Origin of the sequence: Luteimonas dalianensis (assembly GCF_049339425.1) — a bacterium.
GTDB classification, from domain to species: domain Bacteria; phylum Pseudomonadota; class Gammaproteobacteria; order Xanthomonadales; family Xanthomonadaceae; genus Luteimonas; species Luteimonas dalianensis.
Map to the genome: position 1 here is coordinate 56,039 of NZ_JBMPPO010000003.1, position 52,769 is coordinate 108,807.

Genomic DNA, 52,769 nt, shown 5'->3' on the forward strand with positions numbered 1-52,769 from the left:
TGGGGCCGACTCCACGACGGCCGCGGGCTGCCTCGCATCGTCTTCAGAATCCCCAGCGGCTTGGAAAAAGTAGACGACAGCGCCCGCGATGATCGCCGCCACTGCCAGGCCTGCGCCCACCTTCCACCCCACGCGCGAGCGCACTTGCGCCATGACTGGCCTATCCATGTCCGCCGCTTCTGGGGTGCTAAGCGATCCTGCCTGGGCCGAACCTTGAGATCGGGGGACGGGTGGCGGTTCCGGAACAATGACGACTACATGGTCCAGCTCGTTCGCATCCTGGGCGGCCGTGTGGGTTGTCGGGTCCTCCACCACATGGCCCGGCTCGGCCATGTCCGCGGGTTTGATTTCAGGTCGTTCGGTCGACTCTTCATCAGCCGGCTCGACTGCCACTAGGGCCTCGCTCACCTGCTCGCCTGCCAAGCCTTCCATGAGCGCCGCCGATGCTTCGTCGACCTCCGGCGCGGGACCCACTACCACCGCTTCCTTCTCCGTCGTTGGAGCGCTGGACACCCCAACTACCTCCGCGCTCGTGCCTTCCATCGGGTCCGAGTCAGTGCCGGCGTCCACCCGGTCCGGCAGGGGTTGGATGACCGGGACGGGCGCAGGTTGTTCCGGAGATGGGGCGGCAGTGGCCGCCTCGGCAGGATCCGATTGGGACTCGGGGGAGTCGTCCACCGTCGTCTTTTGCTCCTTCGCCTGTTGGACCAGAGCCAGACGCTGGGCGGCCGCTTCTTTGGCCTGTCGGGTTCTTTCGGCCGCCTTCTCGGCCAACGCTCGCGCACCCTTGCCCACCCACTGACCCGCACTCTTCAGCGCCTCTTGAGTTTCCTCGGACACCAGCCGCTCTTCGCTGGCAGCTGGGGCAGGCGTGGCTGTGCCGGCTTGCTGTCGGGCGAGTCGTTCTTTCTGGCGTTGTCGAATGAGCTTGGGATCCATGGGGCCTCCTGGTAGCAAAAGAGGGGCCGACCCGAAGGCCGGCCCGGGTGGGTCAGCGAACGTCGGGGATGGGGCTGATGACGATGCGGTGGGACCCGGACCCGCACGCGTCGATGACGGTGTGGCGCTCCAGCGCGCCGCGGCGGTTGAGCTCGGCCAGAGGCACGGCGCAGGCGGTGGTGCCCTCGAAACGGATGGTCAGTTCGTTCTTGGCGCGGGTGGTCAGGCCCGCCAGGCGATCGAGCATGGCCTGGGTGTCAGTGCCCATCGCCTGCATCCGCGAGGCCTCGTAATCGATGACCAGCGACTGGAGCTTCGGCCCGCTCTTGCCCTCTTCATCGGTGGCGTCTTCGGTGTGGACTTCTGCCTTCATGCCGGCAGCTTTCGCCGCCGCTTCGACCTCGCGGGCTTCCTTCAGCTGGGCTTGCCAGGAGGCGAATCCACCCACGGCCGCACCGATGGCGCAACCGCGCAGGGCGGACTTCTTGTCTCCAGTGAACAGCCCGGCGATGGCGCCCGTGGCGCAGCCGATGCCACCTGCCCTGAACAGCCGACGACGGTCGGTGCGCTTGGCGGGAGCCTGGGCTTCTTCGGCGGTGGTGGGCTCGGCCTGTGGTGCCGGCGAGTTCACTGACGCGTGGGCGTGGGATGACGCCGCCAGGGTCAGACAGGTGATGAGGAGGGAGTGCTTGATGTTCATGGGTTGGTTTCCTTGTGTGGGGAGGGAGGGGTGAATCAGCCGATGGTCGGCAAGGGGCTCCACGGCGCGGGCGCCGAGGAGGTCGGGGACGGGGGGTCTTGGTTTAGTGATTGCTGAAGCGCGACGAGGAAACTGCGGATGAGTTGTTCATTCCGACGTGCGCTCTCGGCCAGCTCGGCTCGCACCGCGTCCTGGTGCTGCCGGTGGTCGTCCGCCAAGCTCGCGCGGGCCTGGGTCAACTCGTGGAGCAATCGGGCGCCCCACGTCTCCAGCGCATCCACCTGGACGCTCACGGCCTGGAGGTAGTGCTGGCGATCGAGCTTCTCGATGACGGCCTGCCGGATGAACGGCGCCATGCCCACGCCGGACTGCGCCATGGCCGCAAGCAAGGCCTGGTAGTCGCGCTGCTCGAGCCGGGTTTCGACACGCTCCATTGGATTTCCTCAAAAGTGGCTTAATCCACAACTAGAGGAAAATCCAAAACAGGCAAGCCGGTGCCGTAAACCCCTTATGGAATGCGGGATATGGTCGAATTAATGGCTCCGGACGCCGGGGCCAACGCCGGCGCCGAGAAAAGGGCAGAAAGCCAGCAACGGCGCGGGATTGAGGCATTACGCACACGCATGCACCCCGGCAATCGGGAAATCACTTTAGTGCGTAATGTGTATGCCCACCCCCGTGCTCTTTCTCCAGGTCACCGCTCTACCCAGGACCGGGGAAAGCTGGACGGGGGTTGCAGCGCTCCAGGCTCCCGCTCATCGCTCCACCCACGCGCTCGCCCTACGCCACAGCCCACGCTCTCGCCTTGCCCATCTGACGCGCTCTGGTATTCCTGAAGCACACGAAGACTTACCCCTCCACACCCCACTCCCCAATCTCCGACGCACCCGATCCCTTGCCCCCATGTTCATTGCCCCGCCCCAGCTCCTTCACCGAACAACCGCCCACCCACGCCCTCGCCCATCGACTGCTAGGGGGCGATTGGAAAAACTCGGGTCGCTGTCTAGGGGTCGTCCAGTGCTGAGGCTGGTCACCGTTCGCCAGGATCTTCATTCGACTTTTTCCAAGCTCCTGACACCCCATCACGCCTCATCTCATCCGGGATCTCTTTCCGTTTTAGTCAAACCGTATGGAGGGCATGATGAGTAATGACCCGACGCAATCGCCTAGCACCGCAACTCGTGTCGCCCAGGCAATCGTCGACGCCAACGCCGCTTTGTCCAGCGCAACCCCGAGCAAGTCTCGACGCAAGACCGTGGCCCACCTCAACCCAGATCACTGCATCTATTGCCGCACGGCGATCGACACAAAGGCCCGCCGTTCGCACGTCGTTGACCTGCTCGTGCCCCACGCACACGGAGGCAAGACGAACCGCGAGAACCTGGTCCTGGCCTGCCCCAACTGCTCGGCCTCCAAGCAGTCCCATGACCTGCTGTCGTGGCCCAGGCTCAACGAATTTCCCCACGCCGCCGATCTGAAGGCGCTGCGACTGAAGGCGCTTGAGCACGCCGACAACCACCTAACCACGCTCCGAGCCGGCGTAGAAATGGATCGTCTTGTGGCCACGCTTCGGCAGCGCTGGGCAATGCCTCGGGTGCGCGTGTATGCCCTCCATGGTGCCGACACCTCCTACCTTGGCTGGGTCGTGAACCGCGGCGCTCCGGTGGACTATGGCCTCGTCCGACTTCTCGCCTCGTCGGCTCATGAGGCCGTCCTGGAGTGCGAATCCCCGGCCACGGTTTACTCGCTTCCGACCTCGCGCCTCCTTGACCTGGTGTGGCAGCTCATCGACGCCAATGCGCTGGTGTCGCCCTTGCGCATGGATGGCCCCAGCCTCGAACCGGTGGCCGCTGACCCGTCAGACTGGCAGCACTTCTGGCCCGTCTACTTCGACAACCTGGCAGACCTGAGGCGTCGTCGCCCACGTGGTGGCGGACTCATTCCGGCTCCCGGAAAGCCACGCGAGCTGTCAGAAGATCCCCAGGCCGTGGCATGGCGCACTCGAAAGCAGATCGAGGCGGCTCCTGCGCGCCTTGTCGGCGCAAGGCGCGAACTGGAGGAGGCCAAGGCCAGGCTCAATCGGTTCGACGAGGAGCGAGCTCGGCATCCTCGGACGGTCTCGCTGGATGACTATCAGCCCCTATTGAGGGACGTCGTCGACAAGGGCGAGGCCTACTTCAACCTGCGCGAGCGGACGAAGGTGCTGATGGGCCCGCGGTGGGGCCACGCTTGCTCGACCCGAATCCTGCCGGAGACCTTCGCGCTGCCTGGGCCGCACACTCGGCGAGGCTGAGCCCCTTCGTCAGGCGGTGGCGGACTCAGGCCTGCCCTTCTTGTCCTCGGCCTTGCGCTTACGCCAGTGTTCCTTCATCGCTGCACTCAGGCACTCGCGGTTCTTACTGCCCCATAAGGTGCCGATGTTCTGGTTGCGTCCGCCGACGTAGGTTTCAAAGTGGTAGGCCAGCGATGGCGGAAGGTGCCGCTCGCATACCTCGGCCACGGTCTGGCCCGGCGCCACCTCCATCATCACGTAGCGACCCATCAGCCAGCGACGCTCACGCTTCACGCCGATCTCCAGGGCCGGGTTCGCCCCCTCGTCCAGGAGGATCTGAACCATCTCATCGAAGGCGCGGGCCAGGGTGGGGTTGGCGCGATGGACGGAATAGGCTTTGGCCGCCACGTGAAGCGCGGTCAGCTCCAGTGCGCCCATGGTCTCATCCAGCGGATTGGGCACGGTCTTCGACGGGCTGCGCCGCTTGGCCTCGCGGTGCTTGGCCATCAGGCGCTCAACTTCGGCGCGAAGCACGGCCGGGTCGGTGGTTTGGATGGCGGCAATCAGGGAGGCAGCGGACATATCAGTAGTCCTCCCGGTTCATGCGACGCAGGCGGTCCTTTCGAGCGCGCTCGGCCAGTCGTTCCTGACGGCGATTCTTCTCGTATGCGCGAACCACGGCCGGAGCGACGGAGTTCATTCCCAGCAGCTGGCCGTAGTAGGCATGAACAGCCTGGGGGTCGGCCTTGGGCTGGCGGCGGATGGACTCACGCCGGGCGGGGTTATCGAAGTCAAACAGGGGACTATTCATGGCAACGGCTCTGTGGGGGATATAGGGATTCGAGATAACCAATGGTTTACCTCTTAACCCCATGCAATACGAACCGAATGCGTTGTCAATAGGTGTTTTCTGACTAAAGCACAAATACTTTTGACTTAATACTTTATTGAGTTATCACCAAGCTTCCCAACTGGCCTTGAGCCCCATGCCTGACTGCCATCGATCGAACTCCACCGTGCCGCCTTCCGCGCACGCACCGGCCACCTGGCCCACGTCCCACTGCCGCCCAGCAATGACCGAGCGTTGTTTGATGTTTACCTGCGTCATGGACGGAATCAGCGCCACCACCAGGTCCTGACAGGCCCAGTCGGGCACGCCATGGAACCGAAGGCGGAAGCTCTGATAGTTGGTCGGAACGCCTTCCAGATCGATCGGACCCCACGGGCTGTGGGCGTTGCCATCTCGGATAAGTTGCGTAGGAATCAGGCCCTGGGCGTGAGCAGCGCTGGCGGTCAGCCCGTGGTATGACTGCGCCAGACCCCACCCGCGCTCCACGTTGGAAATGAGCTGTCGGGTGTGGGCGACCGTCTCATGGACCCCGCCCTTATTGGTGGCCGCGTTGTAGAGCAGCAGGGCGGCCAGGCAGCCCACCACGACCACGCCCGCGACCAGCATTGCCTCCACGAGGAGGAAGCCAGAAACGCGGGAATGGAAACGTTGGAAGGACATGGTCGGGCGGTGGGTAGGGAGGTCCTACCCAACCTAGACGCGTTCATGGGCGCGTCAACCCGGAGCCATTACTGCGGCTGCTTGGGCCAGCAGTGCTCGGGCAAGGTGCCGTCTACGTTCAAGTAGCAATCGGTCGGGCTGACCTGGAACTCGCTGGCCTTCTGGCTCATTTCGACCTGGGCCTTGTAATTCTCGGCCTGAGTGGTCGCCGTGCCGAACGAACTCCAGATGCCACCGGAAATGGCGGTGGCCGCAGCCAGGCCCAGCATGATCTCGGTGAGGGTGTATCCGGCTTGCTTGTTTCGCTTGTTCATGGGGTTTCTTCCTGATGGGGGTTATGGGATGGGAGGCGTTGAATTGGTTTACCTCTTAACCCCATTCAAGACGACAGGAAGCATTTGTCAAGCGTTCTGACTTTATATTTTTGATCTTTCTTTATCTGTTCATGGTTTGTTTGACGAAAAGGTTTACCCCACTTGCGGCTTTGCTATTTTCCGCAATGCTGGAGCAATGACCTCTCCACGCGTCCCTCGACATCACCCCCTGGCCTTGGCCCTTCACTCGCACGTGGGAGGGTTTGGCTTGATGGAGGCCTTGCTTGCCGCGGGCATCAGCATGGCTGCGGTGGCTGTCCTGTTCGGCTTCTACGTTCACGGCCAGGCCAAGGCAGACGTGCGAAACGAGACCACGAACATCCAGGACATGGCCTCTGCCATCGACGGCACCTGGGGCCTGCTTGGATCATTCGAAGGCGTCAGTGGCCGGCGAGTGTTCGATGACGGGCTGGCTCCCGCTTCGCTCACGCATTCTCCTGCGGGCCTGACCCATACCTGGGGAGGCAAGGTGGAAGTTCGCCCCACCCGTGTGGTCCGAGGCAACGATGCCTTTGCCATCGACTACATCCAGCTGCCGGCCAAGGCCTGCGTGCCTCTGCTGGCCAACCTTGCTCCCCACGCGTGGGATCTTCAGGTGAACCGGGTGTCGGTGTTGCGCGACACGGGCGGGCAGTTCGACGTGGGCCAGGCGGGCCAGTTGTGCGTCGAAGGTTCCACGGTGTCCTTCGTCTTCCATTCCGGCTTGAGCTCCGGCGATGCGGTGGCCGCACCACCGTTGACGCTCCCCACGCCATCGACCCCACCGATGCTTCCCCCGCCCGGCTCGCCACCCGTGCTGACCATCCCACCCAATCCGGGTGTCCCGGACGTGAGCCCAGGGGTGCCGGCCACGCCCGGCTGCGGTTCCGCCCCGCCCGTCCCTCATTGTGCCAACCCTGGTGGGTCCTGGGCGATGGTGCTGCATCCCGCGCCCGCGTGCTGGCAGCTCGTGGGCTCCTGCCCTCCCCCAGCCACGACTCCGCCAGTCCTGATTCCCGTGCCTCCACCGTCGACCCCGCCATTGCCGCCTTCTCCACCCCCTGGGCCCATGTGCTCGCCTCCACCGTCCGTCGACGAAGACCAGATGCTCACGTGTGGCGCAGGCCGCTACGGCCACGTCCTAGAGCGGCGAGTTGGCACGTATTCGTGCCCGGAAGCCTGGGACCATCCGGTGTTCGAGTGGTCGGCTTGGGGCCCGGCGGGCAACACCTGCCAACTCTGCCCGGCTCCATCCATACAAGCCGACACGCGCTGGTTGCCGGCGTCGGCCTTGTGCCCCGCGGGCGCTTATGGTCGGCGAGACTGGCAACGGGAGGAGCGGCGCCAACGCACGGTCTCCTACAGCTGTCCCTCCCCGTCGTGGGTGCTTCCCCCACCTGCCCTAGGCTCTTGGTCCATGTGGTCCGACACGGGGGCGACGCGCGACCATTCGGGGACGTGCGCTCCATGCCCCCCGCCAACCACGCAGTCGCAACTGGTCTGGCAAGACCGATCGCAAGCGTGCCCGGGTGGCCAATTGGGATCCCACACCTGGCAGCAGCAACGCCATCAATCCCGCACGGTGTCCTACGCATGCCCGGCAGGCACGACGAGCTTGCCGCCCCCCAGCTATACACCTTGGACAAACGGCAGCTGGGCAACCGCCCGCCGCAACGAGGTCAACACCTGCTCGCCCACGTCGTGCGGTCAGTGGGAGAACGTTCTGTATTCGCTGGCCCCCAACTGGGGGAACCTCGATGGGGAGTCTGTCTCTTACAACGACGGCATGGGCGGGGGATGCTTCGCGGAATGGGGCGGTCGATCCGGCAACACGGATCAAAGTGCCTTCAACGCATGCCGCAACTCCATCCCGGCGCGCCCCCTGGCCGCAGGGGCCTATTACGAGCTGACCGAATACACCAACTACGGCGGCGGGATGGAGAACCGCTTCGGCTACGCGGCGCCCTCCGTGTGCCCGGCCGCGCCGTCCTACACCGTGGACAGCCAGAACTGCGGCCAGGATTCGTTGTGCGCCCCACCCGGCGTGTGGCCGAGCACGTGGGAGGACCGGGCCCAAGCCGCGTGCGCGGGAGCCCCTGCGGGCAGCCAGCCCGGCACCATCAGCTGGTGCGAGCAGCCCTACACCCAGTGCGACGTCAATGTGACCTGCACGGGCAGCTAGTGGTGGCCGCAGGCAGCCCCAAGACCTGGGGCTGCCGATGAGGTCAGGGAAGTTTTTCCAAGCCCCGCGGCTCATTCCTCCCCCGGCTCCATGATGGTGCAAACCGGCTCCCCGGCATCGCCCGGCCCGATGTGAAGCACCAGCTCCACCGGCTGCGGCGAGACTCCCGCGCCTTCCCTGGGGACACGAAGCACGGTGAACGGCGCACGATCGCCTTCCGTGCGCTTGGCGGCCAGCAGGGCCATCCACAACACATCCCACAACCGGCCTACCTCGGACTGCCCCATGGGCTTGTCCTGCTCGTTGTCATCCGTCCACGCCACGCACGAGTGCCACACCGCGGCCGTCATGGCCAGGGGGACCCGGAATCCGGCTTCGCGCGCCAGGCTCGAGCAATTCACGAGCACGCCATCATTGATGGCCTGGGCGCGGGTATAGGAGGAAACGACATCGGCGTTGGTGAACATGGGGTGCTCCTGAAAGGGATTGGAAAAAGTCGGGTGGGTGCTCACAAGAACTCCCACCGGCCCTGGCTGTCCTGGTAGAGAATCTGGGTGCATCCGGCGTCTGGCATGCCGAAGTCGTCGAGCGGTGCGAACAGGTCCCCGTCATCGGGCCCCACGTAGACGCCTTCGAAATACAGCTGCCCGTCATCGTCCTTCAGTCGGAAAGGCTGGCCCTCGGGGTGGTGCTGGATCGCTTCGGCCGAAAGCTCGGCATCCCACGGCCCCACGGTCCCGACCCGCTTCCCCTGGGTGATGTGATCGACAGTGATGACCCACTGACAACGGCTCATGCTTCGCTCCTTCTTGACTGGCCCGAACCCGGGCACCGGTTCCCGATGACCTGGAATGGGAACCCCACGGCCCCGGGGGGCGGCGCGGTCAAGGGAGGAAGTGGAAGGGCTGGCGCGGGCAGGAGGCCTGCTCTATCGGCCGACAACTCGGGCCCTGGAACGGCCCTTGACCGGAGAAGCCGGGCGCTGGGGCGGCGCGCAGCGCATGAGGGGCTTTGATGGCGTGCCTTGGCACACCGAATGCTTGGGCGGTTGAGCCAGGGACAGAAGCCCGAAGGGTACAGACCGGGACGGGCTGGAGCTTTGCCGATGGCCCGACGCGCAGCGGGGCTCCAACGTCATTGACCCTGCTCAGGCGCCACGCATGGTCGACGAATATTCTGAGTGCAATAGGTGACTACAGTGCTCACGGACACGCCCGTGAGCTACGCTCGGGGTTCCACCTGCGGACGAAGCGAATATGGTTGACGAGAAGCTGGTAAAGGAATTGAACGAGGCGTCCGGATTGGAAGCGGTTCAGAAGCTCCTCCACAACCGCGCACCGACACCCGAGGACATGAGCCGCCTCACTGAGGTGGCCCTGCAACGTGTGCTTAGCGTCCTCACCAATCGAGCAATCAAACAGCACGAAGCGGGCGAGACGAAGAAGAAAGCCATGACTCTTGAGCTAGTCGACGCCGCTCATGAAATCTTCCGTGAGAAGCTCAATGTTCCGAGGGAGGTGAAGAAGAAGCTGCCCGTCGGACTTCCTACCAAAGTCGACACTGAAGCCTTTTCTGGTCAGGCGCCAGAGCTGAGTGCGAAGGCGATTGCAAAGCAGCTTGAGAAGACGGGTCAGGACGTTCGGAAGAAGGGCACTGGCCTGAGCGGGCCATAATTGTGTGATGGCTTCATAGCCGTTGCTTTCTCGGGGATGAAATCCCCACCTGGCTCCATCTGCTCTTTGCTCTTCCTTGCCCGGCGGCGGGCTTCATCTGCCGCCAGGCTCGCAAGCCCACGGACGGGCGCGCAGCGAAGCGAAGTTGCCAGGGATGGCCGTCTTTGTATGATCGGTCGCATGAACGCTGACCCGTTGAGCACCCAGGCCACGCATGCCTTGGCGATTCAATCGCGCCTTGCCGAATTGGCCACGCCGATACCGATGCCGCCCGATGCCGCGCCCGATCGCCACCAGGTTGGATATCAGCTCTTTGGCGTGTCCTTCGAGCACTCGGTGTCGATCGCCTCGCATGCCCAGCGGCATGGAACGGCCTACGCCGCAAGCGCCTTCGCGTTGGCCCGCCCCATGCTCGAAACGCTTCAGCGCGGGTGGTGGTTCACCCTATGCGCCGATGACGCGCAGACGCGGGCGTTTCTGGAGGAAGACACCTTCCCTTATCGCCGGCCTATGGTCGTGGCTGAAGCCATCGATAAGCACCCGCCCTTTCGCGATTCCCGATTTTTCTCAACACTGAGCGAGGAAGAGTGGAGCCTCTATCACTCCTTCACGCATGGCGGCAGTGCGGCCTTGGCCGTTTATGGCAACCGTCCGCACCTGGCCCCGGACTACGATCCTGACCTGATTCCCGCCCTGCTCTCCAATGCAATTCGCATGGCGGCGCTGGCGGTGATGGGCATGTGCTGGGTGTGTGGTCCTTACGACGCGGATGCGGTCAACCCGCTCTACGAGCAGCTGCTGGCGATGGGGCCTGAGCTAGACCTTCCCGGGAGCATCATCGACGCTGCCCGTGCTGGCTGAGCGGGTCGTATCGTTCCTCATGGTTGATCCATGTGAGGCGCCTTGGACCGCCCAGCCTTTTGTAGACACCCGCAGGCCATAATTCATGGCTACAGCAGAGGTGTTCATGAGCAGCAAGCGATACACGGATGAGTTCAGGGCGGAGGCGGTGAAGCAGGTGCTCGAGCGGGGCTTCACGGTGGTGGATGTGGCCGCGCGGATCGGGATCCCCAAGCACACGCTGTACGACTGGGTGCAGAAGGCGAAGAAGGCCGAGAAGGCAGCCGCAGGCTCTGCGTTGGTGGGGACCGACTCGGCGGAGATGCGCCGCCTCAAGGCCGAGCTCCGGCGCGTGACCGAGGAGCGCGACATTCTAAAAAAAGCCGCCGCGTACTTTGCCAAGGGGTAAGGGCGAAGTACGCGTTCATGCGTGCGCACATCGGCGAGTTCCGACTGGTCGCGATGTGCCGGGTGCTGGGCGTGCACCGCAGCGGCTACTACGCCTGGGTCCGGCAGTCGGCCAGCCTGCGTGAGCGCGAGGATCAGCGGCTGCTTGGGCTGATCAAGCACTTCTGGCTGGCCAGCGGTGGCGTGTATGGCCACCGCAAGATCACGCTTGACCTGCGCGAAGCGGGCGAGACCTGCAGCCGCCACCGCGTGCAGCGGCTGATGAAGGCCGAGGGTCTGCGGGCGCAGGTCGGCTACGGGAGCAAGCCGCGACATCGCGGTGGCCCGGTGGGTGCGGTCGACAACGTGCTCAACCGCGACTTCGCCCCCGACGCGCCGAACAAGGTCTGGGTCACCGACATCACCTACATCCGCACCTACGAGGGCTGGCTGTTCCTGGCGGCGGTGATGGACCTGTACTCGCGGCAGATCGTGGGTTGGGCCACGGCGCCGACGATGACCAGCGACCTGGTGCTGCAGGCCCTGGTGGCGGCGGCATGGCGGCGCAAGCCGGGACCGGGCGTCATGGTGCACTCCGACCAGGGCAGCCAGTTCACCAGCAGCGACTGGCAATCGTTCCTGAAGGTGCACCGGATGGTGCCGAGCATGAGCCGCCGCGGGAACTGCCACGACAACGCGGTGGCCGAGAGCTTCTTCAGCGTCCTGAAAAAGGAGCGGATCAAGCGGCGGATCTACCCGACCAGGGCCGCGGCGGCCTCGGACGTGTTCGACTACATCGAGATGTTCTACAACCCGGTTCGTCGGCATGGTTCCGCTGGCGATGTCTCACCGGTAGAGTTCGAAAGGCGCTACGCGCAAAGCGGCCGATGAGTGTCTATGAAAATCTGGGCGGTCCACCTTGCCGTGCCAGCCTCTGAACCTCCTCACTGGCGGGAGACGCCCTCAACATTTTGGCGGCTTCAGGGAACAGGAAGGCCAGTAGGTCATCGTAGCTACCGTCCGGCTCGAACTCCGGATCCTCATCGAGCCAGGCCTGCCGATAGCGATCGCGCTTCTTCAGCCAGGCCTCCTTGTTGCCGTTGGCGATCAGGGTCGGCCCATGGTCGTAGTGGCCCAAGAGCACCGTGAACACCCATAGGACTTCCTTGTGGCGGGAGAACAGGTTGTTGGCCACGCTCATGAGGTTGGGAACGCTAGTGGCTACTGGCTCCCCGCGCTTGGCCGAGTAGGCGGCCTGGAGCAGGTAGAACACGCCTTGGGGCACATACAGCCGCTGAGGGAGAGTGAAGCCTCGGCGGGCGAAGCGCTGGCGCAACCGAGACCACGCCGCAGCGTCATCGCCATCCAGGCGGAACGCCACCATGTGCGCTTCCATGGCGTCCCTCAGTGCCTGGTCGTCCTTTTCCCTGCGCTGGCGAACCATGGCCTCGTCGAGCTCTGCTTCTGCCTGGGCGTAGTCGAAGTAGTAGGCGCGAGGCGCGCCCGAAGGGCCGATGTCCAGGGTGAGCTCCTCGAACCCCACCATCGCCCGGCGAAGCGTGTCGCCCTGCTCCCCCGGCTCATGCCAGGCGCACTCCACCATGAAGCGGCCTTGCGCCTTGGAAGCGGCCACGCTTTCCGGACTCACCCGGAAGGCATTGCGGTTGTTGGAGTAGAACAGGTCGTCTTCGGCCATGCGGAACTCGGCCGGATCAAGCTCCCCGAATAGCCAGACCAGCCGCCCACCCTCGCCGCGGTAGAAGCTCATGCGTTCGGCGATGACGTGGAGGAAGGTCGTCGACAGCTGGACCTCCAGGGCCACGCGCTGCCCCCGCCACGTGGCCTGGACGTCGGGTTGGCGCCACTTGGTACCGTCTATGGACGTCCACCGCTTCTCGGGGTCGACGTTGGAAAAACTCGAATCCGCCGCCAGGCTCTCGAGCACCCATTGCTTGATCTGCTTGTGCCGGGCGCCCTCCTTGGCCCGGGCATACTTCATCGCGCAGATGGCGGCGGCGGATTTTCCTGCCTTACCCGAGCACTCGCCCGTGTCGTGCTTGTGCTTGAAGTAGAACCGATCTTCGGTCTTGTCCTGCGTGCGCGTGGAGCGCAGCACCATGGCGCCTGCGCACCACGGGCAGGTGAAGCGTGGGTTTCCTTCCACCACTTCGATTTCCAGCGCCACGCGCTTGGATTCCACGGCTTGCGGGTAGTTGACCCCGGCCATGTAGTCAGCCAGCGAAATCACATGCCCTATGTCGCGGTCCCAGACCAGGTCATGGGAGCGCTCGTGGGCGGGGACTATGCGCCGCGGTGAGCTATTCGCGATGGCAGACCTCCTCGAGTCGCTCCATCCACGCGCTTTCGGCCGCGGCGGCCTGCGCCGTCAATGCTCCTTGGCCGTGGACTAGCGTCAACGTCGCCAAGGCCTTGTCGTCCTGGGGCCAGTAGGGCCCGTCGGGGGCGTACACGAAATGATCGCCTTGGACCGCCCCGCAGGTGATGCAGTGGTGGGCCAGGTAGGTCAGGCCTGAGGTGCGTGTGGCGCTCATGCGCAGCCACGGGGCCCGGCACTGGACGAACGCCAACGTGGGCGGGTCCAGCTGCTCGATGTAGCGCAACAGGGCCGGGCCGCCGGCAGCGATGGACTCGCCCTCCTCCACCTCGCGATACGAGGACACCCATAGGGCGGCCGTGGGCGTGGGGGCCTGGCAAAGGTGGCAGTCGATGGAGCCCAGGAGCAGCCCGAACCGGGGGGCGTGGATCTCGGGAGCCGGGGTGTGGGTCATGCGGCCATTGTGCCCGCCGCCGTCTCACCCTTCGAGACAGTCCTCGTGTCTGGTCCTAGGCCACTGCCTCTTGAACGTTCCGGGCATGCCAGCGAACTTCGCGAGCCAGGTCGCGGGCGTTGCGGATGCGCGTGGGCCCGTGGCCTGCGGCATCGGTCAGCCAGTAGGGCGAGCTGCGGAAAGACGCGGCGGCGGCGAGATCGGGGGCCAGTGCCTTCCAGTCATCGCGAATCGCCTCACTGGTGTGGAGGTAGACCCCGGGCATGGGTTGGTAGGACCCGGCCAGGTCGGCACGGGCGATGGCTTGGCGGGCGGTGCGGTATGTCATGGATTTCATGGGGTCGTCTCGATGGGGGATGGGATAGAACGTGGAGAAGGGATGGCCGTCCTTGGCCGGGTGAATTAGAAGTGGAGGCGAACGGCGCGACGGAGATGAGTGATTCCGATTCCATTGAACTGGCTCTGCCCTGCCGCCAGGTCGTCCTTGATCCAGGGAAGCAGATGCAGCGCTGCTACTTCTTTCCCGTTGGCCCTCCGCATACGAAGGACGTAGTCGTGATGTGCGCGGTCGAACTCACCCTTGACGATCCTCTCGGCAATGGCGTTGCGATGGTCGGTCATCGACGGGCTGGCGATAGTGGCTTGGTTGTTCATGGTGATATCTCTTGAAGTTGTGAGGGGTTTGTGCTGCTTCTTGCTACAACTTCAGGCTAGATCAGCCTCGCATTTTGTAAAGTCTCTTAACGCTACAGTTTCAGACTAAAACGCGCTAATTATGACTAAACATGCAAACTGAGAAACTCATCACAGTGAAAAATCCGCATAGAAAAAGGCGCCGATGGGCGCCTTCGCTCTTGCTTCTTATCGGGGATGAAATCCCAACTGGTGCTTTTGCTTCGAGCTGCTTTTCAGCATTCAGCGACCCCACGTTCCCGCGTTCCCCAGTGGGCCAGCTTGCGCTCAGCCACGGTCATCAATCGCGTCTGCCCAGTGAACTTGGTGTAGTGGTAGCCAAGAAGCCGGCCCGCGTCTTGCTGTAGCCACTCGTGGCTTGCCTTGTCTTCCCAGCCTGTAGCGCCATCGGCCCGGGCGTAGGCGTAGTAGCGGCGGCGCCGGGGCTTCATCCGCCCTGCTTGTCCAGGAAGCGGCGCACCACGCGACGCACCGCCTCGCCCATCGACAGCTCGGCGTCCTCTGCGTGAGCCTGGAAGGCCTTGAGCACTCCGGCGTCGAGCTTGACCGGGCCCAGGCGCGAGGTCAGGCCACGACGGGCGATGGGGAGTTTTTCCAGGTCGTAAGGTCGGGCTACGTAGGCGGCCAGCAGCTGCCGAATGGCCTCGGGGCTGGATACGCCTGCTTTGTCCGCCGTGTCAGCCAGTCGCTGAACCACATCGGGGTCTTCCCGCACGACGGGCAGCGTTCCGAGATCGCGCTCGCTCTTGGGTACGAGTTTCATCACATTCCCTCGAGGAAGTTCGACAGCCTGACGCCGAGCATGTAGCCCAGGGGAATGAAGACGATGGCTTGGGGGAAAAAGGTCGGGAGCATGGGGATTTCCTTGGTCTAGTGGGTGGGGGCTTCCATGCCTCCAGACTAGACCAATCCGCCATTTTGTAAAGTCTCTAAACGCTACATAATGAGCCAATGTGCAGAAGTGGGCCCCATTGCTCATTTATTGGCTAACAACCGCCCCCGCAAGCCGAGGGGCGCACGGTGTGCGCCCCAACTACTTACCCCGCCAGGGGTGCTTTAGATGCTTTTCTACTGGGTCGAAGACTGGACGACGCGCGCCAGTTGCTCACCCACGCTCAAGCCCTCTTGGCTCTTTGTCGCCATGAGATACAGGCCCTGGCCTTGGGACGCCTTCTGCCACAAATGCCCCATCTGGGCCTTGGCCTGGCTGTCGTCGTTGCTGACACGATCCCCGCCTTTGTATTCCACCACCAGCAGGCGGCCGTCCTTGAGCTTGGCCACGAAGTCCGGATAGGTACGGCCCGTAGCCGTGGGCAGCCAGAACTGGGACGGATGGACCAGGTTGCGCACCCAAAACTCGACCGCATCGAGCTGGTCCAGCTCAATGGCGCACTGGAACTCTTCGGCCAGGCTTCCGTCCTTGCGCTTGTGGGGCAAGTCGCCGGGCACGGCGTAGTAGTGCTTCTTCCAACGGTAGTTCGCTGCGCACGGGTAGCGCATCGGGTAGGCGTTGGGGTCGAAGGTGTAGGCGTGGGCGAACGAAGCGAGCACGGGTGCATCGTTGGCGAACAACGTGTCCTGGTAGGTGGAGGCGGCGGCATTCTGCCGAGCCAGTTCAATCTGCTCTTCGAGTTTGCGGGCGATGACATACTTGCCCCGCACCAGCTGGGCCAGGTCGTAGCCACGCGTCATGAGCGTGGACACCGCCCGGCGCACCCACTCCACGAGTTTTTCCTGGGTGACGTCGATCTGGCGCACCCGGCGATCGAGGAAATCGACCAGCTCGCGCTCGCTCCACTCGCCCGCAAGGCCCTGGACATACGCGGCCTGGGGCTCGTCCACCTTCTCCCAACCCACCTCCTTGCCGTCGAGGTCGACAAGGTAGGTGCGAGTGGCCTCGTTGTAACGGTAGGACGACAAGTCCGCGGGGTGGTCGAGCAGATTCCACCCATGGAGATCCAGGAGCAGGTCGGCGGAAACCTCCAGGGTCAGCTTGCCCTGCTGGAACATCAGGCGCGGCACGGCGAAGGCCTGTTGCTTCTGCGCAGGCGTTTCACGCACCGCCGCCGCCCGTACGTTGTGATGAACCAGCCGCTTCTTGGCTTCGGCTCGCTGTCGTTTCGGCAGCGTCTCCACTAGTGCTTCTTGGGTCGCCTCGTCGATGACCCCGTTGACGGTCACCACCACGCCTTGCTTGTCCTTGCCCCCTTCGACCTGGATGCGTTCACGGTCGGCGGCGGGCACGTTCGTGAGATCAGGCGCCGAGGGAAGTGAGAGGATCAGGGTCTGGGGTGCCAGCGCGCCGCCCTCGCCTCCCTTGAGCTCGATCGTCCCTTGCTCAATGGCTTGGGCGGCTTCAACGGGGTTGAAGCCCATGCGCTCGAGCTCGTCCGTCAGTTCCTGGGCCACCTCGCCGAAGGCGCGGCTGACGACATGGGCGTAGGCCTTGTTCAGCTCGTCGTTCTTTCGCTCCCGGGCATACGGCATGCGCAGCACACGCCCGAGCAACTGCTCAATGGCCGTGCCGGAGCGCTGCTGGGTGAGCGAGCACAGCACGTAGGCAAAGGAACAATCCCAGCCTTCCTTGAGCGCGTCCTTGGTGATGATGACGCGCACGGGGCAGTCCGGGTCAAACAGATCGACGTCATCCAATCCCCGCTGATCGCCGGTGGCCACCACGATGTGCTCGGCCGGGATGTTCTCGTTGTTCACCAGGTGATCGTGAACCACCTCAACCGTGGCCTCCAGGTTCTTGTTCTCCGCCTGGATGAGCAGGATCGGGCGCAGGTAGTCGGGCGCTTCTCCCGGCGCCAGCGTCCCCAGGTAAGCGCGCCGCTGAAGGGCAGCTTGCAGGCACTCCTCCCAGCCGTCGGTGTGCTCCTTGAGCACCACCGGCAGCTTGATCATCTGCTCGGCCTTGAGCTCGCTGGCTGACACGCGCACCAGCACATTGCTTGCCGCCCAGTCGGGCGTCGCCGTAAGCTCGACGATCGCACTGGGCGATAGCCGCTCGTAGACCTCATACGACAGGCGAGTGTTGGCGTTGTGCGCCTCGTCGGTGATGACCAAGGGACGGTGCATCTTGAGCAGGTTGGCGAACGAGAAGTTGGGCCTGGCGGCCCCGTCTTTCATCGTCAGGCCTTCCAGCGTAGCGAGCTTGATGAAGTGCGGCTCCAGCGCCTCCTTGTCCGCGTAGAAGTCGCGCAGGTCGGTGTCGGCAACGCGGGCGGACGCCATTGTGCCGATCACAAGGCACAGATTGTCCGCCAGGTCCTGGGGCCGAATCTGGGCGTTGTCGGCGATGTCGAACACCGAAACCTTGCCGACGCCAAACGCGGCATCCAACTCGCGGCGATACGGGTGCCGTGGGTTCCGGAAGGCTTCGAGTGTCTGATCCTTGATTTGCCTGGATGGCACCAACCACAACACGAGGGGCAACTCGCGTTCGAGGTAGATCCTCGCAGCCTGCCGGATGATGTGCGCACCCAACACCGTCTTGCCGCCACCGGTGGGAATGCGCAACGCCACGTAAGGCACGGATTCCAAGGACGGCACCGGGTTCTTGTGCTCGTTGAGGATCGGCCGATAGGTGGGTGGCGTCTCGTCGTCCTGGACTTCCACCGTGGCGTCGAATGCCGCGGCCGGCCCTTCTACCCGAGCCTGGGCCAGGAACAGGCCCAGGCGCTTAAGGGTGCGCTTCTGATAGTCCTTCAGTTCCATGTCAGCGCGCCTTCAAGTCATAGGGGGTTTGGCGGAAAACGATGCCCAGCGACTTCAGACGCTCAGCGCCAAGCCGGGTGGCTTCGCCATAGACGACCTTGGGGCCGTCGTGCTCTGGCAGCTCAGCCAGGAGCTTCAGGGTCAGGACGTTGCCGCCATCCGGGCGCTTGTCGCCCAGCACACCGTTGTAGAGCAGGTAATACGCCGTGCCCTCGTGAATACCCAGCAACGGCGACTTCATGGCGCGCGTAGATTGAGCTTTTCCTGTCTCGATATGCCACACGTGGGCGGCTAGATGCGCAAAAGGGATTCCGTCGTGAAGGTGCCCATTCTCATCGAACACCGGACTGCCCAGCCGACAGAAGCGAAACCCTCCGCCTCCCTCCCAGCCGACGTCGTCAGAAATGCCTCCTGGCTCACCTTCAACCACCATCGACAGCCTAGGGAGGCAGTGCGTGAGCACTTGGGTTCCTTCCTCGATACCAATCCACCGCCGGCCCATCTTGTGGGCTACGGCGGCGGTCGTGCCTGTCCCCAGGTAAGGGTCCAAAACCAAGTCGCCCGGTCGGGTGCAAATCTCTAACAGCCGCCGGAGTAGCTGCTCAGGTTTGACGGTGTCGAACGGCACGGCGTCCGGCAGCATCTCCTTTTGGTGAGCCTTAGCCTGCCTTGACGTTTTCACGTCTAGCAGGATGGTTGGATGAGGCCTGGCAGGCTCAGGCGGCGCAAACTCTCTCTTATAGGGCACCCAAACCTCGTTGCCCCCTCGCATTCGCTTCTTCCACACAAGAAGACCATCTTTAATGGCCTTCTGGACGCCTTTCTTTCCCAAGGCCCAACGAGCCTCTTTGCCGTCGTCGTGAATCGGCCAAACGTCAGTGCCGTCTGGGGCCGTGATTGGGAACCACATCGTGGGCCTATCTGTGCGTAGGCTGTTCTTACCGTTCTTCTTGACAAGGCGATCGCGATAATGTCGACCTGCCTCATCCACGTATGGATACGCGTCCAAAACTGAGGTGTCCCCCAGTTTTCTCAAATAAGCTTTGCTCTTGTCTTTGGCATAGCACAGGATGAATTCATGATCTGGCGTGACCGCGGGCTTGTTGTCGTTAGGGCTATCGACCTTCTGCCAGATAAAGGTAGCGATGAAGTTCTTTCGTCCGAAGATTTCATCCATGATGACTTTCAGATAGTGTCCTTCCTGATCGTCGATGGATACGAAAATTACGCCGGTCTCATCTAGCAGCCGTCGTGCAAGCTCCAAGCGCGGATACATCACAGACAGCCAGAGCGAGTGCTCAAAGTTGTCGTCGTAATGCTTGAAGATGTTGTCGGTGTTGTATGGGGGGTCCAAGTAGCAGCACTGGACTTGCCCACCGTAGTAGGGCAAAAGTGCTTTCATGCCAGCAAGGTTGTCGCCTTCAAGCAGCATATTTGGGCTATCAGATGCACCGCGATCTTGGTCCTGGACCGGCTGAAGCAGCCGGTAGGGAACCTTCGCTGAGACACTTAAATCCCGCTGGCGATCGAGCCACTCCAACCACGGCATGAACTATCCCCCGCCACGCCAACGCATGGCTCCTGTCACCCATTCTAGCCAACCCCCGTCGCAGGGGATGATCCGGCCCATCAGGGGGCCGGCTTGCCCTTCATCGACACGGCCAGGTCGCTGGCGCAAAGCGGGACGCCATCAGGCCGGGCATTGCCCACGGTGTGCGCGGCCACGTTGACGGCCGCCTCCAGCTGGGCCTTGTTGAAGGTCCCGTCTGACCAGTCGTCCGGCAGTCGCTCGATGGCCTCCCGGGCCTGCTTTCCGGACAGGTATTGGAAGCAGTTGAGCAGCGACCAGCGGAGGCCCGCCTCACGCAGGAACCGCCCGGCCTGGGCCTCATCCATGCGTTCGCCCACGATGAGCACCAGCACCTGCGTGGCGATGATGACCTTTTCAATGGGGCGGAAGCGCTCGACCTTGGGCTGCCGGGGAATCCGCATCACTGGACCTCTGCTGTCGGCTGAAGGGCGCTCCCGATGCGCGCCAGGTTCCCGCGAGTCGACCAATCCTGGAAAAAGTCGGCCGCTTCCACGTAGCCCAGACGGTCGGCCAGGGCACGGGCACTCAGGGAGTCTCCTTGCCACGGCCCCAGCTGGAACGGGCTGATGTTGTGTTTGAGAACCAGGCGCTCGACGGTCGCCGAATCGCGGGCCTGGACCGCGTTCAACAACTCAGGCACGCCTTCGTTAGACAGACGACGCACCCTGGGCGTGGGGGCGGGCTCTGAGCGAGGGCTCGCGGGGCGCACATCCAGCCGTCCCCAGGACTTGGCGACATGAAGCACCAGGCCGAGAACCATGCCCACCATGCCCAGGTAGAGCACCGCACGGCCTGCCCAGTTGCCCAGGAATGCCCCGGCCGCGCCGGCCACCAGCAGCAGGATGACGAAATTCCCCAGATCGGTGCGTTGGGACACTCCCTTCCCCCTCGTGAAGCACAGCCCCATGGTGCCATTGGACGGCAATCAAGGGCGAGCGGACGACTAGGCCGCCTCTCGGTGTTCGTAATACGGGTGCCGCTTGTCGTCGAAGATGGCCTGCATCGTCGCCAGGTCCCGGCTGGGATTGAGCCAGGCGTCGATGTGCTCGGGCCGGATGTTGATGATGGTCCGATCGTGGCCTGCGGCGGCCACCTCGGGCTCGGGCTCGTCGGTGATGGCGGCAAACGACAGCAGGTCGGGCTGCTCGCCCTTCGGATCCGTCCACTTCGACCACAAGCACGCGATGAGCATGGGCTCGTGGTCGCGCGGGGTGAAGGCCAGCACCTGGTTCTTGCCGTCCACCTCCACGTTCTCGTAGAACACGTCGGCAACCATCAGGGCGTGCTGCTTGCCGAAGAGATCCTTCCAAAACCCTTCGAGATTGTCCCGCCGGGCGTTGTAGGTGCCCGGGAACTTGGTGTCGTAGAACGCGGGCTTGCCGGCTGGCCGACACTGGTAGCGCATGGGCTTGACCACCCGCTCCCCGTCTTCCATGACCATGACCGGTACGAAGTAGCCGGGGAAGATCCGCGAGTCGCTGGGCTTGGGCTCGGTGCGCTTGAGCGCGTCGATGCGGGCTTGGATCCGGGCCATCTTGTCCGTGCCGATGCGCACGTCCTCTTGGGCCTTCTTGGTGACTTTCTCCAAGAGCTTGCGCTGCCCGTCGGCCACCCGCTTCTTCTGCTTGAACAGCTCCTGGGACAGACTCGTCATCTCGTCGGCGTCCCACGCCCGGATGAGCTCGGCCACCTCGTCAGGCCCCGATTGGAGGAGGTCGATTTCCATGGCCCGGGGCACCTTCGGGCGCTTGGCGTGGGGATCCTTACCCAGGTCCCGCCAGAACAGCTTCACGTAGTCCCGGATGGCCATCTTCGAGCCAGTCTGCCGCTGGAACTTGCGGAAGCCGGCGAACACTTGGGCGGAGTAGCACATTCAGTCCTCCTCGCAGTCGAGCTCCATGTAGGACATGTAGCGCCCGTGCTGGGCCAGCATGGCCGCCAGTCGTTTCCCCACCGCCTGGCCGTGCTCGCCCGCCTGGTCTTCGATGACGTCGGCCACCCCGGCGAACGCCATCCAGAACTCCCCATGGTCGGGATAGTCCGCGATGAGCTGGGGCAGGCTGGCTTCCAGCTCGTCGAGCTGGGCCGTGAGCGCCTCGAGCGTGGCCATGGGGTCCTCCAGGGACGGGGGTCTCGGGTCTATAGTAGGCCGATGGACGACGCCCTCAAGTCAGCGCTGCGCGAGTTCCAGCTGGGCACCCGGCATGAACACTGGTATGGCAAGACCTACCGGGAGTTCTGGCGGTGGTTCTCTGAGCAGGAAAACGCCCTGCTTGCCCAAGCCTCGCCCGAGGACGAAGCGGAGCTGCGTGAGGACCTGCTGGAGCTGACGGCAGACTGCGACGACGCTGGCTACGCCCGTCCGCCGGAATGGGACGACCGCGTCATCAAACGTCCTTGACGGTCTCATGCCCCTACTGCCAGCACCCGGCGCGGCTGTATTACTGGCAGGAGGAGGGCTACCCCTACCCCGCGGACTGGGATCCGGCGTGGAAGTGCGCCGCCTGCGACGCCTACATCCGCTGCTACCGGGGCACCACGACCCCACTGGGCACCTTGGCCGACTCCGACACCCGGCACTGGCGCCACCTGGCACACCAAGCCCTGGACCCGCTATGGCAAGGCGGTCAGGAATTGCGCTCGTCGGTGTATCGGTGGCTGGCCGGCGAGCTGGGCGTGCCCGAACCCCAAGCCCACATCGGGCGGCTGGACCCTGAGGGGTGCCGACAGGTCATTGCGGCGGTGGCCGGGCGAGGACGTGCGGATCGCTAGGACGCCCCGTTTGCGTGCGCCGGAGGCACAGCATCAACAGACCGAATTATGGTGACCAAGCCGCCGACTGCGTGATCAGGCGGTTTCCGACCCAAAGCGGACATTCGGCCCGGCTCAGCTGCCCCCAGAGGCGCCGCCGGACCGCGCGTTCGCGCCGGGCAACTTTACTTCTATCTGCCATTTGCTATCGTGTGGCATCAAATGGTGTTGAGGAAGCACAAATGAACGAAACTTGGCTTTCGCTTGAGGAAACTGCGGCCTACGTCGGTCTCGGCAAGACGGCGCTTTATTCCATGGCGAGGGAGGGTGGTATCCCCGCGCGCAAGGTCGGGAAGAAGTGGACGTTCGAGAAGGCGGGCTTGGACGCTTGGATTCGCGGTCATCGGCCGGTGCAGTCGTTCTTCACCGACATCGAATTCAAGATTGAGGGCAATGAGGAGCTGCGCGCCCCCCAGCGCGAAGGTTATCTGCGCACCTACGAATTCTTTCGCGCCGGCAACAACAAGGCCATCCTCCAAATTCCCGTTGGATGTGGCAAAACGGGACTCGCGTCGCTACTGCCGCTCGGCCTGGCCGAAGGGCGCGTCCTCGTCATCGCACCAAACCTGACGATCAAGCAGGGCCTCTATGAGGCGATGGACATCACCAACCGCCAGAAGTGCTTCTGGCGCAAGGCGAACGTACTCACCGCAGATCAGATGATTTCCGGCCCCCTGGCGACGACGCTTGATACCGGCAACATTAGCGTCGCCACCAAGTCGCACGTGGTCATCACCAACGTGCAGCAGCTGGCCACCAATGTCGACAAGTGGCTGAACCAGTTTCCTGACGACTTCTTCGACATGATCGTTGTCGATGAAGCGCACCATAGTGCTGCCGCCAGCTGGCAGCGTGTGATCGATCGGTTCTCCAAGGCGAAGGTCATCCTGCTCACCGCAACGCCGTTCCGGAGCGACCGGCAGGAGCTCGACGGAGAGCTCGTGTATCGCTACCCGTTCCGCAATGCGACGCTCAAGGGTTACATCAAGCGGTTGAAATCGACGTACGTGGCGCCCTCAACGATCGAGCTGGGCTTCGCTGACGATCGCGGCCGCACCTATAGCTTGGATGAGGTCATGAAGCTCAAGGAGGAGGAGTGGTTCAGCCGGGGCGTGGCGATGGCGCCGCTATGCAATAAGCACATCGTTGATACTAGCCTGGAGCGGCTCGAGCAACTTCGGCAGACCGGCACGCAACACCAGCTCATCGCGGTGGCCTGCTCGATCAATCATGCTCGGCAGATTCGCTCGCTTTATCAGGAGCGCGGATTTACAGCTGACGTCATTCACAGCAAGCAGACGGAGGATGAGCAGGCGGCAATTCTTGCAGCACTTCGCAACGGCACCCTCGATTGCATTATTCAGGTGCAGATGCTCGGCGAAGGATTCGATCATCCCAAGCTCAGCGTTGCGGCGATCTTCCGGCCGTTTCGCTCGCTTGGTCCATATCTTCAGTTCGTCGGCCGCATCATGCGCGTCGTCGTTCAGAACAATCCGTGGCATCCCGACAACCTGGGCTATATCGTGACGCACCTTGGCATGAATCTCGACGCTCGGTTCCAAGAGTTCAAGGAATTCGAGAATGACGACAAGGCGTTTTGGGACAGGGTCATTGGTGGCGAGGAGCCCGAAGTGCCCCAGGCGGTGCTCGATGGTATGACGCGCTTGCGCGCTGGCGATCAGGTGGTGGTCCACAACGAGATTGTTGACTCGCTCTGGGAAGAGGACTTCACCAGTCCTGAAGACCAGCAGATCGTCGAAGACTTGCGCGAACGATTCAAGCTTCTCGGTCTGGACGACAGCAAGATTGAAGAGATGGTGCGGATGGCTCAGCAGTCGCCGGTCCGCAAGTTGTCTCCGTCCGAACCATTCGCAGTTCAGCCCCAGCGCGAATGGGAGGAGGCGCGAAAGCGGCTAAACGAAGAAGCCAAGCGTCTGGCCACCGTGGTTCTCAATCACGTCGAGCTTACGCCCGCCGGAACGGAGCTGATTTACAAGTACAAATCGCTCAAGTTGACGGGGCCGTCGAATTTCATCGCTGCCCTGACCATGGTGAACCACGAGATCAACAAGCGTTTGGGCAAGGATCGCAAGGCTGCCTCGATCGAGGAATTCAGGTCGGTGCTCGACAACCTTGACGACCTCATTCAGACGTTGGCGAAGCGGGTCAGAATGGCGAGGTCGACGCATGAAAAAGAAAATTCCTAAAGGGCGCGTGCCGTCGCTGATCGGCGGCACCAACGGGCGGCCAGTTCGCGTAGGGGTTTCGCGCCGCTCAGCGTGCTATCGCTGCGAAGAAGATCTTCCGGCGGGCACGGCCTGTATCGCCATTCCGCAGCTTGGCGGCGGATTCGCCAACAAGCGCCGCGTGTGCGACGCCTGTTACCAGGCGATCCTGAAGCAGACCACCGACGACTTGGAAGAGCTGCGTCTGCTCTAACGGGAACGGGGACGGCTACAAGTTCCGACAGATATCAAGATGCGCGGCTATCAGGAGGTCCGCTTTTGGCCGAAAGCTGCCGTACCGCCGGGAGACACAGGGATCGTGAACCGCTCAAATCCCATATGCTTGCAAAACGGTGAAGTTCGCTACGGACACCGCCGCAACCGGCTAACACAGGAACGAGCATGCTGACGCAATCCGATTTGTCCGTCGCCATCGAAGACTTCGCGCGAACTGCGGACGAGGCGATCGTGAAAGCCAGGAGGGTGGTCCTTCCTCGCTCCCTGGTTCTGTCTTTCTCGACCAGCAAACTGTCGAAAGATGATGTGAAAGAACTCGCCAGACAGATTCCGACCGGCCGCACGAAAGAAGACGAGGACGCGGAGTATATCTATGTCTTCCGTGTCGTTCCTCCGAGCCCACTCCCTTACGAGAGGATACTCGAAGCCTTCAATGCCGGGCGAGCGGTGCAGCAGGCCGCGGGCTACGAGGGAAAGAAGAATCTTTGCAGACCGAACCTGCGCTCGCAGGCGAGCCGGGCGCTTTATGTCGGTCGGTCCTACGCGCCTCGCCAGCGTTTCAAGCAGCATCTCCTGTCAAGCACTTCCGGCACGTACGCGATTCATTTCACCGCATGGGCGCACAACATCGAGCTGGACGTCGAGTTCCACCTCTACCGTTTCGCCGGGCTCGGCGATCCTGTGGTCCAAGTCCTCGAGGATGGACTCTGGGACCACCTGAGGCCGATGCTTGGTCGCAGAGGCGACAAATAGATCGCTCTTGCCTAATGGCAAGGTAGAGCCGATGCCCGCTTCTGGCCGAAAGCGGACCCGGATCGGAGGGCGCTCAAGACGATACACTGCGATGCGGTTCTCTATGCTGAGCGCGCAACCGTAGAGGGACCGGAGAATGTCCCTCGCATGGTTCTCCAGAACAGACCGGGCGTGATGACCGCAGATGTCGAAGATCTTGAGATGACCATCCGAGTTGACGAGACGCAATCGCTCGGCGAGCAGCTGGGTATGGCAATCACCCGCCTTCCGGAAGGCTCGATGCGACTCGGCGACCTGATGGACATATTCGGGGACGAGGGCCTGCTTCTCCTGACATCGCTGATGGTCTTGGTGTTTTTGGTGCCCGTATCTATTCCGGGTGTCAGCACGGTGTTTGGCGGTGCGATCTTGCTGGTGGGAATCAGTCGACTGAGCGGGCGCCCGCTCTGGCTGCCTGAGCGTTTGCGGGAACGCCAGCTACCGAGCCAGAAGGTAAGCATCGCACTGAGGGCTGGCCTCAAGTGGGTCTGGCGATTCGAGCGCATCAGCCGGCCGCATCGGTTGGCTTGGCTGGTGGAACGGAAAGGCGGGCGCCTGACTGGCAATCTCGCCTTCACCTCAGCCTCGCTCCTACTGATGGCGCCGTTCGGGTTCGTGCCGTTCAGCAACACCCTTCCCGCCATGGCGCTGCTGTTCTATGCGATCGGCTTCATCCAGCGCGATGGTGGTGCTGTACTCGCCGGACACTTGGCCCAACTTGCCACCGTCACCTACTTTGCCATCCTGGTCGCGGGTGGTGGTGCCGCCTTGGTGGCCCTGTTCCCCTAGGCCAGCGCCTCCTCCTTCTTGGCCCTTAGACAACAGGTTCGCGAGAGTGCGTCGCCGGCCACCTTAAGCTTCTCCGGCACATGGCTAGGACATTTGCTCACGCTTAGCATCACGCAGACGGGGCACCTTGGCTTGGCCGCTGATGTCGTTCGCCTGAGGTGGGTCTAACCTACAATGTGCACTCGAACTGTATAGTGGGCGGCCATTCGGCGGTCCTAGGGAAGAGTATGTTCAGCTGTGAAGTGAGAGGGGTTCCGGCAACGCAAGTCGTCGCCGTGTCTTCCGAAGTGGGTGCAGTGCGCGTAGCTGGAGTCTGGCGGCTGGTTACTGGGCCCGGGCACGTTCCGGGGAAAGATGGATCGGACTGCGGCGTGGCGCGGGTCCTGTGATCGAACCCATCCTCGTGCTGCTGCTGGGCATCCTAGTGATCTTGGCCATCATCGCGGCCAACGGCTATTTCGTCGCCCAAGAATTCGCCTACATGGCGGTCGATCGCACCAAGCTTGCGGCCCGGGCTGCCGAGGGCGATGCGGTGGCGGCGCGCGCATTGTCCGTGACCGGGCGCACCAGCTTCATGCTGTCCGGCGCCCAGCTCGGCATCACCGTCACCGGACTGCTGGTTGGCTATGTCGCAGAGCCACTTGTCGGCAGGTCGCTGGGCGCGCTTCTAGGTGGAGTAGGTGTTCCGGTCGAAGTTGGGGTGGCAGTGGGCACGGTAATGGCCTTGGTGGCCGCCGCCATCATCCAGATGATCTTCGGCGAACTGTTCCCGAAGAACCTCGCGATTGCCAATCCCGAACCGCTCGCGCGCCGGCTGGCCGGCTCCACGCTCTTTTACCTCAAGGTCTTCGGGTGGCTCATCGGATTCTTCGACAAGTCCGCCAACCTGCTTCTGCGGGCGCTGCGCATCGAGCCGGTCCATGACCTAGATGTCAGCGCTTCGGCCGACGACCTGCCGCGCATTATCGCCGACTCGCGGGACAGCGGGGACCTGCCCGTAGAGCTTTCGCTGATGCTGGACCGGATCCTGGACTTCCCCCAGCGCGACATCGGGCACGCGATGATTCCCCGCTCGCAGGTCGACTGGGTCAGTCCGGATACCACGCTGGAGGAGCTGCGCGGTCTGATGGCGCGCGCCCATACGCGCTACCCGGTCATCGACGAGGAAGACACCCCTGTGGGCGTCGTCCACTTATCCGACTTGCTGAGTCACCTGGCCGCCGGCCATGCCGGTGATCTGGTCGGATCGGTGATGAGGCCGCCGATGGTGGTGCCAAACATGATGCCCTTGCCCGATGCACTGGTCCGCCTGGGCAGCACCACCAATCAGCTGGCATGCGTCATCGATGAGTACGGCGGATTTGCCGGTGTGCTCACCTTGGAGGACCTGGCCATGGAGATCGTCGGCGAGATCACCGACGAGCACGACGTCGTGACAGGCGATGCGCTTGTTTCCCAAGGTGACGGCGTGTGGATCATGGAAGGAGACGTGCGTCTGGACGAAGTCGAGCGCGCCATCGGCCACGACCTGCCGCGCGGTGATGTCGAGACCGTGGCCGGCATGCTGATCGCCCAACTGGGCGCCTTACCGGTCGAAGGCGCCACTGTCACGGTCGACCTGCCGCTGGACCCCGCCGAGCTGGTAGCCGAGAACCCGGCGCACTATCGGCTGGAGGTCGACGTCCTGCGAGTGGAGCGCCACGTTCCGACCGAGGTGCGGGTCAGGCTGGTCCGGGTGACCTTGCCGGGGGGCACGCTATGAACGATCCGTTGATGGTCACCCTCGCCACGTTCGTCCTGATCGCCCTAAGCGCCTTCTTCGTGGTGATCGAGTTCGCCCTGCTCGGTGCCAGGCGGCACCGCCTGGAAGAACTCGCCGCCAGCAGTCGCTCCGCCCGGGCCGCGCTGCGCGGCATGAACGACCTTACCCTGATGCTTGCCGGGGCCCAGCTGGGCATCACCGCCTGCACCTTCGCCCTCGGCGCGGTGACCAAGCCGGCAGTCGACGGCTGGCTGGGGCCGGTGTTTGCCCTCTGGGGGTTTCCCGAGTGGGCTGCCGGCGGTTCCGCCTTTGCGCTGTCGATCTTCGTGGTGACGTTCCTGCACCTGGTAGTTGGCGAGATGATGCCCAAGTCCTGGGCCATCGCCCATCCGGAGCGGGCGGCCGTGGCGATAGGCGTGGTGTCGCGGGCCTACCTCTGGCCGCTGCGCCCACTGCTGCGCTGGGTCAACAACCTCGCCAACCGCCTGGTCAGGGCTGCCGGCGTCGAGCCGGTGGAGAGCGCCGCCGTGGGCGGACGCGATATCGCGACGATCCGGCAGCTGGTGGAGCACTCGGCGAAGGTGGGCACGCTGGAGCCGCGGATGCAACAGCAGATTTCCGGGCTCATCGACCTCGGGACCATGCCGGTGGAGGCCCTGATAGTCGACGCGGCCCCGACCCAGGTCGGGCAGGCGGCGACCGTTGCCGACGTGCGCGCGGCGGCGCTGCACTCGGGACACATGCGCATCCTGCTGATCTGCGCCGCCGGGGCGCCGCCGGCCGTGGTCCACGTACGCGACACCTTGCTGTTGCCAGATGCCCAGCCTGCCATCGAGTGCGCCCGGCCAGCCTTCATGCTGGCCGCGCAGACGCCGGTGTACGAGGCGCTGGCACGCATGCGCGCGTCCAGCGTGCAGTTGGCAATAGTGATGGACGGTAGCGAGGTGCGCGGAGTGGTCACGCTTGCCGACATCCTAAAACGCGTACTCCCGGTGGTAGTGGCTGCCTAGCCAGATGAAGTTGTTCCCAGTTCCGGGCTGACGGATGCGGGCGAGCCGGGCCGAAAAGATGCCCTCATGATCAAGATCGCCGACCGCTTCGGAAATGTGCAACTACACGAACTGGCAAGCTCGGTGGCGGCAACGATCAAGCGTATCCCCAACACACGATGGCTAAGGCCCACGTCGCTGGGTTGCAGAGGTCCACTTTTGGCCGAAAGCCGCCGTTGGGTGCCACTGATCAACGTCGGTCTGTTGGTCATCGACGGCTGGCCCAAGTGGTCAAGCTGTTCGGTCCACGAACCCCGTTCAGCGAAATGCTAATGGCCTTCCCGAGCTCGGGCTCCTACCCTGTTGGCCCGCCTTGAGCGGGTGCCGACCCCGGATCCTGGCCCCCATGTCTGAACTTGCCGCCGTCTACCGCCTGCCCCGCCGACTGCCCAACCCACCCGGACTGTTGGGGGCATGCGTGCCTGTCCCGTCGCGGATGCCCCGGCCGCTGCTACCCTTCCGCGCCACCTGCGGCTTCCCCTCCCCGGCCGAGGATTTCTACGGCCAGGGCGACGATCTCGACCTCAACGAACGGGTGATCGCCAACCCCGCGGCCACGTTCTTCGTCGAAGCGGACACGGGCACGTCGATGGTGGAGTTCGGCATCTTCCCCGGCGACACGCTGGTGGTGGACCGATCGCTCACGCCTCGGCATGGCGATGTGGTCATGGTGTTGTGGGAAGGCGGCTACACCGTCAAGCAGTGGTGGCCCACCGCCCGGGGCCTGGAGCTGCGTTCGGGAAGCCCGCAGCACGCCCCCATCCGGGTAGGTCCGGAGGAAGAGGTCGAGGTGTGGGGCGTGGTGACCTGGTCGTTCCGCAAACAGTTTCGCCGGAAGCGCTGACGACAACGCCCCCGAAGGGGCGTTGAAGGCTTATCGGCGCTGGGGGGAGGGGACTGCTCCCGGCCCACCCGGGTGGGCATTGGCCTGAACCGCAGGACCAGTGTTCCCGACTGGCGATTGCTTGGCCATCGGACTTTGCCCTCGTGGGGGTAGGACTTCACCATCACGGTTCGTAAGTCCTTGCCAGGACGGCAATCTCGGCCGGTGAGAGCGCCAGGCCTACCCTGTCCATCCTGGCAGCGGAGGCGATGATGGACGACAAGGCAATCAAGGCACCCCACACAGTGCGCACAGCGCCCGCGGGCGCGTGCATCTACTGCGGGGCCACCGAAGGCCGCCTGACCGACGAGCACGTCGTTCCGAAGGGCCTGGGCGGCACGTTGGTGCTGCCGCAAGCCAGCTGCGACGATTGCGCGCGCCTGACCTCGCAATTCGAGATGCGGGTGCTACGGGGATTTCTTGATCGAGGCCGCCAGGCCATGGGCATCAAGGGGCGCAAGAGCCACAAGCGCCCAGCAGCGGATACGCTCACGCAAACCTTCATCCAGGCCGACGAGTCCACGATCGATCACGACGTGCCGTGGGACGACGGCGTCAAAGTGATGCACCTGCCAGTCTTCGTTCTGCCGGCCTTCCTCGATCCGCGGCGTGCGATGGACCCGGCCGTAAGCCAGCTGGAAATCATGGCGCTGGACACGCTTCATTTCGGCGTCGGTCAGGGCGAGCTCGTGCGCGAATACCAGGCCCAGGGCATGCGCTTTGAGGACCGGATGGACCTATGGGCGTTCGCCAAAATGCTTGCCAAGGTCGCGCACAGCTATCACGTGGCGATTCACGGTGTGTTTCCGCTGGAGCAAAGCCCGCTGGTGCCTATCATCCTGGGCCAGCGCTCCGACGCGCTGAACTGGATTGGCACGACGCTTTCGGACACCCTGCCCTCCGGCGGGCAAGCCCTTCACCTGCTCCATCATCAGGCGCTGGAATCCGAAGAGGGGAGCCGGGCTTCGGCGGTTCGCATCAAGCTGTTTGCGCACGACTCCACGCCCACGTATGCCTTGGCCACGCGCGTTGAGCCGCCCGAGGTGGCGTGATGTTCGGACTGGTCGACGGCAACAACTTCTATGCTTCTTGCGAGCGGGTGTTCGACCCGTCCTTGCTGGGCCAGCCCGTGGTCGTGCTGTCGAACAACGACGGGTGCGCCATTGCCCGAAGCAACGAGGCGAAGGCGCTAGGCGTGAAGATGGGGCAGCCCATCCATGAAGTGCCCTCCCCCATCCGCCGGCAGCTGAAGGTCCGCTCGGCCAACTTTGCGCTGTATGGGGACCTGTCAGGCCGGGTGGTGTCGATCCTGCGGGATTTGTTCCCCGCCGTGGAGGTCTACTCCATCGACGAGTCGTTCGTGTCGTTCGACGGCATCCCCTCGCATGAGCGGGTGCGCGTGGCAACCGAAGCCCGCGCCCGCATTCGCCAGTGGACGGGCATTCCTTGTTGCGTTGGCATCGGGTCGACCAAAACCCTGGCAAAGCTTGGCAACAAGCGGGCGAAGTCGACAGCCGCGGGCGTGGAGGAAGTCAGTAGTGCGCCGCAGCTGGCTGACTTCCCCGTGGAGGACGTGTGGGGCGTGGGCCGGAAGTGGGCGGCACGCCTGGGCGCCGAAGGCATCCTCACGGCAGGCGACCTGGTTCGGACAGATCCCGACACGCTGCGGGCCCGCTATGGCGTGGTGCTGGCGCGCACCCAACGCGAGCTCCAAGGCATCGCCTGCTCGGAGCTGGAAGGAACCGAGCCCGATAGAAAGCAGATCGTGGTGTCGCGTTCCTTTGGGCGCGAGGTCGTGGACTTCGACGACGTGAGCCAGGCGGTGGCCACCTTCGCCATCCGTGCCTGCGAGAAGCTCCGCGCCCGATCGCTCCAGGCTTCGGGCGTATGGGTGTGGTTGAACACCAATGCCTTCAAGCCCGGAGCCAAGCAATACCACCCCAGCCGGGCCATTTCGCTCATCGCCCCGTCCAGCGACACGCGCGAGGTGCTGGCAGTGGCCCAGGCCCTGGTGCGCTCGATGTATCGGAAGGGCTACGCCTACAAAAAGGCCGGCGTTGGCCTGCTGGACTTGACCCACGGCGACACCCACCAGGCCGACCTGTTCGCCGGCGTGGACCCGCGGTCGGAGAAGCTCATGGCCGTGCTCGACCAGGCCAATCGGCGCTTCGGCCGAGGAACGATGGGCTTCGCCTCGGCCCACCGGCGCACGCCGGCCCAGTGGCGGATGCGGCAAGAGCACCTCTCGCCCGCGTATACGACTCAGTGGGATCAGTTGCTCAAAGTGCGCTAGACGGCGAGCATTTCGGTTGGGTGCGGGCCAACTCCAGCATGTAGGCTTGAGCGACGAGCTTGATCTGGGCCTTGAGATAGAACTGATAGCGGTAGAACGCCGCGGGTGAGGGATCGCCATTGACGGCCTCCATGTCCTCGCCCAGCAGCCCAGCGGCTTCAAGCAGACCTGGCGGACCGAACTCTTTCAGCGCCTCGTCCAATGAGGTCCCCGCGGCCTCGTGGCGCCGCTCCAACTCCGAGCGGAGGGTCTCCACATGTCGGCGACCTTCCTCGGACCAGGTCCGCAGTTCTTCGAATCCTTCGGCACTGTAGGGATGAATCGCGTCACTCATGAAAACCACACTCCAAGAGAAGGGAATAGAAGATGACATCTAGCGACAGGACGTACCTCGGCCGCCGCATTCGTTGACTCAGTTGGCCTCCAGGCAGTGGTCCAGATACAGCTCCGCCAAGCGCTCCCCATTGACCAACGCGATGCGACTGCCGGTGTCGTTGAGCTCCTGAACGCGAGCTTCCGTGTCCTGGCCGATTTCGCCCACGGTGATGATGACGCCCAGGTCCGCTTCGTGCTTTTCCATCCCTCGGATTAGCTCGTCGACAACGTGGGATCCCAGAGGCCGGTCCACCTGGTTGTAGTGTTTGACCTGAGCCACGAGCTTGAGCTCGAACAGCCCCAGTGGCAGGACGCTGGCAACGATGTCATCCCCCTGGTCCAGCGAGCGGGCAGTAATCGTGCTGTCCACCGCGCCCAGGCTGTCGAGGACCACTTGCACCACCTTCTCGAACTTGAAGGGGTCCAGCCTTCCGAACCGTAGCTGCTCCAGCGTGGTGGCAAGCAGCGCTTTGCGGATGTCGCGCTCGAACGTGGGGGCCGGTTCTCCGGCGGCGATGGAGCGGCCGTCAGCCAGCACAGATTCGATGTCTGCCACGAGGTCCGAGGCCCCAGCCGTGGAGCCCTGAATCTTCATGCGCGATTGGAGAGCGGCACTGGCCAATTGGCGGTCGATCGCCTGCTTGTCGTTGAGCCACTCCACCTGACGCCAGTAGCCTACTCCGGCCGAAGATCCCTGTTGCGCACCGCCAACAACGCGGGCGACGTAGAACTGACGTCCCGGCGCTGGCACCACTACGAAATCCCCAGGCTTCATGTCCCGGATAAAGCGCCACAGGTGCCCGGCGGCTGCCCCGGCCTTCCTCAAGGAAGGGGCGTCTGGGTAATAGCCGTCCGATACCACGGAACGAAACGCTACCCACTCCATGGCACTGTCCAGCAGCCCGTCCATGCCAGACCACCCGATGACGATTCGGTCATCAGCCAAGCAAGCGTCGAGCATGCTCTCGCGCCCGGGAGCGACTCGCAGCACGTATGCGTGGGTAACCGAATCACTGCTTGGCATGGTCATACCTGTCGAGATGAGAAGGCTCAGAAAAACTGCAGCGTTGAGGGCTGGATTGTTGCGACACGGCTACTTCTCGGCTTGCCGGGGCGCCCGCACAAAGTCCACATGCAGGCGCTTGGCCAGTGCCCTGCCCGCCTTGCTCAAGGGCTGCGTGCTCACCAGCACCGCGTCGCACAAGGCGGGCTTACGCAGGGCCCGGCACTCGGCGCGTAGCACCGCCCGGTATTTGATGGCCTGGTAGATGCCGCGCATGAGCTCGGCGTCGCTGGCGTTGCTGGCCTTGACCTCCACGGCCAGGCTCTCGCGCCCGTTGGTGAAGTAGGCATCCAGACTGTCGCCGGAGCTCAATCGATGCTCTTTCACCCCGGCGTCGAACCGTCCGTAATCCTCGAACCATTCTGGATGGGTGGCCACCCAGGCCTTGAGCGCCTTGTGCGCCGCGCTTTCCGGCCGGTAGGCGGTCGGAATGCTCGGAAGATCAATGGAGTGCCCGTCGTCGGGGTTGGCTAGGTCTGGCTCGAGCACGTCCACCCCCAGCGCCTGGGCCACCCGGTCCCACTTCGGCCCGTAGTCGAACACGGCTTGCATGGCGGCTTCGATGTAGGTCTTCCGGTTGGCGGCCATGCCCGCGCCGCCATCATCGAAGTAGTAGTGGGCGACTTCGTCGGCACCATGGCCTGGCAGCTTGGTGTCGGCCTGGACCACGATAAGGTTGAGCGGTGGGATCTTCTCGCCCCACTGCTCCCCCAGCTCCTGGATGGCGAAACCCACCGCGCCCACGGCCGGGCCATACAAGGTCTTGCGGGCCTTGGACTCCAAGCCATAGAGCCGCTCGAGCTCGGCGGCGAGTTCCCCGTAGGTGATGGGCCGGCCGATCTTGGCCCGCTGGATGAGGATGGAAGGAATCCGCGGCACGACTTCACTGCGCCATGGAGAACGCGCCAGCTCCTGCCGGCTCCAGTCGTATGCCATCACGAAACCCTTCTTCCCAGCGAATCCATCGCTGCCCCAACGAGAGACTATCAGCTCGGGAGCTGCCTTCGGAGTTCAGCCGCCACGGCTTGTGCCAACCATTCCCGGTCCTCCTCGGTGAGCGTTCGAGGCGAGGTTTGCTCGGCAAAACCCCAGGCCTCCTCGACGAGCTCGCGCTCGTAGTCGTCCATTTCGTGATCGTCGGGAGTCATTGGCGGTTCTCGGGGATGAGCCTCACGGCCGCAACGCTGACGGGCTCGCGGGCGGGGCGGATGTAGGGCGAGCGCGGTAGCCGGCCTTCGCGGCTCAAGCGCCGGGCGTCCGTGCGGGCCACGATCTCCAGTGGCGAGCGCCCCATACGCGCCCCGTATTCCAGGGCGTCCGGGTTGTCGATTGCGGCAGTTAGCCCTTCCTCCGACCAGTAGACCGCCATGAGCCAAGCGCCGGCCCGGGCATTGGGCACCCGCTGGCCGGCGTGGTGGAAATGCGGGGTCAACTCGCCCAGCGCGTCCACGTGGCGGTCCTGATGAACCGCCGACAGCAGGCGGTGAAAGCGAGTCAGCCCGTCGCCGGTGTTGTAGGACAGCCAGGTGAGCGCAGCTTGCCGGTGTGGCGGCAAGCCGTCGAAGTGAGCCGGGCCAACGATGTCTCGGGCCCGTGTGCGATAGCCCTCTTCCGTGGCGCCCAGCAGGGCCACGGCCTGGAGTTGGGTCAGGCGCACACGGTCTTGGGCTGCCCGGTCGCGACCCAGCAAGGCATCGATGTCGGCCTCCGACAGCCCGGCGATGCGGAAGTCGGCGCGCACACGCTCGGCACCCAACGAGGCCACCCGGCACCGGATGCAGTAGCCCATGCCGATATTGAGCCCCGCCGCGTCCCAGTAGGCCTTCGTGGCGATGCCTTCGATGGACACGGCCAGGGCGGCGAAGCGCTCGCCCGCGTCGAGCAGCTGGCGGGCCACCTCGGCCACGGGAAGCTCGTCGGAGCTCAGCTCCACGTGCCACGGACCGTAATCCATGACCTGGGGCCACGCGGGGGAGACGGGCGAGTGAGCGGAACTGACCAGCAAGGCCAAGGAAAGGGCAGCGCACATCATGGACAAGGCTGCTCCAAGGCCTGGGTCAGCAGGAAGCGCATCAAGCTCGACAGCGTGCGCTCCTGCCGGGCGGCTTCCGCGGCCAGGCACTCGTAAAGCTCCGCGTCCACCCTCACCGGCGGCAGGATCTTGGACTTGGTGGGCTGGCTGGACTGGGTCATGCCGCCACCTCGCCCTTGGCCCAGCCGATGGACAGCAGGTATTCGCCGAACAGGGCGAACAGGTGGTCGTGCATACGGGCAATGCTGGGATAGCCCATCCGATCCGCCGCGCGCTGCTCGGTGTTCAAGTGAGGAAGTTGGACGAACGCCCAAGCTTGGTCGTTGCGCTTGCACATGTAGTGCGCGGCGCAGCCATTGAGATTGACCATGGCTAGGATGGCCTCCTCACCCTTGACGTAGCACTGGCCGCGATCGTAGACATAGAACGTGATCTGACCCTTTCCCTTCGGCATCGCGGGCGGCCGCCAGTCGGTGGTCTCCATTGGATTGGCGTCGGGTTCAACCGTTTTATGAACGGCTTTGGACAAGGGGTTGAGCATTTGCGTCTCCTGGATGTAAAGGTTTGCTATACATTCCAGTCAAGACGAGAACCGGGTTATGTCAAGGGTATCCATACCCATTTTTCGCCTCTTTCGTTCTGTTTTCGCTTGACCCTTTCGGCGTTTGCGATTGGATGAAGAAATCCCCATATCAAGGAGAGAGCTCATGGCTAACCCACCCCTGGCAATCATTGCCTTCGTTCTGTTCTTCATCGGCTGCATCTTCATGGACTTCCCGCTGCCTGGCATGCTGCTCGCGCTGCCGGTGTGGTTCCTGAGTGGCTTTCTGTTGACCGTGTGCGTGCGCCAATACCAGCGGGACAAGGCGCGAGACAACAACATTTACCTGTCTCACGACAATCCGCCCGGGGGCGCAGGCAAGGGCGCACTAATCGGCCTTGGGCTGTGGCTGGGAGCGGCCGCGCTGGGCGTCGCCGGCCTGTTCATGGGCTGGCTGCCCGACGATCTGACGATGCCCATCCTGGGCGTGGCGGTATATGGCTGGCTGCCTCTGACGCTGCTGGGCGCTTTGATGGGCAGGATGTGGCGCGCGACCACACCTCCGGCGCAGCGGGCGTAGAGCGCGCCGCGCAGTAATCAAACCACTGCGGATTGCGAACCGAAAGCCCCCGATTCCGGGGGCTTTTCTTATCGCTCCAGCCAGTCAGGCATGTTGAGCTGGATGGGCGTCCCGGCGTGGGCCGTGGCACGAATGGAGTTCGCCGCATTACTCATCTTGTTCGCGTTGAACAAGATGGCGTCAAACATGCTGCTCAAGAAGACGAGCAAGGCGAGGTAGATGGCGCAGGTACGAATGGTCTTGAAGGTGGAACGAGGCATGTGAGGTTCTCCTTGGGGGATATGGGATGAAAGCGTCCAAGTCGATAACCTCTGATGTGAAGGAATGTAAAGCATTGCTATACATTCCAGTCAAGACGACAAACGGTTTCTGTCAAGGTTTAGACCCTGAATAAATAGATGTTTCTCATCGCGATGAAAAAGGGGCCCGAAGGCCCCTTGAGGTTTACTCCCGGGCTTCCGGGATGCGCAGGACCACCACGCCATCGGTGGGAACGGCCTTGAGCACGAGGCGGAACCCCTTGCCGTCGGTGTGGGGCCAGGCCGAGCCGATCTTCGACCAGCTGGAGCGCTTCTCGCCCTGGGCTTCGTATTCCTCGACCAGGAAGGCATCGAGGCGCTCGGGGGTGGCAGGCTTGGTCTGCTTGGACATGGGACGTTCCTTTTTCGTGCGAGCGGATTGCTCGGGATCCGAAGAAGGGAGGTGTGAGCCAGGAGCACCCCGTGGGCCACCCGCGGGGCCGCAGCAAAGGCAGCGGGCGTGACGGGGTCTAGTGTCGTGGGAACCTACAGGCCCACGTAAGCGGCCCCAGCCCGCGTCGACGGCGCGAAGGAGTGACCACTTGCCCCATCAGGCGTCGCCGACCGACGGTGCCCGACAAAGCGATGGCTGCTCGAAAAGGATTGGCCATGGGGACCTCGCCGCCCAACCCACGCATGCCTTCCATGGTCCCCACCATGAAGCCCAGGTTCTCCAACTGGTCGCACGGCCGGGCTTGCCTCACCAAGGCATCCACCACGCTCAAGGCCCCCCGAAGGGAGCCTCAGTGCGTATTCCGGGAGTCGGGGGCTTACGCCCAGTCGTAGGGCTTGCGGGAGAGGCTGAAGGTGGCCATGGCCACCACCAGGCCCGTGATGAACATCCCCGACAGCAGGCCGTAGGGACCCACCATCACCGCCATAAAGATTCCATGGGCCACGCCCAACACGGCGACCGTGAACTGGGCGGCAGTGGCGCCGAACAACTCTTCGAGATCCTCGAAGGCGGTATACAGGAACATTCCCATGGCAATGGTGGCCATGGCCGACAGCTCGAGCGACGGGATGAGCAGCAGCATGAGGCTGGTCAGCGCGGCGGGGATGGCGAAGAAGTAGGAGAGCAGTTTCATGGCGGGTTCCTTGGAAGGTGAAAGGGTGGCTACACCTTCACCATAGATCGCCCTGCCATTTTGTAAAGCCATCTAACGATACATTTCCAGACTAAAGCATGGGTTTCTAGGCTAAAACGATAAACTGCAACCCACTTCACATTCTGGACTCCTCATGCGAACGGCGCCTCTCGGCGCCGCTGCATTAGAGGGGGGTGAGGTGGGTTTATCCCACCCTTGCCTTAGGCTTTTGGTGCGGTCAGGCGGCCTTCTTGGTTGCCTTCTTCCTGACTGACTTCTTCACCGCCTTCTTCACCGCCTTCTTGGCTGTCTTCTTGGCTGCGGGGCGCTTTGCCGTCGTCTTCTTCGCGGGCTTCTTGGTGGCCTTCTTGGCGGCCTTCTTCGCGACCGTATTGCCCGCTGGCGCATTGGGGTTGCTGGGCCACTTCTCGCCTGGGTTGTCCTTCCGCCACTGACGCCCCTCGGCAGACCTTCCCCATGCGGCAAAGGCCTTGTGGATCTGGCCCCGACCTGCCCACGTGGTGCCATCGGGCAGCATGAACTTCGGAGGCACAGTGCCCGCAGATCCCTTACCCTTTCCGGCCGCGGCCTTGCCACCACGCTTCGTCGGCGCAGCTGCCACATCGTCCAGGCCCAGGCTTGCGACAATGCGACGCTTCTGCGACTCGGAGAAATGCTTGGCGTAGTCGTTCAACGTGGCCATGACTTCCGGAAACTTGCCCTTGGCCGCGTCGCGCTCCAGCCGGGCAATCTCTCGCTCCAGCTTCTTGGCGTCGGCCGTAGTGGTGGCATGCTTTTGCTTCAGGCTTTCAAGGTCTGCCATCGGATACTCCGATAAAGGGATTGCGCGCACGTTTGCACGCAGTCATTGAAAATGCAAGACAAAGGGCCCTTGCGGGCCCTGGGTGGAGAATCGGTTGAATGATTAGATCCAACCTCGAGCCGCCAGGCTGCTGTAGGTTTCACCGGCGATGACAAAGTGGTCGAGGAGTCGAATATCCAGCAGCGACAAGGCCTGCTTGAGCCGGGCGGTTACCGCGCGGTCGGCGGCGCTGGGTTCGGGATTCCCCGACGGGTGGTTGTGGTAAATGATGAGGGCCGCGGCATTGTGGTGGAGGGCACGCTTGGCCACTTCCCGCGGATGGACTTCGGCGCCATCGACCGTGCCTCGGAACAGGTCTTCCACGGCCAGGATTTGATGTCGCGTGTCCAGGAACACCGCACCGAACACCTCGTGCTCGAGGTGGGCCAAGTGGGCGCGCAGGTATCGGGTGGCGTCGGTGGGCTCGCCGATCTTGCCTTGGCGGAACAGCCTCTTGCGAAGGATGGCGTCGGCCGCTTCCAGGATCTGTTCTTCCCGGTCGGCGTTGTAGAAGGTCCACAAGTCGTTGGTGCGCATCGTTGTTCTCCCAGGCGTGATTGCCGTGGGGCCCAACCACCCGCGTCGAACAGGACCGCAGGCACCCGCAGGGGCGCAACGAAGAGGAGCAGGCTTGGCCTTGTCCGTGGGACCGACGTGGGTAGGGTTCCTTCAAGGCAATCCCCGGGAGGGGATATGCGCCATGGGGACCGCAGCGCCCGGTAAGGCATGGAAGCAGCCAGCCTTCGGAAGAATCGAGCCGCGGCGAGCCCTTACACCCCGGTATCCATCGACCAGTTGGCCGGACGCCACGCGCGGCCGGTGCCCTGGACACTCGACAGCTTGGCCGCCAACCGATCCGTGTCGGACGACGACGGGCTCCACGGGGAAGGGGCTGGCCCTGCCGGTGCGGCCATGGCTCCAGCCACCCGCTGGGGGACCCCGTGCCCCCAGGCCAACCCGCTTTGAGCACGAAAGGCTTGCGAGGCACCGGCCTCGATGAGCATGCGCGCCACGGCGACATGCCCGCCCAAGGCGGCCAGCCTCAGCGCCGAATGCCCTCGGCGATCCAATGCGTCTGCGTCCACCCCGTGGCGCAACAGGTAGGCCACGCACGCCTCCCACCCTCGCCCCGCAGCTTCATGAAGCGGGGTTCGTCCCCGCGCGGATACGGCCCCCAGATCCGCGCCACTGGCATGGAGTGCTTCCAGCACACCCACCCGCCCTGCTCTGGCGGCCACGTGCGCGGGCTGGCGCCCTGCCCGATCCACTTGGGCCACGCGCAGACCAAGCTGGCGCAACGCATCCACGTGCTCGGGCGATTGGGCGCGGTGAAAGGCCGTGCGGCCGCGGTCGTCGGCTTCGGTCAACGACACCCCGCGCTGGACCAACCATTGAACGAGGTCCATGCGATCGAAAGCCAGGCTGAGATCCAGCAAGGGAACGCCGCACACCCGCGCCAATGGCCCGAGCATGCGGAAGCTGCCTTTGACGATCTTGGCCAGGAGATCAGTCATTGTCCTTGCACACCCATATCAGCCACGGCTCGATCAGGCCTCATAGCGACAGGCCCATGGTCTGCTCGACCTTGCGCTGTCGACGGTGCCTGCCCTTCCCTTCCTCCTGGGACTCCACCGTTTGCTCCTCGGCACGCACGAGTTTTGGCGTGGGCAGGTGTTCGTATTTCTCGATCTTCAGGTGCTCGCAGATTTTCTCCGCGTTCGCACACGCTGAGAACAGCTCGCGATAGTCGTTCTCCAGCAGCTTGATCCAGTGGCCCACGTAAGCGTCGTGCTGGCCCAGCTGGAAGCCAATCTGAAGCCGGTCACCGGCCATGAGGCTGGCCAGCTCGGCTCGAAGCTCTTCGCGGGCATAGCTGGCCGACCCGAACTTGCCGGACAAGTCCCGGTTGAGTCGGCTGGGGTGCCCGGTGGCGTGCCCGCATTCGTGGAGGACGACACCGTAGTAGCTGGAGCTGTCCCGGAACTGCTCGCGCAGGGGCAAGTGAATGCTGTCCGTGGAGGGACGGTAGTAGGCCTGGTTGCCGCCGTCGTGCTCGATGAGCACGCCTGAGGTCCGCACGTCCTCAATCAAGGCCTCGCATCGGGCGTGGCGTTCGAACTCCCCGGGCACGGGCGTGGCCGGCTGAGGCGCCAGGCCGTCGAACTGCTGGGCGTTGAACACCGGCATCATCGAAAAATACGGACGAGACGTGTCGTCCTCGGCCTCGTGCTCAGGCTTCGTATGCTCCGCTTCCGCTTTGCGGGTGAAGCGCTTCAGGATGCCGGTGGACTTCTCTCCCTTGCGGACCCTCGCGCCCAGGCCATTGCCTTGTCGCAGGGTCAACCATCGGCTGTCGGTGTATCCCAACGCTTCTTGCTGGGCCCACAGCCGCAGGCCATTGGCCAAGGAATACGACCGGCCAGAGACCGCGTTGTAGGGCATGCGGAAGGCGTGTTGGCCTGGCACCCACAGCTGCTGGAGGGGAGACGTGCCCGCCTTGAGACGGTCGATCATGTCCTGGGCGACGTTGCGGGCGTGTTCTTCCTTCTTGCTGGGGGTGTGGCTCATGGCTCTTCTCGTTGGGGGAGTCAGTCGGACAGGCGAATCTCGCCACCGCGCTCCATGTGGTGGTCGACGAGCTCCATGAGCTCGGCCTTGGACACGAGGTTCACGCCCGCCGCCGGGTGGCGCTCCAGGCGCATGACGAACCCACGGCCTTCGCGACGTAGGAAGAACCGGTCGGCCGCGTCCAGCGCGTCCTCGAGCGCAATGGCGTCCTCAATGAACGCATCGTCGTAAGCGGTGGACATGGGCTCTCCTGTTTCGTGTGCTCAATCCAATATGTTTGAAATCCTATTTAAGGCAATAGCCATAACCGCTTGCCCTATTTCGGATTCGATCAATCCTGGGTTATCAACCCATGGAGACGCTCATGAAACGAATCACCCTTGCCGTGGCCTTGACCCTGGCCGTGCCCGTCGCCGCGCAGGCCGCCAACTACTCGGCACGCCACTACGGCACCAGTGAAGCGTTGACGGTTCAAGACGCCCGGCTGGCAGAGGTACTCATGGTCCGGGAGGTCAGCCTGAGCTCGGACAAGCGCGTGAACCCAGGTTCGGCCATTGGCGCTGCCTTGGGTTATGGCGTGGCGCACCAAGTCAAGGGCGACCAGCGTCGGGCGGCCCAAGTGGCAGGCACCGCCTTGGGTGCGGTCGCCGGGACCGGCATTCAGAACCGGCTGAGCCAGCGGCGGGCGCTCGAAATCTACGTGCGCGAGATCGACGACCGGCGCGGCCGAGTGTTGGCCATCGTCCAAGACATGGACGTGGACATCCGGCAAGGCGATCGGGTCTTCCTCGTGGGCAAGGGCAAGAAGACGCGGGTCGTGCCGCTGATTCCTGAAGCACGACTAGATCCCACCGGCATCGACGCTTGCGACGTCAGCGTCGGGAGCTGGAACGCGGACGCGTGCGAAACCTTCCACTTCACCTGGGCACCCGGGCCCGCCATGGTCATCGCAGCCCCGGTCGACGTGTCAGTGGGGCCGGAGATGAACTTCGACCAGGCCGTGCGCACGGCAACCATCGGGGCTCGCTGACATGTGGAGGTGGCTCCAGTCGTTCCGCTCCAAGCGCTCTGAGCCCGCCTCTCGCGGGGCGTTCGATGAGTTCGGTGCCCAGGGTCTGAGCGCCCAGGCAAAGGCCGACATCGACCGCCCGCGCGAGGCCAAGGGCTGGGGCGTCTGCGCTTCAGCGGGGACCGACCGGCACTCGTTCGGATCGACCAACTCTGGCATGTCGTCCAACGTCGTACGCCCGTTGGCTCGACAGTGGCAAGGAACGCAGCAATGAGCGGATGGACGCCAGACCCAAAGAGCCTCCTGGAGCCCGGAGAAACCTGGCGCTCCACCCTGTTCGACGATGTGCCGGTGCCCACCTTCCACGAGGAGTTGTATCGCACCGCGCAGGCGGCGGGGCCGTCTTCGGAAGCCATCGACGCCGTGCTCGACGCGCACCGTCGCGAGCATGGGGAACCCGAGCAGGTGGCTTACGCCGCGAGGCTGGATCCGTGCGACGAGCGGTTCGGCCCGCCTCCACCCCAAGAGCTCGAGAAGCTGTTGGAAAAGTTCGGCCAGGACGCGGGGCAGCGATTGTCCGAATACCTCCGGGAGCACCATGCCTGGAAGCAGGCGCCGTCCTCAATGCGGCAGACGTAGCCCCACTACTCGCCGTCGAGGATCCACGCCACGGTCGGGTAGTCCAGCAGCCGAGCGATCTCGGCCGACTTGGTGAGCATGGCTGGCACGACACCATCCTCATTCTTCAGGTGGGCATTGGCCCCCAGCACCAGGCAAGCGAACACCAGGTCTTCGTTGTTGGCCCGGGCGGCGTGGTGGAGCACTGAATAGCCTTGCTCGTCTTGCGCATCCACGTCCGCCCCCCATCGAACCAACGCCGACAGGGCCGCGGCATCGGTGGCGAGCATGAACGGCGTGCGTCCTCGGTGGTCGCGTGCCTCCAGGTCAGCGCCAAGCGCCGACAATTGCTCGATGAGCGGCACGTCGTTGGCCTCGGCGGCCAGATGGAGCGGTGAGTAGCCTTGCCGGCACGTGGGCAAGTGGATATTCGCGCCATGGGCGATGAGCACGTCGACCAGGGCGTATTGCTGAGAACGAATCGCCCAATGAAAGGCCGACCACAGCATGGCGGGCTCGAGGGCGTTGGGGTCGGCGCCGTCGGCCAGGAAGTGGCGGACTTTTTCCAGGCTCTTGTCGCCGTCCAGGATTGCTTCAAACAGTGCGTCGCGATTCTGGGGCAATGGGGGGCTCCTAGTGGATACCCCTCTAGCATTGATCGTTTGTCGGAACAGGCAAGACGGGTCCCTTAAGGAGCCTCGGACAGCATCAAGTCCTTGTCGTACCTGGCAACCAACTCGAGACTGGGAATCATGACCGTGCCGGCCACAATGTTGTGCGAGAACACTCGTCCGTCAGAAACGGGCGGCTGGCTGGAGAACTCGGCGAAGCGATCGTTGCTGACCACATAACCACCCGCCTCAGCCGCGGACGCCAGTATGACCTTGTCCGCTCGGCCGTCGACTACGTTCAAACTGGCAAGCCCAGCAAACACGCGCTTCAGGTCAGCCTCGGACAGATGACGAATCTTCTGCCCTCTCTTCTCGCTTTCATGTCCGGTCAGCTTGCCCAAGCTCTTCTTATCGAAGAAGACATGAACAGCGCAGTCGGGGCGATGTTTAACCATCCAGCGAGCCACCGCAACGACTGGTCCGACGCCCACAAAGACGCCGTTCTCCGAGCACAAGTTGCTCCCATCAATGAATAGGCTTTCGACTGGCGTCTCTGCGTGCTGCTTGATCTCGTACGCTCTCTCCAGCAGCTTTTCCAGGTCCCGGCTCAGACGATTGACCTCGGCGACCTTGTGCTGAGCATTGCGCCCCGGATCACTTGCATCCTTGAACGCCTTGTCGCTTTCGTAATCTTCTTTGTGGTCAGAGAACCCCAAGATGGACCGGCAGCGAAAGTGAATGGCCGCACGCTTGGCGCCATTCTGCGGGCCTTTGAGCTCCTTCAGCTCCAGCGACAGCCGCTTCAACTGCTCCTGCTCTCTCTTGAGCCTCTCGATGGCCTGCCGAGTATCGGCAATCTCCTCAGGGATCGAACCCAGCTGGCGATCAAGCTCTGCCTTCTTTCGTTCAAGGACGGCGACTTCCGTTTGAAGTCGCTGAAGGTCCTGATCAACTATTGCTAGCGCTCTGCGCGCGGATTCCGCATCGAAGCTGATGAGCATAGCGTTGGCCGAACGTAGCTTCGCGACCTTGGCCAACTCTTCTTTCGCCCGTGTCAATAGCTGCTCACGTGCGGCCTCCTGCATGTCGACATGCCGCTTTCCTTCCTCCTTGGCCTTTCTGCGCGCAAGAAGCATCCAACCAGTCAGCGCCGCAGCCCCCAACCCAGGCACGCCAAGCGCAACGGCAGCCACTGGTGCCGCCCAGCCGCTGGACTTCGACAAGCCCCAAGGTTGGATTGTCTCGGCAGAAAGAAGTGATCGATCTCTCATCTCTTCGATGCTGCGCTCGATCTTTGCTGCTTCGACCTGCAAGTCTTCGGCGCGCTTGGTGCCGGCGGCGATGGCCTTGGTTACCGCCTCGACAGATTCAGCATCGTGCGACTCAAGGTCATCCTGGATTTGCGATCTCTGGGACTCCAATGTGCGCATTTGGGCTTCGAGCGTTCGAATGCGAGCGTAGAACGGGTTGAACTCCATTGGGACGTGCAGCTCCTTGGATAGTTGCGTAGGTACCTTGTGGCCAGCCTAGTTGGCGTGATTGACCGCACGCCGAACTTCGAATGCCTTCACGAATCGAACGGCGCTAACGACGTGGTTGCAGATGAGCAGCGCCTCGTCATAGGGGAGCACCTCATTGTCATGCGCTAGAGAATGGTTGTTACGCACGAGATTGAAGGCCTCCAGGTTGGCGATGGAGGACTTGAGAATGCGCTTCGTCATGTCCGAGGTCAGGTGGCCCGACTTTTCCAGGTGCTTGACGTAGGCGCCGAACAGACTGTTGAGTGACGTGGACCGGTCATGGGCGATGCCGTGGGTCTCGCACAGTTGGCGGACGAACTTCACGACCCAAGTATGCAAGCGGTCCAGCCCCAACTCGGGCTGGTGCTTCTCAATGGCCTCGCGCACGGCTTGCGCCACAAGCTCGAAGTTGCGGTCGTCCTTGTCCCCCGTGATGGCGTCGATGTCGGCCACGGGCTGGCCTTGCGAGAGCCGGCTGAGGATTGGGGCACAGTCGGCCAGGACTTGGGGGTCCAGAGACCAGCCCTCGTCGTTGGCGTGCGCAATCATCTCGTTGAGGGACCTGGCCACGACGTGGTTGGGCTCGATGTCCCAGAACACGCGCAATCGCCGGGCCTTGGACTCGCCGTTGACGGAGTATTTCGGGTCGTCGATGTCCTTGCGGACGAACTCGGAGAAGAATTCGGCGAAGGTCCGGTTTCCGAACTGAAGCACGTAGCCCCCGCCCATGCCCAGCAGTTGTTCCAGCTTGCGCCGTTCTCGTGAGTTCAGATCAGACATGGCTCCCCCCGTGCTCCGGTCAGTTTAGCCGGGCACGGAGGGGAGGTTGCGCTACAGGCTCAAGCCAGCCCGCCTGCGCTGCCCTGCCCCTGCTGGCTGGATGCCAAGGCGGTTCTCCAGCCTCTGCGCTCCATCGCCACTCGGAGCCCACTGGTCCGAGCTGCGCGATTTGCGGGTTGAGGTGTTGGCGGTCCGACTTGATGCCCTCTTCGATCAGCGCCTGGCTGACCTCGGCAAGCGTGCTGAAGCCGCGAACCGTGTCGCGATGCGGCACCCGTGCCGAATGGAGCTGCCAGCGGGGAATCGGGTCGCCGTTGTTGGCGGCCTCCATTCGGGTGTGCCGGTCGGCTTCGGTCAGCTCCAGATCGAGTCGTTCGGCCCACCGCTCCAGCTGGTCGCGGGATTCGTGCTTGGTCATATTGGTTCTCCGTAGGCGGCGCGAACGTGCGCCGGCGGTGCGCCCCATTGGCGCTACCCCAGAGTTGGGATCCGAACTTCTTACCCCTGGCGGGGAACCTGACGAACTACGACTTGCTTCTTTCTACCTCAGCAGAGAGAAAGGGCAAGGCCAGCGTTGTCAAAATGACACCGACAACCCTAGCGCCGCGCCCGCTTCTGGTGGATTTGCTGGAGGTCTAGACGTGAAGGTGGGTTTTCTCCGCCTGTTTCCAGCTTCCATCAACCGCGTTCGGCGCTTGCCATCCACGAACCGCTGCCGAGGCGAATGCAAGCCGCTCACGACCAGTCAGCACGTCGCCCACCGTCACCACGCACTCGCGCAACGCCACGCCATGGACCATCTGGTTGGCCAAGAGCTGGAGTGCGGTCATCGCAGAGCACAAGGGGTCCAGATCGGTGGCGTGAACCGTGATGGCCTTGCCCTCCTCAACGAGGACTTGAATCTGAGCCAACACCAGACCCCCGGCTCCACAGCACGGCTCATAGACTCGACAGAGATCCCGGCCCGTCGGATGGCGTTTTCGATGGTCGGCACCCAAGGCGGCGACCAGCTTGGTCATATCCGGCGGGGTGAAGTGCTGCCCCAGCCCATTGCCGCCATTGCGCCCCAGGAAGTGGGCGTGGACCTGGGTCAGCACATCTTCAAAGGGTGAAGCCGCGTCGACGGCGTCCATGTAGGCGGAGGTGGCATGTCTGATGGCCATCGCTTGGGCCTCGGGGAAGAGGAGCCCTTCCAAGGCCTCCCTCATGGGTGGGTAGCTCTTGGCGTGGAGCAGGAACCTGTAGCCTTGTTGCGCCCTCTGCGTAGTCCCCAACACTGCGGCGTGTGCGAACAAGGTCAGCGCACGCCCGGGATCCCAGCGCGCCCCCGTGGGGATGGCTTGGATCGCTTTCGTCAGGGCGTCGATGGTCGGATGCGTGCTCATGCCGGCACGTCGTCAATGCCCGCCTGCGCCTGGGACGGATGGACGTTCCCAGCAATCAGGTTTCGGGTCACCTTGACGCCCTCAAGGAAGATGCCGGCGGTGCGCACCTTCTCTCCCGACATCGTCAGGTGCTTGAAGGTCAGGTAGGGCATGCGTTCGCGCACGCGCTTCCAGAACTCTTCGGCCGCCACCGGCTTCTTGCCGGCTTCGGTGAGCACGAACTCCCTGTAGTCGCTGTAGACCGCCTTCTTACAGGTTTGGGTGAGCTCACACTCCACTGCTTCGCGGTCGTTGAGGTAGGCCACCACCGTGTCCGACACCTGCCGGTTCTGTTCGGCCAGCTTGACCACTGCCTCGGGCAACTCACTAGGGAAACCGCCACGCTGGATGAGGCGGACTGCCCCAGCCAGGATCCAGTTGAGCACCTGGGCCATCTCGGCTGGATCGTCCGTGATCAGCTTGTGGAAGTCGGCCACTCGATCCTTGCTGCCCTCTTCCAGGCGGACGTTGAATGGGATGGCCATCACCTTCCGCCAGAAACCGTGCTCGTGGCCCGACACCGTGAACCACTCATTGAGCGCCACGAACAGCGAGACCCTGAGGACGGCCGAGTATGGATCGCGGCCCTTTGGCTCCACTTCCGTAGGGTCCCAGGAAATGAGCTTCTTCAGTTCCTCTTGAACGGCTGCCGTCAGAACCTTGGGCATCTCGGTGGCGATGGCCAAGGTCTTGCCCACCAGCGAATTCATGGCGAACTGCCCATCGAGCTTGTCCACGCGAATGGCGGTGTTCTTCGGATGAAGGGCACGCAGGATGTGGAGGAAGGTCGACTTGCCGTTGCTGCCACTGCCCAGCAGGAAAAATCCCTTCTCCAGGCACATGGGCAGCAGGGAGCTGGCCGTGGCTTCCTGCAGCAGCTCGCGCACACCGATGTCGGGCATGAACCGGTCCAGATACTGGCCCCAGTGGGACTTGGGATCGACCGGGCGCGGCTCGTAGGTGCCGTCGTCGGCCACCAACGACATGTCGAAGTTCGCCGGGACCTGGTAAGTGATTCCCAGCTTCCGGTCTGGAGCCAGCACGCGCACTTGGCCTGACTTCTCGATCTCAAGGTAGGCCCCACGCACCGGAATGATGGCCCGATTGCGGCTGTCGGGGAGGAACTTGTCCTCGCGCTCGATGAACTCGAGCACGGCCGTGTCCAAGCACGCGTAGGCCAGGTTCCGGTTGGCCTTGCCCGACTCGGCTGTCTTCAGCCAGCGGTAGGCCTTGGCGGCAGCGACCTTGTCAGGAAGGGCAGCCCAGAACTCGCCGGTCCACTGATACAGCGTGGAGTCGATGTTTCCAGATTCCGACACGCCCCCGACCACGAAATCATCGGCGTCTGCAAGGAACTCGGCGTAGCGCATTTCGGCGCTGGCATCTAGCGCAGCCATCAGCTCTTCGGCGGGCGCATTGGGTTGCCTGGCGCTGGAACCAGGAAAAGCCACCACTTTGCTAGGTCGAGTGTTGACACGACCCGTGCTGTTGTCTACTTTCATATCCATTGTCCGTTGTATGTTTCACACGAGCCCCGGTTGCAGCCGGGGCTTTTCTTTTGGTTTATGCAGCTAACCTGGTCCGACTCACCCACTCGGCCATTGCCTCTCGCAAGGCTTCGGAGGGACTCCGCCCCTGTTCTCTGGCTGTGGCGGTGAACTGCTCTTTCAGTTTCTTGCTGACACGCGCCCTGACCAGATCGTCATTGAGCGAATGAGTCATCGATTTCGTATCCATGGAGTTTCCAGTGCTTGGGAGTTGGGTTTGTGGCACACGTGTGCCACGACTTGATACAAGCAGAAAATCCCCGCTTGGCAATACGACATTCCTGACTAAATTCCATGAATCCCATTTCTGCGAGTTTAATCCCGAAATTTCATGCATATAGCTAACTTTGGAACAGGTGCCTGTTCCGACCCTGTTCCGGCTGGAAGCCTTGATACATAAGGGCTGGAACAGGTGGAACGGGTGGAACAGGGTGGTAAGTCCGTGCAAGAAAAACTTTCATTCTTTGTTAGGTAAATACCTGCCGAGATCGAGCTACACGCATATAGGACTGCGACTTGCACCCGTTCCGCCCGTTCCACCCGTTCCAGACTTCGTAAGACACTGATGCGACTAAGAAAAACGTGTGCAAAAACCGGAACAAGGTCGGAACAGGTGCCTGTTCCAGGAAGGTCTAGTTTTCGCGCGGCTTGAGCTTCAGGTCATTCATTGCTCGTTCCCATGCCACCGCCGCAGCATTGCCAAACGGCGGATTTGACAACACCAAATCTGCTCCCTGCTTTCGCAGTGGCGCCAGGATTGTCGCGGGATTGCGGCTGCGATGGATTGATCGAAGTGCCGTGACTTCACTCGTTCCGAGCACGCACCCCACCTGGACCTCGATCTTTCCAAGCGGATTGATGTGCAACCATTGATTTGTGACCAACTGCAAAGCGGTCAATGCGGCACATGTCGGATCGATGTCCTGGACCAGTAGTTCAATACACTCCAGGGCAATGCCCGCAGCCAAGCACTGACGCAGATAGGCCAACGAAAGAGCTCCGATTCCACAACACAAGTCGAGCACCTTTACTGTTTCGTCCTCAGGCAGTGGAACGAATCCAGCCACCCCGTCTGCCAAGCTGCTGGTGCTGAAGAACTGACCCAAATGCATCCCGCGCCGGCTCGCGAAGTGTTCATGAACGGGCGTGAGAAGGTCCGTGAATGGTGGGTTGTTCCTTACGGCAAGCTGGTAGGTCCGAACGGTGTCTTCAATCTTTTCCATGCCCTCAATCGGCTCGTCCGGGTCCACCGGGACAAATCCGAACCGGACAAGATCGCTGAGCGCCAGGAATACCGGGCGACCAGCTGCCTTATGGACAGCCAACACGGTGGCAAGCACATGCTGCGTAAAAGCCGCCAGTCGGGTGGCTGGACTGTCGGCCGGAATTCTCTCAATGGCCTTGATGATCTCGGCCACGCTTTCGCTGCGATTGGGCGCCACATTCGAAGAACGGCGGTTCATTGGAATCTCCAGGCAAAGGGTTCCGCCGCGGCCCCGTTCGGGGCCGCATTGGTCTGAGGTTGGGAGGGTTAAGAGCTGTGAACGCTAGTGCGGCAGCGTCAGTTCGACGGTCAGCACGCGGTCGATGAAGTTCGGAGCCTGGACGTGAGCGATGATCTCGGCCCCATAGGCGGTCAGATGGAGATCGGGCACGCCAGTTCGCACATAAGTCGCGACGGCCATGCTCGAAACGCGGGTGAGACAGGCCTCGTATTCTTCGCCCGGCACGGCTGCCACGATGGCCTTGACTGCATCGAGTTGCCCATGCGTTTCCAGCGTCCAACCCTGAAAATCGGGCATGTTCGAACGTCGCGCCTTGGCAGAATGTCGCTGCCTGTGATTAGCCTTTTTCATGTCTATCTCCGTTAATCGCTTCGCCAGTCGAAGCGTTGGAGAGACGATGACAAGACAGCCTGGAACCGCGCCCAGGTGATCTCGTACCGTTATCGGGACATTTGTCCCGACAACGTCCCGCGCCCCTAGTGCTGGCGGGCGTGGCTTTATCAGGGGGGCTTTTGCGTTATCCGGAGCGGGCGCGCGCCGTCAGGGCGTGGCGAACCTCATCCAGGCGAAGCTCTGCGGCGTGGTGGTAGGGCTGACGAGCGGACTCGCTGACCCACGGCCGCGTCAATGCCTCAATCCAGTCCAGGGGCTGGAAGGGGTGCGATGGATGTAGGGCCGCCAAGCCCAACACCCGCTGCTTTTCGTCCACGGCCCATGCCTGGGTCTTCGCCAGGGCCTGGGCCCCTGCCCCGCTCTCCGCCAGGACGGCACGGAGCAATGCCTCCATGTCCGCCACTTGGTCCTGCAGCTGCTCCACCTTGCGCCGCTGCTCTTCCAGCCTGTCGTCGTGACCGGGCATGGCGCAGCGCTGGACGGACGACCATCGGTAGCGGGCACCTTGGCGATTGGACTTGGGCTCCTGCCATTCCGGCAGCAGCCCGCTGGCCTTGCGTTGCCGTCGCTTACGGAGCGTGTCCGAAGAGATTCCGAGCATGTAGGCCGCCACCGCCGCGCTCACCCATTCCACCTGCCCGGCCCTGGCTTTCGCATACTCTTCCTCTTGCGAGGGCGTGAGCTGGCCTACGGGCTTCGTACGAGGCCTGCCTCGGGGATTGCTTCCCAGAATGTTGGGATCGCCCTTCAAAAGCGCCTGCTGCCCAATGGACGGATGCGCTCAGGCGCTGACTCCGTCGGTTCATCCAGTCGCGCGTCCAGATCCAGGCCCCGCTGCCGCGTGCGTGCGGCCTCCAGATCCCGGAACGCAGACGTCAGCACGTCATTCATCGCCTCATGAAACGGAGCCCGGTCGACCTCGCTTTCCCACGGCTGGCTCAACGCCTCTTCCAGCGTTCCCTCGAAGGCGTCCGCGGGGTCGATTCGGGCGTATCGCTGTTCGTCCAGCGTCCACAAATGTCCCACCACTTTGTCGCCGTCCATCGCCCAGGGATGAATCTCCATGGCGTCGGTGAGCGTGGCGAAGCACACCACCCCCAGGCGCTTGGCCCGAGCGCGGGCACGGGCCAGTTGGTCCTCGGCTTCCTTCAAGGCGATGGCCGCCTCGATTCGGGCGGTTTCCTGGCGCACGTCCTCCACGTCAGTGCGCCGCCCTCGGGTGAGCACGTCTCCCGAACGGCTGGCGACGAACGTGTCGAGTGCCTCGATGGTGAAGCCCATGCGCTGATTGAGCGCGGCAGAACCCGGCGCGGCCTGGTGCTTCACTGGCTGCGGCCCGCGGTTGCTGCGCACCCATTCCAGCAGGGTCTTGTAGTGGACGCCCAGATAGTAGGCCGCGGCCTTCGTGCTGACCCGCGCGCGGGTTCCAGCGCGGTGCTCGTCGATTTCCTGCGCCCATTGGGC

At 63.3% G+C, this 52,769-nt stretch carries 65 protein-coding genes and 1 pseudogene (2 of these 66 running past the window's edge); 20 read left to right on the forward strand and 46 right to left on the reverse strand.

All coding sequences use genetic code 11. The features are described from left to right. The 3 genes in view from ACOZ90_RS04655 to ACOZ90_RS04665 are tightly spaced (at most 52 nt apart) and all read right to left on the reverse strand, a layout consistent with a single transcriptional unit that may run on beyond the window. Positions 1-939, reverse strand: partial view of a hypothetical protein gene (locus tag ACOZ90_RS04655; protein WP_422892478.1) — the 5' portion only. 366 nt of this gene lie to the left of the window's left edge; only the first 939 of its 1,305 coding nucleotides appear in the window; its start codon is at positions 937-939; the stop codon falls past the left edge of the window. 52 nt (positions 940-991) lie between these two features. Then, positions 992-1,639: a hypothetical protein gene (locus ACOZ90_RS04660; RefSeq protein WP_422892479.1), complete on the reverse strand. Its 648-nt coding sequence runs from the start codon at positions 1,637-1,639 to the stop codon at positions 992-994. Between the two features lie 35 nt (positions 1,640-1,674). Next, positions 1,675-2,073: a hypothetical protein gene (locus ACOZ90_RS04665; RefSeq protein ID WP_422892480.1), complete on the reverse strand. Its 399-nt coding sequence runs from the start codon at positions 2,071-2,073 to the stop codon at positions 1,675-1,677. 707 nt (positions 2,074-2,780) lie between these two features. On the opposite strand from ACOZ90_RS04665, the gene ACOZ90_RS04670 reads away from it, so the two are divergent. Further along, complete coding sequence (locus ACOZ90_RS04670; RefSeq protein ID WP_422892481.1) at positions 2,781-3,932, forward strand: HNH endonuclease; 1,152 nt, start codon at positions 2,781-2,783, stop codon at positions 3,930-3,932. Between the two features lie 9 nt (positions 3,933-3,941). On the opposite strand, the gene ACOZ90_RS04675 is transcribed toward ACOZ90_RS04670, so the two are convergent. The 4 genes from ACOZ90_RS04675 to ACOZ90_RS04690 all read right to left on the reverse strand — a co-directional run bounded on the left by ACOZ90_RS04675 (position 3,942) and on the right by ACOZ90_RS04690 (position 5,735). After that, complete coding sequence (locus tag ACOZ90_RS04675; protein ID WP_422892482.1) at positions 3,942-4,493, reverse strand: hypothetical protein; 552 nt, start codon at positions 4,491-4,493, stop codon at positions 3,942-3,944. Position 4,494: 1 nt separating this feature from the next. Next, the gene (locus ACOZ90_RS04680) at positions 4,495-4,722 is read right to left on the reverse strand and encodes a hypothetical protein (RefSeq protein ID WP_422892483.1); all 228 of its coding nucleotides are present in this window, start codon (positions 4,720-4,722) and stop codon (positions 4,495-4,497) included. A gap of 144 nt (positions 4,723-4,866) precedes the next feature. Continuing rightward, positions 4,867-5,421: a type 4 pilus major pilin gene (locus ACOZ90_RS04685; protein WP_422892484.1), complete on the reverse strand. Its 555-nt coding sequence runs from the start codon at positions 5,419-5,421 to the stop codon at positions 4,867-4,869. Between the two features lie 68 nt (positions 5,422-5,489). Continuing rightward, complete coding sequence (locus ACOZ90_RS04690; RefSeq protein WP_422892485.1) at positions 5,490-5,735, reverse strand: PulJ/GspJ family protein; 246 nt, start codon at positions 5,733-5,735, stop codon at positions 5,490-5,492. A 388-nt stretch (positions 5,736-6,123) separates the two neighbouring features. Between ACOZ90_RS04690 and ACOZ90_RS04695 the strand changes: the two are divergent. Continuing rightward, positions 6,124-6,426, forward strand: a pseudogene (locus ACOZ90_RS04695) (type 4 pilus major pilin); the annotation flags it as partial. Here ACOZ90_RS04695 and ACOZ90_RS04700 read toward each other — a convergent pair. Next, a complete protein-coding gene (locus ACOZ90_RS04700; protein WP_422892872.1) occupies positions 6,387-6,599 on the reverse strand; it encodes a hypothetical protein in 213 nt (70 codons plus the stop codon). The pseudogene ACOZ90_RS04695 and the gene ACOZ90_RS04700 overlap by 40 nt on opposite strands. 712 nt (positions 6,600-7,311) lie before the next feature. On the opposite strand from ACOZ90_RS04700, the gene ACOZ90_RS04705 reads away from it, so the two are divergent. After that, positions 7,312-7,956 (forward strand): hypothetical protein, encoded by a 645-nt coding sequence (locus ACOZ90_RS04705; protein ID WP_422892873.1) that lies wholly within the window; start codon positions 7,312-7,314, stop codon positions 7,954-7,956. Positions 7,957-8,027: 71 nt separating this feature from the next. On the opposite strand, the gene ACOZ90_RS04710 is transcribed toward ACOZ90_RS04705, so the two are convergent. Then, entirely contained in the window at positions 8,028-8,423 is a 396-nt protein-coding gene (locus ACOZ90_RS04710; protein ID WP_422892486.1) for a DUF6573 family protein, read from the reverse strand. Positions 8,424-8,464: 41 nt separating this feature from the next. Then, a complete protein-coding gene (locus tag ACOZ90_RS04715; RefSeq protein WP_422892487.1) occupies positions 8,465-8,752 on the reverse strand; it encodes a hypothetical protein in 288 nt (95 codons plus the stop codon). A 460-nt stretch (positions 8,753-9,212) separates the two neighbouring features. On the opposite strand from ACOZ90_RS04715, the gene ACOZ90_RS04720 reads away from it, so the two are divergent. The 3 genes from ACOZ90_RS04720 (at position 9,213) to ACOZ90_RS04730 (ending at position 11,747) form a co-directional block, all read left to right on the forward strand. Then, positions 9,213-9,629 (forward strand): hypothetical protein, encoded by a 417-nt coding sequence (locus ACOZ90_RS04720; RefSeq protein ID WP_422892488.1) that lies wholly within the window; start codon positions 9,213-9,215, stop codon positions 9,627-9,629. A 180-nt stretch (positions 9,630-9,809) separates the two neighbouring features. Beyond that, positions 9,810-10,490 (forward strand): DUF6988 family protein, encoded by a 681-nt coding sequence (locus ACOZ90_RS04725; protein ID WP_422892489.1) that lies wholly within the window; start codon positions 9,810-9,812, stop codon positions 10,488-10,490. 106 nt (positions 10,491-10,596) lie between these two features. Next, a protein-coding gene (locus ACOZ90_RS04730) for an IS3 family transposase (RefSeq protein ID WP_422892490.1) occupies positions 10,597-11,747 on the forward strand; the annotation gives its coding sequence in 2 pieces (ribosomal slippage) (positions 10,597-10,852 and positions 10,852-11,747; 1,152 coding nt in all). 4 nt (positions 11,748-11,751) lie between these two features. Here ACOZ90_RS04730 and ACOZ90_RS04735 read toward each other — a convergent pair. The 11 genes from ACOZ90_RS04735 to ACOZ90_RS04785 form a co-directional block, all read right to left on the reverse strand. Further along, positions 11,752-13,083: a DUF6035 family protein gene (locus ACOZ90_RS04735; RefSeq protein ID WP_422892491.1), complete on the reverse strand. Its 1,332-nt coding sequence runs from the start codon at positions 13,081-13,083 to the stop codon at positions 11,752-11,754. Positions 13,084-13,174: 91 nt separating this feature from the next. After that, on the reverse strand, positions 13,175-13,645 hold the full coding sequence (locus ACOZ90_RS04740) for a hypothetical protein (protein WP_422892492.1): 471 nt from the start codon (positions 13,643-13,645) through the stop codon (positions 13,175-13,177). 55 nt (positions 13,646-13,700) lie between these two features. Then, positions 13,701-13,982 carry a hypothetical protein gene (locus tag ACOZ90_RS04745; protein WP_422892493.1) on the reverse strand — a complete coding sequence of 94 codons (282 nt, stop codon included), beginning with the start codon at positions 13,980-13,982 and terminating at the stop codon, positions 13,701-13,703. A 65-nt stretch (positions 13,983-14,047) separates the two neighbouring features. Next, positions 14,048-14,299 carry a hypothetical protein gene (locus ACOZ90_RS04750; protein ID WP_422892494.1) on the reverse strand — a complete coding sequence of 84 codons (252 nt, stop codon included), beginning with the start codon at positions 14,297-14,299 and terminating at the stop codon, positions 14,048-14,050. Between the two features lie 466 nt (positions 14,300-14,765). Beyond that, entirely contained in the window at positions 14,766-15,101 is a 336-nt protein-coding gene (locus ACOZ90_RS04755; RefSeq protein ID WP_422892495.1) for a ribbon-helix-helix protein, CopG family, read from the reverse strand. A 305-nt stretch (positions 15,102-15,406) separates the two neighbouring features. Then, positions 15,407-18,058: a DEAD/DEAH box helicase gene (locus ACOZ90_RS04760; RefSeq protein WP_422892496.1), complete on the reverse strand. Its 2,652-nt coding sequence runs from the start codon at positions 18,056-18,058 to the stop codon at positions 15,407-15,409. A 1-nt stretch (position 18,059) separates the two neighbouring features. Next, on the reverse strand, positions 18,060-19,490 hold the full coding sequence (locus ACOZ90_RS04765; protein WP_422892497.1) for a site-specific DNA-methyltransferase: 1,431 nt from the start codon (positions 19,488-19,490) through the stop codon (positions 18,060-18,062). 197 nt (positions 19,491-19,687) lie between these two features. After that, a complete protein-coding gene (locus tag ACOZ90_RS04770; RefSeq protein ID WP_422892498.1) occupies positions 19,688-20,050 on the reverse strand; it encodes a hypothetical protein in 363 nt (120 codons plus the stop codon). Continuing rightward, positions 20,050-20,526, reverse strand: a complete 477-nt coding sequence (locus ACOZ90_RS04775) for a hypothetical protein (RefSeq protein ID WP_422892499.1) — start codon at positions 20,524-20,526, stop codon at positions 20,050-20,052. The genes ACOZ90_RS04770 and ACOZ90_RS04775 overlap by 1 nt, the downstream gene beginning before the upstream one ends. A gap of 66 nt (positions 20,527-20,592) precedes the next feature. Beyond that, the gene (locus ACOZ90_RS04780; RefSeq protein WP_422892500.1) at positions 20,593-21,522 is read right to left on the reverse strand and encodes an SOS response-associated peptidase family protein; all 930 of its coding nucleotides are present in this window, start codon (positions 21,520-21,522) and stop codon (positions 20,593-20,595) included. Further along, positions 21,523-21,759, reverse strand: a complete 237-nt coding sequence (locus ACOZ90_RS04785; protein ID WP_422892501.1) for a hypothetical protein — start codon at positions 21,757-21,759, stop codon at positions 21,523-21,525. Between the two features lie 42 nt (positions 21,760-21,801). Here ACOZ90_RS04785 and ACOZ90_RS04790 point away from each other — a divergent pair, with 42 nt between their 5' ends. From ACOZ90_RS04790 to ACOZ90_RS04840, 11 genes are all read left to right on the forward strand, one after another. Beyond that, complete coding sequence (locus ACOZ90_RS04790) at positions 21,802-22,050, forward strand: hypothetical protein (RefSeq protein WP_422892502.1); 249 nt, start codon at positions 21,802-21,804, stop codon at positions 22,048-22,050. Then, positions 22,020-22,421: a zinc-finger-containing protein gene (locus ACOZ90_RS04795; RefSeq protein WP_422892503.1), complete on the forward strand. Its 402-nt coding sequence runs from the start codon at positions 22,020-22,022 to the stop codon at positions 22,419-22,421. The genes ACOZ90_RS04790 and ACOZ90_RS04795 overlap by 31 nt, the downstream gene beginning before the upstream one ends. Before the next feature lie 221 nt (positions 22,422-22,642). Continuing rightward, positions 22,643-24,667 carry a DEAD/DEAH box helicase family protein gene (locus tag ACOZ90_RS04800; RefSeq protein ID WP_422892504.1) on the forward strand — a complete coding sequence of 675 codons (2,025 nt, stop codon included), beginning with the start codon at positions 22,643-22,645 and terminating at the stop codon, positions 24,665-24,667. Next, a complete protein-coding gene (locus ACOZ90_RS04805) occupies positions 24,648-24,899 on the forward strand; it encodes a hypothetical protein (RefSeq protein WP_422892505.1) in 252 nt (83 codons plus the stop codon). Before ACOZ90_RS04800 ends, ACOZ90_RS04805 begins: the two co-directional genes overlap by 20 nt. 188 nt (positions 24,900-25,087) lie before the next feature. After that, on the forward strand, positions 25,088-25,675 hold the full coding sequence (locus ACOZ90_RS04810; RefSeq protein WP_422892506.1) for a hypothetical protein: 588 nt from the start codon (positions 25,088-25,090) through the stop codon (positions 25,673-25,675). A 147-nt stretch (positions 25,676-25,822) separates the two neighbouring features. Then, a complete protein-coding gene (locus ACOZ90_RS04815; protein ID WP_422892508.1) occupies positions 25,823-26,503 on the forward strand; it encodes an exopolysaccharide biosynthesis protein in 681 nt (226 codons plus the stop codon). Between the two features lie 385 nt (positions 26,504-26,888). Then, positions 26,889-28,265: a hemolysin family protein gene (locus tag ACOZ90_RS04820; RefSeq protein WP_422892509.1), complete on the forward strand. Its 1,377-nt coding sequence runs from the start codon at positions 26,889-26,891 to the stop codon at positions 28,263-28,265. Beyond that, the gene (locus ACOZ90_RS04825; RefSeq protein WP_422892510.1) at positions 28,262-29,275 is read left to right on the forward strand and encodes a CNNM domain-containing protein; all 1,014 of its coding nucleotides are present in this window, start codon (positions 28,262-28,264) and stop codon (positions 29,273-29,275) included. The genes ACOZ90_RS04820 and ACOZ90_RS04825 overlap by 4 nt, the downstream gene beginning before the upstream one ends. Before the next feature lie 385 nt (positions 29,276-29,660). Further along, a complete protein-coding gene (locus ACOZ90_RS04830) occupies positions 29,661-30,158 on the forward strand; it encodes a LexA family protein (protein WP_422892511.1) in 498 nt (165 codons plus the stop codon). 251 nt (positions 30,159-30,409) lie between these two features. Further along, positions 30,410-31,249 carry a hypothetical protein gene (locus ACOZ90_RS04835; RefSeq protein ID WP_422892512.1) on the forward strand — a complete coding sequence of 280 codons (840 nt, stop codon included), beginning with the start codon at positions 30,410-30,412 and terminating at the stop codon, positions 31,247-31,249. Next, positions 31,249-32,490, forward strand: coding sequence for a Y-family DNA polymerase (locus ACOZ90_RS04840; RefSeq protein WP_422892513.1), 1,242 nt, complete (start codon positions 31,249-31,251; stop codon positions 32,488-32,490). The genes ACOZ90_RS04835 and ACOZ90_RS04840 overlap by 1 nt, the downstream gene beginning before the upstream one ends. Here ACOZ90_RS04840 and ACOZ90_RS04845 read toward each other — a convergent pair. From ACOZ90_RS04845 to ACOZ90_RS04875, 7 genes are all read right to left on the reverse strand, one after another. Then, on the reverse strand, positions 32,477-32,824 hold the full coding sequence (locus ACOZ90_RS04845) for a hypothetical protein (protein WP_422892514.1): 348 nt from the start codon (positions 32,822-32,824) through the stop codon (positions 32,477-32,479). The two genes, ACOZ90_RS04840 and ACOZ90_RS04845, sit on opposite strands and share 14 nt — an antisense overlap. 78 nt (positions 32,825-32,902) lie before the next feature. Further along, positions 32,903-33,775, reverse strand: coding sequence for a restriction endonuclease (locus ACOZ90_RS04850; protein WP_422892515.1), 873 nt, complete (start codon positions 33,773-33,775; stop codon positions 32,903-32,905). Between the two features lie 183 nt (positions 33,776-33,958). Next, positions 33,959-34,864, reverse strand: a complete 906-nt coding sequence (locus tag ACOZ90_RS04855) for a hypothetical protein (protein ID WP_422892516.1) — start codon at positions 34,862-34,864, stop codon at positions 33,959-33,961. Between the two features lie 50 nt (positions 34,865-34,914). Continuing rightward, positions 34,915-35,055, reverse strand: a complete 141-nt coding sequence (locus ACOZ90_RS04860) for a hypothetical protein (RefSeq protein WP_422892517.1) — start codon at positions 35,053-35,055, stop codon at positions 34,915-34,917. 17 nt (positions 35,056-35,072) lie between these two features. Then, complete coding sequence (locus ACOZ90_RS04865; protein ID WP_422892518.1) at positions 35,073-35,861, reverse strand: hypothetical protein; 789 nt, start codon at positions 35,859-35,861, stop codon at positions 35,073-35,075. 95 nt (positions 35,862-35,956) lie between these two features. Further along, positions 35,957-36,121, reverse strand: coding sequence for a ribbon-helix-helix domain-containing protein (locus tag ACOZ90_RS04870; RefSeq protein WP_422892519.1), 165 nt, complete (start codon positions 36,119-36,121; stop codon positions 35,957-35,959). Next, on the reverse strand, positions 36,118-36,501 hold the full coding sequence (locus tag ACOZ90_RS04875) for a hypothetical protein (protein WP_422892520.1): 384 nt from the start codon (positions 36,499-36,501) through the stop codon (positions 36,118-36,120). The genes ACOZ90_RS04870 and ACOZ90_RS04875 overlap by 4 nt, the downstream gene beginning before the upstream one ends. 166 nt (positions 36,502-36,667) lie before the next feature. Between ACOZ90_RS04875 and ACOZ90_RS04880 the strand changes: the two genes are divergently transcribed. Further along, positions 36,668-37,081: a hypothetical protein gene (locus tag ACOZ90_RS04880; RefSeq protein WP_422892521.1), complete on the forward strand. Its 414-nt coding sequence runs from the start codon at positions 36,668-36,670 to the stop codon at positions 37,079-37,081. A gap of 68 nt (positions 37,082-37,149) precedes the next feature. Here ACOZ90_RS04880 and ACOZ90_RS04885 read toward each other — a convergent pair whose 3' ends face one another. The 8 genes from ACOZ90_RS04885 to ACOZ90_RS04920 form a co-directional block, all read right to left on the reverse strand. After that, on the reverse strand, positions 37,150-37,341 hold the full coding sequence (locus ACOZ90_RS04885) for a hypothetical protein (RefSeq protein ID WP_422892522.1): 192 nt from the start codon (positions 37,339-37,341) through the stop codon (positions 37,150-37,152). Between the two features lie 184 nt (positions 37,342-37,525). After that, complete coding sequence (locus ACOZ90_RS04890; protein ID WP_422892523.1) at positions 37,526-37,732, reverse strand: hypothetical protein; 207 nt, start codon at positions 37,730-37,732, stop codon at positions 37,526-37,528. 418 nt (positions 37,733-38,150) lie between these two features. Then, on the reverse strand, positions 38,151-38,468 hold the full coding sequence (locus ACOZ90_RS04895; protein ID WP_422892524.1) for a hypothetical protein: 318 nt from the start codon (positions 38,466-38,468) through the stop codon (positions 38,151-38,153). A gap of 238 nt (positions 38,469-38,706) precedes the next feature. After that, complete coding sequence (locus tag ACOZ90_RS04900) at positions 38,707-39,291, reverse strand: histone-like nucleoid-structuring protein (RefSeq protein WP_422892525.1); 585 nt, start codon at positions 39,289-39,291, stop codon at positions 38,707-38,709. Between the two features lie 102 nt (positions 39,292-39,393). After that, a complete protein-coding gene (radC, locus tag ACOZ90_RS04905) occupies positions 39,394-39,867 on the reverse strand; it encodes a RadC family protein (RefSeq protein WP_422892526.1) in 474 nt (157 codons plus the stop codon). A 233-nt stretch (positions 39,868-40,100) separates the two neighbouring features. Then, positions 40,101-40,844 (reverse strand): ankyrin repeat domain-containing protein, encoded by a 744-nt coding sequence (locus tag ACOZ90_RS04910; protein ID WP_422892527.1) that lies wholly within the window; start codon positions 40,842-40,844, stop codon positions 40,101-40,103. A gap of 40 nt (positions 40,845-40,884) precedes the next feature. Beyond that, positions 40,885-41,898 carry an ArdC family protein gene (locus ACOZ90_RS04915; RefSeq protein WP_422892528.1) on the reverse strand — a complete coding sequence of 338 codons (1,014 nt, stop codon included), beginning with the start codon at positions 41,896-41,898 and terminating at the stop codon, positions 40,885-40,887. Positions 41,899-41,918: 20 nt separating this feature from the next. Continuing rightward, positions 41,919-42,140 (reverse strand): hypothetical protein, encoded by a 222-nt coding sequence (locus tag ACOZ90_RS04920; RefSeq protein WP_422892529.1) that lies wholly within the window; start codon positions 42,138-42,140, stop codon positions 41,919-41,921. A 122-nt stretch (positions 42,141-42,262) separates the two neighbouring features. On the opposite strand from ACOZ90_RS04920, the gene ACOZ90_RS04925 reads away from it, so the two are divergent. Then, the gene (locus ACOZ90_RS04925) at positions 42,263-42,928 is read left to right on the forward strand and encodes an outer membrane lipoprotein (RefSeq protein WP_422892530.1); all 666 of its coding nucleotides are present in this window, start codon (positions 42,263-42,265) and stop codon (positions 42,926-42,928) included. Positions 42,929-43,177: 249 nt separating this feature from the next. Beyond that, positions 43,178-43,546 (forward strand): hypothetical protein, encoded by a 369-nt coding sequence (locus ACOZ90_RS04930; RefSeq protein WP_422892531.1) that lies wholly within the window; start codon positions 43,178-43,180, stop codon positions 43,544-43,546. Between the two features lie 5 nt (positions 43,547-43,551). Here the strand turns inward: ACOZ90_RS04930 and ACOZ90_RS04935 are convergent, their stop codons facing one another. From ACOZ90_RS04935 to ACOZ90_RS04985, 10 genes are all read right to left on the reverse strand, one after another. Further along, positions 43,552-44,148, reverse strand: a complete 597-nt coding sequence (locus tag ACOZ90_RS04935) for an ankyrin repeat domain-containing protein (RefSeq protein ID WP_422892532.1) — start codon at positions 44,146-44,148, stop codon at positions 43,552-43,554. A 65-nt stretch (positions 44,149-44,213) separates the two neighbouring features. After that, positions 44,214-45,614, reverse strand: coding sequence for a hypothetical protein (locus tag ACOZ90_RS04940; RefSeq protein WP_422892533.1), 1,401 nt, complete (start codon positions 45,612-45,614; stop codon positions 44,214-44,216). Between the two features lie 48 nt (positions 45,615-45,662). After that, positions 45,663-46,436, reverse strand: coding sequence for an abortive infection family protein (locus ACOZ90_RS04945; protein WP_422892534.1), 774 nt, complete (start codon positions 46,434-46,436; stop codon positions 45,663-45,665). A gap of 19 nt (positions 46,437-46,455) precedes the next feature. Beyond that, on the reverse strand, positions 46,456-46,854 hold the full coding sequence (locus ACOZ90_RS04950) for a hypothetical protein (protein ID WP_422892535.1): 399 nt from the start codon (positions 46,852-46,854) through the stop codon (positions 46,456-46,458). Between the two features lie 217 nt (positions 46,855-47,071). Beyond that, positions 47,072-47,821, reverse strand: a complete 750-nt coding sequence (locus ACOZ90_RS04955; RefSeq protein ID WP_422892536.1) for an N-6 DNA methylase — start codon at positions 47,819-47,821, stop codon at positions 47,072-47,074. Next, on the reverse strand, positions 47,818-49,362 hold the full coding sequence (locus ACOZ90_RS04960; RefSeq protein WP_422892537.1) for a DNA primase family protein: 1,545 nt from the start codon (positions 49,360-49,362) through the stop codon (positions 47,818-47,820). Before ACOZ90_RS04960 ends, ACOZ90_RS04955 begins: the two co-directional genes overlap by 4 nt. A 677-nt stretch (positions 49,363-50,039) precedes the next feature. Continuing rightward, positions 50,040-50,870: an N-6 DNA methylase gene (locus tag ACOZ90_RS04970; protein WP_422892539.1), complete on the reverse strand. Its 831-nt coding sequence runs from the start codon at positions 50,868-50,870 to the stop codon at positions 50,040-50,042. Between the two features lie 84 nt (positions 50,871-50,954). Beyond that, a complete protein-coding gene (locus ACOZ90_RS04975; RefSeq protein ID WP_422892540.1) occupies positions 50,955-51,263 on the reverse strand; it encodes a hypothetical protein in 309 nt (102 codons plus the stop codon). A 166-nt stretch (positions 51,264-51,429) separates the two neighbouring features. Beyond that, entirely contained in the window at positions 51,430-51,930 is a 501-nt protein-coding gene (locus tag ACOZ90_RS04980; protein ID WP_422892541.1) for a hypothetical protein, read from the reverse strand. A 122-nt stretch (positions 51,931-52,052) separates the two neighbouring features. Next, positions 52,053-52,769 carry the 3' portion of a hypothetical protein gene (locus tag ACOZ90_RS04985; protein WP_422892542.1) on the reverse strand. Its footprint extends 57 nt past the window's final position, so 717 of the gene's 774 nt are visible here — the last part of the coding sequence; the start codon falls outside the window, past its right edge; its stop codon occupies positions 52,053-52,055.

Excerpts from the sequence above, each read along its gene's own strand:
- ACOZ90_RS04660 (WP_422892479.1), bottom strand. The coding sequence starts at position 1,639 with ATGAACATCAAGCACTCCCTCCTCATCACCTGTCTGACCCTGGCGGCG.
- ACOZ90_RS04665 (WP_422892480.1), bottom strand. The coding sequence starts at position 2,073 with ATGGAGCGTGTCGAAACCCGGCTCGAGCAGCGCGACTACCAGGCCTTG.
- ACOZ90_RS04670 (WP_422892481.1), top strand. The coding sequence starts at position 2,781 with ATGAGTAATGACCCGACGCAATCGCCTAGCACCGCAACTCGTGTCGCC.
- ACOZ90_RS04675 (WP_422892482.1), bottom strand. The coding sequence starts at position 4,493 with ATGTCCGCTGCCTCCCTGATTGCCGCCATCCAAACCACCGACCCGGCC.
- ACOZ90_RS04680 (WP_422892483.1), bottom strand. The coding sequence starts at position 4,722 with ATGAATAGTCCCCTGTTTGACTTCGATAACCCCGCCCGGCGTGAGTCC.
- ACOZ90_RS04685 (WP_422892484.1), bottom strand. The coding sequence starts at position 5,421 with ATGTCCTTCCAACGTTTCCATTCCCGCGTTTCTGGCTTCCTCCTCGTG.
- ACOZ90_RS04690 (WP_422892485.1), bottom strand. The coding sequence starts at position 5,735 with ATGAACAAGCGAAACAAGCAAGCCGGATACACCCTCACCGAGATCATG.
- ACOZ90_RS04700 (WP_422892872.1), bottom strand. The coding sequence starts at position 6,599 with ATGGTCAGCACGGGTGGCGAGCCGGGCGGGGGAAGCATCGGTGGGGTC.
- ACOZ90_RS04710 (WP_422892486.1), bottom strand. The coding sequence starts at position 8,423 with ATGTTCACCAACGCCGATGTCGTTTCCTCCTATACCCGCGCCCAGGCC.
- ACOZ90_RS04715 (WP_422892487.1), bottom strand. The coding sequence starts at position 8,752 with ATGAGCCGTTGTCAGTGGGTCATCACTGTCGATCACATCACCCAGGGG.
- ACOZ90_RS04720 (WP_422892488.1), top strand. The coding sequence starts at position 9,213 with ATGGTTGACGAGAAGCTGGTAAAGGAATTGAACGAGGCGTCCGGATTG.
- ACOZ90_RS04725 (WP_422892489.1), top strand. The coding sequence starts at position 9,810 with ATGAACGCTGACCCGTTGAGCACCCAGGCCACGCATGCCTTGGCGATT.
- ACOZ90_RS04735 (WP_422892491.1), bottom strand. The coding sequence starts at position 13,083 with ATGGCCGGGGTCAACTACCCGCAAGCCGTGGAATCCAAGCGCGTGGCG.
- ACOZ90_RS04740 (WP_422892492.1), bottom strand. The coding sequence starts at position 13,645 with ATGACCCACACCCCGGCTCCCGAGATCCACGCCCCCCGGTTCGGGCTG.
- ACOZ90_RS04745 (WP_422892493.1), bottom strand. The coding sequence starts at position 13,982 with ATGAAATCCATGACATACCGCACCGCCCGCCAAGCCATCGCCCGTGCC.
- ACOZ90_RS04750 (WP_422892494.1), bottom strand. The coding sequence starts at position 14,299 with ATGAACAACCAAGCCACTATCGCCAGCCCGTCGATGACCGACCATCGC.
- ACOZ90_RS04755 (WP_422892495.1), bottom strand. The coding sequence starts at position 15,101 with ATGAAACTCGTACCCAAGAGCGAGCGCGATCTCGGAACGCTGCCCGTC.
- ACOZ90_RS04760 (WP_422892496.1), bottom strand. The coding sequence starts at position 18,058 with ATGGAACTGAAGGACTATCAGAAGCGCACCCTTAAGCGCCTGGGCCTG.
- ACOZ90_RS04765 (WP_422892497.1), bottom strand. The coding sequence starts at position 19,490 with ATGCTGCTTGAAGGCGACAACCTTGCTGGCATGAAAGCACTTTTGCCC.
- ACOZ90_RS04770 (WP_422892498.1), bottom strand. The coding sequence starts at position 20,050 with ATGCGGATTCCCCGGCAGCCCAAGGTCGAGCGCTTCCGCCCCATTGAA.
- ACOZ90_RS04780 (WP_422892500.1), bottom strand. The coding sequence starts at position 21,522 with ATGTGCTACTCCGCCCAAGTGTTCGCCGGCTTCCGCAAGTTCCAGCGG.
- ACOZ90_RS04785 (WP_422892501.1), bottom strand. The coding sequence starts at position 21,759 with ATGGCCACGCTCGAGGCGCTCACGGCCCAGCTCGACGAGCTGGAAGCC.
- ACOZ90_RS04790 (WP_422892502.1), top strand. The coding sequence starts at position 21,802 with ATGGACGACGCCCTCAAGTCAGCGCTGCGCGAGTTCCAGCTGGGCACC.
- ACOZ90_RS04795 (WP_422892503.1), top strand. The coding sequence starts at position 22,020 with ATGGGACGACCGCGTCATCAAACGTCCTTGACGGTCTCATGCCCCTAC.
- ACOZ90_RS04800 (WP_422892504.1), top strand. The coding sequence starts at position 22,643 with ATGAACGAAACTTGGCTTTCGCTTGAGGAAACTGCGGCCTACGTCGGT.
- ACOZ90_RS04805 (WP_422892505.1), top strand. The coding sequence starts at position 24,648 with ATGAAAAAGAAAATTCCTAAAGGGCGCGTGCCGTCGCTGATCGGCGGC.
- ACOZ90_RS04810 (WP_422892506.1), top strand. The coding sequence starts at position 25,088 with ATGCTGACGCAATCCGATTTGTCCGTCGCCATCGAAGACTTCGCGCGA.
- ACOZ90_RS04815 (WP_422892508.1), top strand. The coding sequence starts at position 25,823 with ATGGTTCTCCAGAACAGACCGGGCGTGATGACCGCAGATGTCGAAGAT.
- ACOZ90_RS04825 (WP_422892510.1), top strand. The coding sequence starts at position 28,262 with ATGAACGATCCGTTGATGGTCACCCTCGCCACGTTCGTCCTGATCGCC.
- ACOZ90_RS04830 (WP_422892511.1), top strand. The coding sequence starts at position 29,661 with ATGTCTGAACTTGCCGCCGTCTACCGCCTGCCCCGCCGACTGCCCAAC.
- ACOZ90_RS04835 (WP_422892512.1), top strand. The coding sequence starts at position 30,410 with ATGGACGACAAGGCAATCAAGGCACCCCACACAGTGCGCACAGCGCCC.
- ACOZ90_RS04840 (WP_422892513.1), top strand. The coding sequence starts at position 31,249 with ATGTTCGGACTGGTCGACGGCAACAACTTCTATGCTTCTTGCGAGCGG.
- ACOZ90_RS04845 (WP_422892514.1), bottom strand. The coding sequence starts at position 32,824 with ATGAGTGACGCGATTCATCCCTACAGTGCCGAAGGATTCGAAGAACTG.
- ACOZ90_RS04850 (WP_422892515.1), bottom strand. The coding sequence starts at position 33,775 with ATGGACGGGCTGCTGGACAGTGCCATGGAGTGGGTAGCGTTTCGTTCC.
- ACOZ90_RS04855 (WP_422892516.1), bottom strand. The coding sequence starts at position 34,864 with ATGGCATACGACTGGAGCCGGCAGGAGCTGGCGCGTTCTCCATGGCGC.
- ACOZ90_RS04860 (WP_422892517.1), bottom strand. The coding sequence starts at position 35,055 with ATGGACGACTACGAGCGCGAGCTCGTCGAGGAGGCCTGGGGTTTTGCC.
- ACOZ90_RS04870 (WP_422892519.1), bottom strand. The coding sequence starts at position 36,121 with ATGACCCAGTCCAGCCAGCCCACCAAGTCCAAGATCCTGCCGCCGGTG.
- ACOZ90_RS04875 (WP_422892520.1), bottom strand. The coding sequence starts at position 36,501 with ATGCTCAACCCCTTGTCCAAAGCCGTTCATAAAACGGTTGAACCCGAC.
- ACOZ90_RS04880 (WP_422892521.1), top strand. The coding sequence starts at position 36,668 with ATGGCTAACCCACCCCTGGCAATCATTGCCTTCGTTCTGTTCTTCATC.
- ACOZ90_RS04885 (WP_422892522.1), bottom strand. The coding sequence starts at position 37,341 with ATGCCTCGTTCCACCTTCAAGACCATTCGTACCTGCGCCATCTACCTC.
- ACOZ90_RS04890 (WP_422892523.1), bottom strand. The coding sequence starts at position 37,732 with ATGTCCAAGCAGACCAAGCCTGCCACCCCCGAGCGCCTCGATGCCTTC.
- ACOZ90_RS04895 (WP_422892524.1), bottom strand. The coding sequence starts at position 38,468 with ATGAAACTGCTCTCCTACTTCTTCGCCATCCCCGCCGCGCTGACCAGC.
- ACOZ90_RS04900 (WP_422892525.1), bottom strand. The coding sequence starts at position 39,291 with ATGGCAGACCTTGAAAGCCTGAAGCAAAAGCATGCCACCACTACGGCC.
- radC (WP_422892526.1), bottom strand. The coding sequence starts at position 39,867 with ATGCGCACCAACGACTTGTGGACCTTCTACAACGCCGACCGGGAAGAA.
- ACOZ90_RS04910 (WP_422892527.1), bottom strand. The coding sequence starts at position 40,844 with ATGACTGATCTCCTGGCCAAGATCGTCAAAGGCAGCTTCCGCATGCTC.
- ACOZ90_RS04915 (WP_422892528.1), bottom strand. The coding sequence starts at position 41,898 with ATGAGCCACACCCCCAGCAAGAAGGAAGAACACGCCCGCAACGTCGCC.
- ACOZ90_RS04920 (WP_422892529.1), bottom strand. The coding sequence starts at position 42,140 with ATGTCCACCGCTTACGACGATGCGTTCATTGAGGACGCCATTGCGCTC.
- ACOZ90_RS04925 (WP_422892530.1), top strand. The coding sequence starts at position 42,263 with ATGAAACGAATCACCCTTGCCGTGGCCTTGACCCTGGCCGTGCCCGTC.
- ACOZ90_RS04930 (WP_422892531.1), top strand. The coding sequence starts at position 43,178 with ATGAGCGGATGGACGCCAGACCCAAAGAGCCTCCTGGAGCCCGGAGAA.
- ACOZ90_RS04940 (WP_422892533.1), bottom strand. The coding sequence starts at position 45,614 with ATGGAGTTCAACCCGTTCTACGCTCGCATTCGAACGCTCGAAGCCCAA.
- ACOZ90_RS04945 (WP_422892534.1), bottom strand. The coding sequence starts at position 46,436 with ATGTCTGATCTGAACTCACGAGAACGGCGCAAGCTGGAACAACTGCTG.
- ACOZ90_RS04950 (WP_422892535.1), bottom strand. The coding sequence starts at position 46,854 with ATGACCAAGCACGAATCCCGCGACCAGCTGGAGCGGTGGGCCGAACGA.
- ACOZ90_RS04955 (WP_422892536.1), bottom strand. The coding sequence starts at position 47,821 with ATGAGCACGCATCCGACCATCGACGCCCTGACGAAAGCGATCCAAGCC.
- ACOZ90_RS04960 (WP_422892537.1), bottom strand. The coding sequence starts at position 49,362 with ATGAAAGTAGACAACAGCACGGGTCGTGTCAACACTCGACCTAGCAAA.
- ACOZ90_RS04970 (WP_422892539.1), bottom strand. The coding sequence starts at position 50,870 with ATGAACCGCCGTTCTTCGAATGTGGCGCCCAATCGCAGCGAAAGCGTG.
- ACOZ90_RS04975 (WP_422892540.1), bottom strand. The coding sequence starts at position 51,263 with ATGAAAAAGGCTAATCACAGGCAGCGACATTCTGCCAAGGCGCGACGT.